Origin of the sequence: Paenibacillus sp. FSL R5-0766 (genome assembly GCF_037971845.1) — a bacterium.
In the GTDB taxonomy this organism is placed as follows: domain Bacteria; phylum Bacillota; class Bacilli; order Paenibacillales; family Paenibacillaceae; genus Paenibacillus.
In genome coordinates this window covers 3,344,594-3,402,264 of record NZ_CP150227.1, presented here as the reverse complement: position 1 = coordinate 3,402,264, position 57,671 = coordinate 3,344,594, and the positions used below count along the sequence as shown (strand labels likewise).

General features: G+C 45.5%; 46 protein-coding genes (2 of these 46 running past the window's edge). 6 read left to right on the top strand and 40 right to left on the bottom strand.

From position 1 onward, the window contains the following. From MKY66_RS14820 to MKY66_RS14760, 13 genes are all read right to left on the bottom strand, one after another. Positions 1-17, bottom strand: partial view of a hypothetical protein gene (locus MKY66_RS14820; protein WP_017688455.1) — the start only. 619 nt of this gene lie to the left of the window's left edge; the window shows 17 of its 636 coding nt (coding positions 1-17); the start codon lies at positions 15-17; the stop codon falls past the left edge of the window. Beyond that, a complete protein-coding gene (locus tag MKY66_RS14815; protein WP_036615858.1) occupies positions 7-381 on the bottom strand; it encodes a response regulator in 375 nt (124 codons plus the stop codon). The genes MKY66_RS14820 and MKY66_RS14815 overlap by 11 nt, the downstream gene beginning before the upstream one ends. Positions 382-663: 282 nt before the next feature. After that, positions 664-1,566 carry a carbohydrate ABC transporter permease gene (locus tag MKY66_RS14810; RefSeq protein ID WP_017688457.1) on the bottom strand — a complete coding sequence of 301 codons (903 nt, stop codon included), beginning with the start codon at positions 1,564-1,566 and terminating at the stop codon, positions 664-666. A 12-nt stretch (positions 1,567-1,578) separates the two neighbouring features. After that, entirely contained in the window at positions 1,579-2,544 is a 966-nt protein-coding gene (locus tag MKY66_RS14805) for an ABC transporter permease subunit (RefSeq protein WP_083657036.1), read from the bottom strand. A gap of 110 nt (positions 2,545-2,654) precedes the next feature. After that, positions 2,655-4,310, bottom strand: a complete 1,656-nt coding sequence (locus MKY66_RS14800; RefSeq protein ID WP_076210828.1) for an extracellular solute-binding protein — start codon at positions 4,308-4,310, stop codon at positions 2,655-2,657. Positions 4,311-4,449: 139 nt separating this feature from the next. Beyond that, positions 4,450-5,991 (bottom strand): response regulator, encoded by a 1,542-nt coding sequence (locus MKY66_RS14795; protein ID WP_076210838.1) that lies wholly within the window; start codon positions 5,989-5,991, stop codon positions 4,450-4,452. 13 nt (positions 5,992-6,004) lie between these two features. Further along, positions 6,005-7,786: a sensor histidine kinase gene (locus MKY66_RS14790; RefSeq protein ID WP_076210840.1), complete on the bottom strand. Its 1,782-nt coding sequence runs from the start codon at positions 7,784-7,786 to the stop codon at positions 6,005-6,007. A gap of 4 nt (positions 7,787-7,790) precedes the next feature. Continuing rightward, positions 7,791-8,906: a response regulator gene (locus MKY66_RS14785; RefSeq protein ID WP_076210842.1), complete on the bottom strand. Its 1,116-nt coding sequence runs from the start codon at positions 8,904-8,906 to the stop codon at positions 7,791-7,793. 348 nt (positions 8,907-9,254) lie between these two features. Next, positions 9,255-10,094, bottom strand: a complete 840-nt coding sequence (locus MKY66_RS14780; protein WP_076210844.1) for an SUMF1/EgtB/PvdO family nonheme iron enzyme — start codon at positions 10,092-10,094, stop codon at positions 9,255-9,257. A 133-nt stretch (positions 10,095-10,227) separates the two neighbouring features. Further along, positions 10,228-10,863: a glycoside hydrolase family 11 protein gene (locus MKY66_RS14775; RefSeq protein ID WP_076210846.1), complete on the bottom strand. Its 636-nt coding sequence runs from the start codon at positions 10,861-10,863 to the stop codon at positions 10,228-10,230. A gap of 411 nt (positions 10,864-11,274) precedes the next feature. Continuing rightward, positions 11,275-12,561, bottom strand: a complete 1,287-nt coding sequence (locus tag MKY66_RS14770) for an IS110 family transposase (RefSeq protein WP_339805241.1) — start codon at positions 12,559-12,561, stop codon at positions 11,275-11,277. 186 nt (positions 12,562-12,747) lie between these two features. Beyond that, complete coding sequence (locus MKY66_RS14765; RefSeq protein WP_074095076.1) at positions 12,748-13,521, bottom strand: alpha/beta hydrolase-fold protein; 774 nt, start codon at positions 13,519-13,521, stop codon at positions 12,748-12,750. A gap of 41 nt (positions 13,522-13,562) precedes the next feature. Then, a complete protein-coding gene (locus MKY66_RS14760; protein ID WP_076212116.1) occupies positions 13,563-14,846 on the bottom strand; it encodes an SGNH/GDSL hydrolase family protein in 1,284 nt (427 codons plus the stop codon). Positions 14,847-15,133: 287 nt separating this feature from the next. On the opposite strand from MKY66_RS14760, the gene MKY66_RS14755 reads away from it, so the two are divergent. After that, entirely contained in the window at positions 15,134-16,276 is a 1,143-nt protein-coding gene (locus MKY66_RS14755; protein ID WP_076212115.1) for a glycosyl hydrolase family 8, read from the top strand. 222 nt (positions 16,277-16,498) lie between these two features. Here MKY66_RS14755 and MKY66_RS14750 read toward each other — a convergent pair whose 3' ends face one another. From MKY66_RS14750 to MKY66_RS14680, 15 genes are all read right to left on the bottom strand, one after another. Continuing rightward, entirely contained in the window at positions 16,499-18,139 is a 1,641-nt protein-coding gene (locus MKY66_RS14750; RefSeq protein ID WP_076212114.1) for an ABC transporter substrate-binding protein, read from the bottom strand. A gap of 39 nt (positions 18,140-18,178) precedes the next feature. Continuing rightward, a complete protein-coding gene (locus tag MKY66_RS14745; RefSeq protein ID WP_036615892.1) occupies positions 18,179-19,108 on the bottom strand; it encodes a carbohydrate ABC transporter permease in 930 nt (309 codons plus the stop codon). A 27-nt stretch (positions 19,109-19,135) separates the two neighbouring features. Continuing rightward, positions 19,136-19,990: an ABC transporter permease subunit gene (locus MKY66_RS14740; RefSeq protein WP_076212151.1), complete on the bottom strand. Its 855-nt coding sequence runs from the start codon at positions 19,988-19,990 to the stop codon at positions 19,136-19,138. Positions 19,991-20,266: 276 nt separating this feature from the next. Next, positions 20,267-22,618, bottom strand: coding sequence for a helix-turn-helix domain-containing protein (locus tag MKY66_RS14735; protein WP_076212113.1), 2,352 nt, complete (start codon positions 22,616-22,618; stop codon positions 20,267-20,269). A gap of 292 nt (positions 22,619-22,910) precedes the next feature. Next, on the bottom strand, positions 22,911-24,614 hold the full coding sequence (locus MKY66_RS14730; protein WP_076212112.1) for an RICIN domain-containing protein: 1,704 nt from the start codon (positions 24,612-24,614) through the stop codon (positions 22,911-22,913). 82 nt (positions 24,615-24,696) lie between these two features. Next, positions 24,697-24,831 (bottom strand): hypothetical protein, encoded by a 135-nt coding sequence (locus MKY66_RS14725; protein WP_256704251.1) that lies wholly within the window; start codon positions 24,829-24,831, stop codon positions 24,697-24,699. A 58-nt stretch (positions 24,832-24,889) separates the two neighbouring features. After that, complete coding sequence (locus MKY66_RS14720; protein ID WP_036615897.1) at positions 24,890-25,837, bottom strand: carbohydrate ABC transporter permease; 948 nt, start codon at positions 25,835-25,837, stop codon at positions 24,890-24,892. Between the two features lie 17 nt (positions 25,838-25,854). After that, positions 25,855-26,700, bottom strand: coding sequence for a sugar ABC transporter permease (locus tag MKY66_RS14715; protein WP_082219083.1), 846 nt, complete (start codon positions 26,698-26,700; stop codon positions 25,855-25,857). Between the two features lie 53 nt (positions 26,701-26,753). Then, the gene (locus MKY66_RS14710) at positions 26,754-29,330 is read right to left on the bottom strand and encodes a DUF5696 domain-containing protein (RefSeq protein WP_076212111.1); all 2,577 of its coding nucleotides are present in this window, start codon (positions 29,328-29,330) and stop codon (positions 26,754-26,756) included. A gap of 17 nt (positions 29,331-29,347) precedes the next feature. Then, positions 29,348-29,983: a YIP1 family protein gene (locus MKY66_RS14705; protein ID WP_076212110.1), complete on the bottom strand. Its 636-nt coding sequence runs from the start codon at positions 29,981-29,983 to the stop codon at positions 29,348-29,350. After that, complete coding sequence (locus MKY66_RS14700) at positions 29,967-31,430, bottom strand: NHL repeat-containing protein (RefSeq protein ID WP_076212109.1); 1,464 nt, start codon at positions 31,428-31,430, stop codon at positions 29,967-29,969. Before MKY66_RS14700 ends, MKY66_RS14705 begins: the two co-directional genes overlap by 17 nt. A gap of 15 nt (positions 31,431-31,445) precedes the next feature. Next, positions 31,446-32,321, bottom strand: coding sequence for a carbohydrate ABC transporter permease (locus MKY66_RS14695; RefSeq protein ID WP_026081082.1), 876 nt, complete (start codon positions 32,319-32,321; stop codon positions 31,446-31,448). 2 nt (positions 32,322-32,323) lie between these two features. Then, positions 32,324-33,280 (bottom strand): sugar ABC transporter permease, encoded by a 957-nt coding sequence (locus tag MKY66_RS14690; protein WP_036615906.1) that lies wholly within the window; start codon positions 33,278-33,280, stop codon positions 32,324-32,326. A 19-nt stretch (positions 33,281-33,299) separates the two neighbouring features. Next, positions 33,300-36,197 carry an extracellular solute-binding protein gene (locus tag MKY66_RS14685; RefSeq protein WP_076212108.1) on the bottom strand — a complete coding sequence of 966 codons (2,898 nt, stop codon included), beginning with the start codon at positions 36,195-36,197 and terminating at the stop codon, positions 33,300-33,302. A 105-nt stretch (positions 36,198-36,302) separates the two neighbouring features. Then, the gene (locus tag MKY66_RS14680; protein ID WP_076212107.1) at positions 36,303-37,658 is read right to left on the bottom strand and encodes an extracellular solute-binding protein; all 1,356 of its coding nucleotides are present in this window, start codon (positions 37,656-37,658) and stop codon (positions 36,303-36,305) included. A gap of 274 nt (positions 37,659-37,932) precedes the next feature. Between MKY66_RS14680 and MKY66_RS14675 the strand changes: the two genes are divergently transcribed. After that, the gene (locus MKY66_RS14675; protein ID WP_047842955.1) at positions 37,933-38,700 is read left to right on the top strand and encodes a helix-turn-helix domain-containing protein; all 768 of its coding nucleotides are present in this window, start codon (positions 37,933-37,935) and stop codon (positions 38,698-38,700) included. A gap of 123 nt (positions 38,701-38,823) precedes the next feature. Here MKY66_RS14675 and MKY66_RS14670 read toward each other — a convergent pair whose 3' ends face one another. From MKY66_RS14670 to MKY66_RS14650, 5 genes are all read right to left on the bottom strand, one after another. Further along, positions 38,824-40,449: a response regulator gene (locus MKY66_RS14670; protein WP_076212106.1), complete on the bottom strand. Its 1,626-nt coding sequence runs from the start codon at positions 40,447-40,449 to the stop codon at positions 38,824-38,826. After that, entirely contained in the window at positions 40,434-42,200 is a 1,767-nt protein-coding gene (locus MKY66_RS14665; RefSeq protein ID WP_305956067.1) for a histidine kinase, read from the bottom strand. The genes MKY66_RS14670 and MKY66_RS14665 overlap by 16 nt, the downstream gene beginning before the upstream one ends. A gap of 48 nt (positions 42,201-42,248) precedes the next feature. Next, on the bottom strand, positions 42,249-43,952 hold the full coding sequence (locus tag MKY66_RS14660) for an extracellular solute-binding protein (protein WP_083657127.1): 1,704 nt from the start codon (positions 43,950-43,952) through the stop codon (positions 42,249-42,251). Between the two features lie 130 nt (positions 43,953-44,082). Next, entirely contained in the window at positions 44,083-45,627 is a 1,545-nt protein-coding gene (locus MKY66_RS14655; RefSeq protein WP_076212104.1) for a glycoside hydrolase 43 family protein, read from the bottom strand. Between the two features lie 7 nt (positions 45,628-45,634). Next, the gene (locus MKY66_RS14650) at positions 45,635-47,152 is read right to left on the bottom strand and encodes a glycoside hydrolase family 43 protein (RefSeq protein WP_076212103.1); all 1,518 of its coding nucleotides are present in this window, start codon (positions 47,150-47,152) and stop codon (positions 45,635-45,637) included. Positions 47,153-47,315: 163 nt separating this feature from the next. On the opposite strand from MKY66_RS14650, the gene MKY66_RS14645 reads away from it, so the two are divergent. Next, positions 47,316-48,185 (top strand): AraC family transcriptional regulator, encoded by an 870-nt coding sequence (locus tag MKY66_RS14645; RefSeq protein WP_076212102.1) that lies wholly within the window; start codon positions 47,316-47,318, stop codon positions 48,183-48,185. 121 nt (positions 48,186-48,306) lie between these two features. On the opposite strand, the gene MKY66_RS14640 is transcribed toward MKY66_RS14645, so the two are convergent. From MKY66_RS14640 to MKY66_RS14625, 4 genes are all read right to left on the bottom strand, one after another. Continuing rightward, complete coding sequence (locus MKY66_RS14640; RefSeq protein ID WP_076212100.1) at positions 48,307-50,001, bottom strand: ABC transporter substrate-binding protein; 1,695 nt, start codon at positions 49,999-50,001, stop codon at positions 48,307-48,309. A 275-nt stretch (positions 50,002-50,276) separates the two neighbouring features. Beyond that, positions 50,277-50,552, bottom strand: coding sequence for a barstar family protein (locus tag MKY66_RS14635; protein WP_076212098.1), 276 nt, complete (start codon positions 50,550-50,552; stop codon positions 50,277-50,279). Between the two features lie 14 nt (positions 50,553-50,566). Next, positions 50,567-51,001, bottom strand: coding sequence for a ribonuclease domain-containing protein (locus tag MKY66_RS14630; protein WP_036615937.1), 435 nt, complete (start codon positions 50,999-51,001; stop codon positions 50,567-50,569). Between the two features lie 183 nt (positions 51,002-51,184). Next, positions 51,185-51,946 carry an alpha/beta fold hydrolase gene (locus MKY66_RS14625; RefSeq protein WP_083657125.1) on the bottom strand — a complete coding sequence of 254 codons (762 nt, stop codon included), beginning with the start codon at positions 51,944-51,946 and terminating at the stop codon, positions 51,185-51,187. A gap of 138 nt (positions 51,947-52,084) precedes the next feature. On the opposite strand from MKY66_RS14625, the gene MKY66_RS14620 reads away from it, so the two are divergent. The 3 genes from MKY66_RS14620 (at position 52,085) to MKY66_RS14610 (ending at position 54,994) form a co-directional block, all read left to right on the top strand. After that, the gene (locus MKY66_RS14620; RefSeq protein ID WP_074095055.1) at positions 52,085-52,696 is read left to right on the top strand and encodes a TetR/AcrR family transcriptional regulator; all 612 of its coding nucleotides are present in this window, start codon (positions 52,085-52,087) and stop codon (positions 52,694-52,696) included. 27 nt (positions 52,697-52,723) lie between these two features. After that, complete coding sequence (locus tag MKY66_RS14615) at positions 52,724-53,605, top strand: AraC family transcriptional regulator (protein WP_076212096.1); 882 nt, start codon at positions 52,724-52,726, stop codon at positions 53,603-53,605. 108 nt (positions 53,606-53,713) lie between these two features. Next, positions 53,714-54,994, top strand: coding sequence for a glycoside hydrolase family 27 protein (locus MKY66_RS14610; protein ID WP_076212094.1), 1,281 nt, complete (start codon positions 53,714-53,716; stop codon positions 54,992-54,994). A gap of 58 nt (positions 54,995-55,052) precedes the next feature. Here the strand turns inward: MKY66_RS14610 and MKY66_RS14605 are convergent, their stop codons facing one another. From MKY66_RS14605 to MKY66_RS14595, 3 genes are all read right to left on the bottom strand, one after another. Continuing rightward, positions 55,053-55,409 (bottom strand): hypothetical protein, encoded by a 357-nt coding sequence (locus tag MKY66_RS14605; protein WP_076212092.1) that lies wholly within the window; start codon positions 55,407-55,409, stop codon positions 55,053-55,055. A gap of 114 nt (positions 55,410-55,523) precedes the next feature. Then, positions 55,524-56,252 (bottom strand): amino acid ABC transporter ATP-binding protein, encoded by a 729-nt coding sequence (locus MKY66_RS14600; protein WP_076212090.1) that lies wholly within the window; start codon positions 56,250-56,252, stop codon positions 55,524-55,526. After that, positions 56,245-57,671 carry the 3' portion of an amino acid ABC transporter substrate-binding protein/permease gene (locus tag MKY66_RS14595; RefSeq protein ID WP_076212088.1) on the bottom strand. It continues 22 nt past the right edge of the window, so the window shows 1,427 of its 1,449 coding nt (coding positions 23-1,449); the start codon falls outside the window, past its right edge; the stop codon is at positions 56,245-56,247. Before MKY66_RS14595 ends, MKY66_RS14600 begins: the two co-directional genes overlap by 8 nt.

The window sequence follows — 57,671 nt, the reverse complement described above, 5'->3', positions numbered from 1 at the left end:
TGTAAATCATTCAGCATGATAGGCCGCCTGAATCAGTTGAATCATGGTCGTTGCCTTCTCGGCGGTTAACGGTTTATTCAAAAAACCAGAAATGCCTAACATTTCAACTTCATCCCTAGTTGTCTTCTGAATATCTGCAGATAAGATAATAATTTTGACATTGCTATCCGTTTCTCGAATCATTCGAAGCATTTCTTGTCCGTTCAAACCAGGCATCAGCAGGTCGGTGGTTATAAAATCAGGTTGAAATTCCTTAAATAGGTTGTATCCTTGCTCTCCATTGTTAGCAATCTGAATCTCGCATTCTGGAATATGATCAACAATCAGCTTTGTAAGCAATTTCTGTACGAAAATGGAGTCTTCTACAATTAATACTTTCATTTTCTCTTCAGTCTCCTTGATAAAATGGTAAAAGCTCGGGATGGTCAGGCGCTGTGGACAGTTCTTGATATAGGGCTTTCGCGCGCAGTGGCACCCTGAAAAGAGACTGACTGGTGAATCAAGTAAATATAAATTATAGTAACTTTAATTTAATTGTCAACAACATTATTGAATAAATTAGATTCGTGTGCAATTGACATACTACCGCCCGTCGTTAAAAAAACATGAAAAAAACGGTCACCTAGTGACCGTTTTGATCGGTTATCTGGAACTGCATTAAGTTTACTCTTTTACCCCTCCAAGCTGCAAGCCATGAACGAAATACTTCTGCAAAAATGGATATACGACTAAGATCGGTAATGCGGCAACAATCGTAATCGCTGCCCGAATAGATACAGGTGTGACCATGTTACGCGCAGCGCCAAGATCTGCACCATTGGCCACGGCTGCACTGCTGTTGGAATTCATAGAAGATGATAATAGTTTCATCAACTCATATTGCAGCGTGCTCAGGTTTTGTTTGGAAGATGCATACAAAAACGTATCAAACCAAGAGTTCCATTGACCGACTGCAATGAACAGTGCAACAGTAGCGAGAACAGGTTGGCACAGCGGTAGAATAATGGAAATGAATGTTCTGAAATCTCCAGCACCATCAATTTTGGCGGATTCGATCAATCCCTCCGGTAGTGTCTGGATATAAGTTCGAATAACAATCATATTAAAGGCACTGATCAGCCCAGGAATAATGTACACCAGGAAGTTGTTTAACAAATGCAAATCTTTCATTAGGAAGTAGGTTGGAATAAGACCTGCACTAAAATACATCGTAAGAACAACTGTAATGGTAATGGGCTTTCGTAATATATAATCTTTTCGGCTTAGTGTGTAAGCCAGCATGGAGGTTAAGAATAGACTTAAAACTGTCCCCAAAACCGTTCTCGCCACAGATATACCAAAGGCGCTGAAGATGGTCCCTCCTGCAAATACTGCTCTGTAGTTTTGATCTGTCCATACCCGAGGCCACAGATAAATCCCACCCCGGATGGTGTCATTACCGGCATTGAATGATACGGCGAGTGTATTCACAAACGGATACAGGGTAACAATCGCGATTGCGATCATCAGTATACCATTTAACGTATGGAAGACAATCGGTTCAAGCCGAGATTTATTGATTCCCATCTCTAGTCCCCCTTATATTAATCGGTCTTCCCCGAGCCGTTTGGAAATTGAATTCGCCGCAAAGATCAGCGTGATACTAACTACTGTTTTGAAGATACCTGCCGCAGTAGCCAAAGAATAATTCCCGATCTGTAGTCCGTATTTCAGGACAAATATATCTATCGTCTGTGACCAGTCGACAACCACACCATTACCTAACAGATACTGAACCTCGAATCCAGCTTCCAAAATCCAGCCCATATTCATGATCAGCAAAATGATAACAATGGATTTGATTCCGGGTAAGGTCACATACAGCATTTTCTTATATCGGTTCGCACCATCAATCTCTGCCGCTTCATAGAGGGAAGGATCGATAGACGTGATGGCCGCCAAATAAATAATGGCATTCCAGCCAACTTCTTTCCATACATGGGATGCGCCTACAATGCCCCAGAAGTATTCCGGAACGCTAAGCCACATGATAGGTTCTTGAATGATATGCAGCTTCATGAGCACCACATTCACAATCCCACCATCTACAGATAGTGAACTTGCAACGATACCTGTCACGATAATCCATGAGAGAAAGTGAGGTAAATACGAAATTGTTTGAATGGTTCGTTTATAAAACTTATGTTTGATCTCATTAAGTAAAATGGCAAATATAATTGCTGTCGCAAATCCGAGCACCATATTGATGACGCTCATCGCAATGGTATTACGAAGCACGTTAAGAAATGCATCGTCTGTTAGCAAAAACTTAAAGTGTTTGAGCCCGACCCATTCCTGCTGCGTGAAACTCTTCGCAGGACTGTAATTCTGAAAGGCCATAACCCAGCCCCAAATGGGATAATACGAGAATACGAGAATGTACGCAACGATGGGCAATGACATGAACATGAGTTGTCTTTGTCCGCGCAATCGTTTTAACAGTGGTGCTTTGGGAACGACTGTACGGGTAGTTTGCTCTGGTATGGCTCCAGGCGTGTTCGCCATCTTTCACTCCTCCTATTGGCTTGCAGCGACTTTAACATGATGTCTCGGAAGGCACTCGCCTGAGTAATCCTTTGGTTGATACCTTCCGAGAGAATCATTGCCGCATTTTTTTATTTAACAGACCAGTTCTCGATTCTCCATTTCAGTTGTTCATTAATCCGATCTTCATAGGATTTAACATCGATCTTCTTGTAAGCGTCTACGTATTCAGTCCAAATGTTATCGAACTCATTCGGTTTTGACATGATTGCTTTAGGCAAGAATTTCAATGAGGTGTCTGTCATTTGTTTGTTCGCTACCGCAGCATCAGAGCCTTCTTTCAGATCGACCTGCCATGCTGGATAGTACACTGGATTTTCTGGTGCAGGAGAGAAGAAGTCACTCCACGTTTTGAAGCCATATGCATCCAGAAGTTCTTTATCTTCCGGTTTGAGGTTGTCATAGAATTCCTCAGGTTGGTTGATCGCTCCAATTGCATTGCCATCTTCAAATGTTCCTTCGAGCTTCGGTGCAGCAGCGTAGAAACCTTCAGCTTTGTTGACCAATCTCCATGCTGGATCATCCTGCTCTGTCCGTTGCTCTGGTGTACGATAGAATCTTCCCTCTTCATTGACTTGATAGTCTACACCCTCTTCACCCCATGACAAGAGCTTCTGGTACTTCTCGTCCATAAGCTTATCGAGGAATTTGATGAGTGCGACAGGGTCTTCGGCATCTTTACTGATACCAAAACCATTGTTCAAGTTAATGACCGGACGATCCAGATAATGATCTGTGATACTTGTATCATAGACAAGCGGGAAGCCTACGTATGTCTGGCCAATTTTCCCCTGTGCTACGAGTGGGTCTTCGCCGGCTTGGAAATTCCAGTGCTGGTCGAACATACTAAGCACACGTCCCGAAGAAATTTTGGCCAGATATTGATCGTAGTTCTGAACAAAGGCTTCTTTATCCAGCAATCCCTCGTTGTACAGATTGTTTAGTTCTTTATAATACCGTTTGGAGATATCTTTGTCGGCAAACACGGTTGCGACTCCACTATCATCTACGACTACGCCCCCGTCGTTGGGGTGACCCGTAAGATGTTCAGGTGGGTTAAGCAAAGGGAACGTCCGCCAGTCTGAAGCCAATGTAGTGAAACCGATCGTCGGTTGACCATCAATCGTTGGATTCTTGGCTGCATAATCACGGACCAACGTTGTGAAATCATCCAACGTTTTAGGAGTTGGGTACCCGGCATCCTTCAGTATGGACTTTTGGATCCAGAATGCAGGACCAGAATAATAGTTACTAATGAACTCCCCTGTATACACTCCATAGTTAGGCAACCAGTAAATATGTCCGTCACTGGAATCTTTCATCCGGTTCCAGTCTTTACCGAAATGTTTCTTCAGATTAGGTGCATGCTCTTCAATGAGATCTTCGAGCGGAATAACCGCACCCGCTGAGACCAACTTGGTGTCTGCTGTGATCAGATCCGGGAAATCGCCTCCGGCAATCATAACGCCGAGCTTCTGTTGAAGATCACCCACAAGAAACTCCATCTCAAGATTAACGCCGAGTTCATCCTGGATCTTCTTGTAGATTCGGTTATCTTTAGCTGGCGCCTGATTTGGCGTTCCGATAAAGGCCGTGATGTTCAGTACCTCTTTCCCATCCTTTGTAGTCGCTTTCTCATTGTCACCGCTGCATCCTGCAAGTGCCAAACTCAAAGCCAGAACGAGTGATACGGAACCCCAAAGCTTCTTTTTCTTAAGTCCCCCCATGTACTTGCCCTCCTTGGAAGTGGTATGTCTTACTGTTTTTAGTATGAAGAAATGTATGCGGTTACAAAATATATACATTTAAGGTCTACCCCCCTGTAATTGTAGGTCTTATTCAGGAGGGGTTCTTCTTTTTCATCGATCAATTCGCATACTTTTGCCTGTATTCTACTGGTTTCATGGCTGTTCGTTTTTCGAAGTGTCTGAGAAAATGCTGGTAACTGCGGTACCCTACCTGCTCTGCAATCGCACTTGATGTTTGATTCGTCTGCTGGAGCAGACGCTTCGCTTCTTCCATTCTTAGATCATGTACTACCTCAATTACACCCTTACCATACTTTCGCAAAAAGGATTGCCCTAAATGGACAGGATTCACGTAGAATCGTTCTGCGAGCTCCTGGATCGTAAATGTCTCCCTGTAATGCATCTGCACATATTCAGCAACCGTCGCCTGGATGCCACCCATTTGTCTCTCCCGGAAAATAGCCAGTTCTGACTTGCATTGCAAACAGAAATGTTCCAGAGTGTTAGCAACCTCTTCTATATTTCGATGGCCCTTCTCCAGAATTCCGCTCGCCAATTCATTCATTAGAGCATTAGGTTCTCCTCCTAATTCTCTACACAGGGACAGTCCGCGGAATATAATATGGTTAGAGAAAATATGTACAATCTCTGGCGCAGCCTTCATCTGTACAAACAGTTCAAAAGCACTCCGAATTGCAGACGAGAGTTCCTCTACAGAACCGTTTTCAAGCAAATCGCAAATATGGTCCACTTCTGATAGCGTTTCCGGATCAAACTGCCAATTCTCCAGCTGAATATCTTCGGCAAACAAAAGACGCTCTTGATTAAAAAACAAATAACGCCCAACTTCCTGAGCGGAGCGGAAGGATTCAGATAAATGCTCCAGTTTGTTGACCGTTAATCCAACCGCGATATGAATATCTCCGCAGCCGTTATGTTGCATATTGTTCATCAAACGCTGGGTAAAAGCTTTAATTGCTTCAAACGTCTCATTTCTATTATTCGTTTCCTCCCCCCATACAAGTCCCAATGAGTCTCTTGTTCTATCTATCACATAACAGGAAGTTGTTTCTTCAGCCGTTTGTTCAACTACTGAACAGACTTCCTGAATATCTCCCTGAAAGGCTATCCGCAGGTATGCCCAATGGAACTTGTTTAAACGAGGAAAGAACTCCGACATCTCCTCCTCCGATATATTTTGCTTATCCTTAATCAGTGCAGTCAAAAACGCTTTGATCCTTTGCTCGTTTGCATGTTCCCGTATACGCTCCTGGGTTTCACGCTCCTGTAATTGCATACGGAGACGGACCAACATATCCTCTGCTTCTGTACTGTCAACCGGTTTGGTTAAATAATTGGAGACACCTAATCGAATAGCTTGTCTGGCATAATTAAAGTCACTGTATCCACTCGTGATGACAAACAGCACAGACTCATGTTCCAATCGTCGTGCTTCTTCTACAAGTTCCAGCCCATTCATCACTGGCATACGAATGTCTGTCACCACGAGATCAGGTCGATATTGTTCCATCATCCGAATGGCTTCCTCCCCGTTGGCGCACACACCTTTGATTTCAAAACCATACTTTTCCCAATTGATCAGAAGCTGTAACCCTTCAATGGCATACGGTTCATCATCGACTAACAGTACTTTGTACATGAGAGTTTACCTCCTATTTCCTCTGTTCCAGCTTGGAGATCGGTATACGGTACCCTGCAATGGTTTCCTTTCCAGGTACACTGCTTAGATCAAATATTGCATTTCCTTCATAAAAGAGTTCCAACCTGCGGTAGACATTACGAAGTCCTACATGCTCGCCGTTCCGAGGTCTTTCAGAACGAATATCTCGCAGGAGCTCGGTTAGTCTCCCTGCATCCATACCGATTCCATTATCGATCACCTGAATAACCAGTTCAGAAGCGTTTCGTCTCGCCGTTATCTTGATCTCTCTTCCATTTTTTCGCGCCTGCAAGCCGTGTTTACAGGCATTTTCGACGAGCGGTTGAATACTCATTCGGGGAATGAGCAACGAAGCTGCATCAGGATCAACCTCGAAGGTGTAATCGAACAGCTCTCCAAAGCGAAACTTCTCAATCTGGAGATAAAGATTCGTAAATTGCAGCTCTTCTTGCAAAGGAATCAGATTGTCAGAATGACTGAGCAACTGTCTCATCAACTTGGACAGACTTTTGATAATCTCAATTACTTCTGTATATCCATTCTTTGTACTAACGACCAGCAAGGCATTCAATGTGTTAAATAAAAAATGGGGATTCATCTGACTCTGGAGCATGGACAATTCAGTCCTCACTTGATCCAGCTCCAGATCTTTTTGACGGATTTCCAGTTTATATACGTCATTAATCAGCGTATGAATTTTACCAATCATGATGTTAAATGTACGAATAAGCCCGCCAATTTCGTCGCGGCCTTCGTGAATTTCAATGAGATCGAATCGTTCGTTACGAACCTTCTCCATATGTCTGGATAACTTGCGAATCCGATAGTGGTAGGAACGCAAAATAATATAGATCAATACAGAGGGGACCACGATACTTAATGCAAGCAACCCCAGAATTGACTTAAAGGCTTCTTGCAGCAGATGGTCAAGGTGACGCGTATCGGCAACTCCAATCAATTTCCAACCCTTTAGGTAGGCTAGATTCCCCAACGATTTTTCGAGCGTGTAAGCAGAATCTCCAGATTCCTTGAGCATTGATTCATTATCAAGGGGGGATAAGTCGGTTTCGCTGAATTCCCCACTTGAAACGACAGTTCGATTGTTGCTGTCCACCAGACGCAGCTGAAGACTGTCTGATTCACGATTTAAAATGCTATACACCCGGCTCAGTTCCAGATCAATCTTGGAATACTTGTTGTAATTGGCATAGGAAGTATAGGTATCCATTTTGCCAATCACACTGATTCTTCTTCCCGCGTTAAATCCGGATGGCTCAATATAATCAACGACAAGAATGCCCCCACTGGTGGATTTCAGCTGTTTCAATCCAGGGAGTACATTCTTGTCTTTCATCACGATATAATGACTGCCCGTCTGAATGGTATCGTTATCCGTATAGATACGCACCTCCAGAATATTCGCTGACATATACCGTGTTAATTTATCTCGCAGGAATGCATGGTACACGTTGTAATAATCAACGGGGGAGTGATAGGTCCGATCCAGTGCCTCATAGAGTGAATCGTCCGCTGCAATAATTCGGCTCAGAGCAACGCTCTCATCAATCATGCCAAGCAGTTCCCCCGCAGCCCTGTCGATGGATTTACGCAGATTTTCCTGTTCTCTAATCTTGATATCCGCAGAGGTTCGTTGATAAAAGAAGATATTAATCGTTATTACAGGAAGGAGAATACTAAGTACATAAATAAGCAGAAATTTGGATCGGAGAGGAATATCATTAACCTTACGGAACATCCAGAATTTATGACGCATATGATCACCCTTGGTTTTTGTTTTTATAGACTGACGGAAGCTCCCCTGTATGCGCTCTGAACTTTTGGGTGAAATATTCAGCATCATGATATCCTAGCCTGAATGCAATGTCAGTGATCTTCATATTGGTACGTCGCAGGAGTTTACGGGCCTCCTCAACACGAAGCTGGTGCACATAGTCACTGAAACTGACCCCCATCTCCCGCTTGAACTGTTGACCCAGGTAGGCAGAATTCACGTGAATTCGATTAGCTACATCTTGTAATTTAATTTTACTTCGATAGTGTTGCTTCAATTCATTCACTGCTTCTGAAACCAGCACTCCCGTACCCGTCTTTTGCTTCAATTCAGACTGGGAAAGTTGCTTGGACAGTCGAGCACACAAGTCTTGCAATGTGCCGGAAGACCAGCTCGCAGCCGCATGCCATTCTTTTTCACATAGTATTTCTCTGCAACCCTCTCTTTTTCCATATTTTCGTAGCAACTCCCCATGGATATATCGAATGACATGATGTATCCATTCCAGCGATACCTCTGCTTTCTCACTCTTCTCTAACAGTGCACTCACTGCAATATCGATGGAATACGTGTTTTCTGCTTCAATCAACGCCAAGATCTCTTTGGAGATGTTCATCATTTGCTCTAAATTATATTCTTCGCTTATCCGATATTCATTAAGATGATTGTCATAGGCTTCATCTGTAACCATGACTCCATTTTGCTGTTTTTGCTCATTTCTGCGTTTGTCCAGAGGTTCAATCATTTCCATAAGGATTTGATGAATTTCCTCGGGAACAAGAGGTTTAAGCACATACTGATCGACCTGATACCGTATGGCTTGCTTCGCGTAATTAAAATCCGAGTATCCTGTAACGATAACGATTTTAGAGGTATAGGCGAGATCTTCTCGCAAGGTGTGAATCAAACCAAGACCATCCATAACAGGCATTTGAATATCAGTGACGACAAGATCCGGTTCAACCGAGTTGAATAAAGCAAGTGCTTCCTCCCCATCCGTTGCCGTTCCGCAAAGTTCATATCCACAAGCTTGCCAGTCAATCATCGTTCTCCATCCTTCTAGCATAAACGGCTCATCATCCGCGACAATGACCTTGTACATTAGCTCACCTCTCTTTTATCCTTGATCAGCTGCATGTATTTTATCTATATCAATAGGCAGATTCCAGTTGTTCTGAAAACGCTAAACAGCAGAACAACAGCAGGATTGTTGTCTGCTCGCACAACTTGGAGAACAAAATTCCTACCAGTCTCATCGTCATTAATCAATAACATAGAACATGGTTCCATCGGACCGTACTATAAGAACGCTCCGATTGTAGCGAAGCGCCGGGAGAACAATTCAAGTGTAACGCTTACATTTTGGTACAACAACCTGTTAAACTATAGGTTTTCACCCGACAAAGTATAGGTTTAGCTCAGAAGTAATCTTTGTCAGGAGAAAGATTTTTCATTCTCCACGCACAATACGGAATCCTTGATCGGGACCAAAACCATTTGCATCAAATTTGCCTCGAAATGATATTTCATTGTTATTGACACCGCCGATCCAGCCTCCGCCTTTCACAACTCGCCAAGTTTGATTTGGACTCTCCGAATCGCTGTACCAGTCCCAGCACCATTCTCTCACATTCCCAGACATATCATAGATTCCTAACTCATTCGCCTTCTGAGTTCCGACTTTTTTGGTTTGATTACGATTGCTCTCAATAGCGGGCCAGCTCCAGTCACCCGTCAGAATGTTCTCGCCGGCATTTACCCAGTACCAAGCAACTTCATCAGGATTGTTACTTCCGCTGTATGTGTAATTTAAGCTCTTTTGACCTCCGCTTGCAGCGTATTCCCATTCTGCCTCTGTGGGTAAACGGTAACCGTTGGCGTCCTCGTTGATCGTTACATTCCATTTTATAGTGTCGTTTTCATTGTGATTATTCGTGTCCTGGTTGTCTTTATCTATATTGTAATAAGGTTTCAGGTTTTCTTTTATACTTTTTTGATTACAGTATTCCACTGCGTCATACCAGCTGACCATTTCAACAGGCAGGTCATCTCCCTTGAAGCCAGAAGGGTTTTCCCCCATAACCTCCATCCATTCTTTTTGAGTTACTTCGTATTTGCCAATATAGAAGGAATCCAGCGTTTCATTCCTATCAATCTGACTTTGCTTACTGCTCTTGAAGGCTCCCCCTTCGACAAATACCAAGTCATCGTTTACTGTGGTATTACTTGCTGAACAAGCACTCAGACTAACAACTATAGCGATTAAAGTTAACCATACCAGCTTCTTCATTCCATTATTCTCCTTTACTAGCTTAAATCCGGCAACGTTGAGGTCCGTTAGTCTGGAGAATAACGTTACTCAACGCTACCGGAAAATTGAATTTCAAATGCAGGTGCAGAAGTTGAACTGCATCACATCATTTTTACCAAACCGTCACGTTTGCGCTTCCGCTACTTTGATAACCTTCCGTTGCCATCACCTGATAGGACCAGCTGTTGCCTAAGTACATCCCTTTGCTCGCCCATGCATTCACATGATTACTGAACGTGATGGTAGAATTGACTCCGGTCGGTCTCTTGGACTGTCTAACACTCCAATATTGAGGGAAAGTCTGAGTACCATCAATGGAAGGTGCATTGTATCTCATCGTTGTATAGATGTCATATGTGCCGCCATCACTAGTCATCGAGCCCTTATACGTTCCGGTAGGACGATACGTTCCCCAGCTATCCACCACGTAATATTCAATTAGAGCGTTTCTAGTCCAACCATAGAAGGTGAGATAGCCGTTACCTGAAGGAGAGAATACGCCGGCATTATAATTGACCACTCGATTAGGCGTACCGTATGTCCACCCTTTCCCGACAACAAAGTTCCCGGTATTTTGCCAATTCACGCTGTAATTCCCGCCCGATCCATTCACGGCGTTGACCGTTCCTCCACCATCTGTCCAATTTTGCCAATAATCTGTTGCTGCGCTCGATGTGGCTGCGAAGACACCAAAACTCATGGCAGATGCGAGAACAACGGTTAACAATTTTTTGCTAAATTTAAACATAGATTATACCTCCCACTATAAAGTAATGTTTTCGCCTGTTTTCTCGTCCATTCGTAGATTTACAACTTCGACATCTTGGCTTGATGGGAGAATATTGGTTCAGAACCAGATTTTGCTGTAATGACCGGTGACGGGAACAGAGCTTGGACTCCATTTTTTATCCAAACTGTGGTCATACTTATGATCGCACAGTGGATCTCCACATCTCCCTCGGGGTTCACCCTCCCATGTCACGCGGGGTCATTGCCCTTACATTCCTTCGTTCTACCTGCCAAGGGGTGGAGGCCGATTCTTGCTCCTAAACGGGGTCGTTGCCCTTATGGAATGGTATTCTTCGGCTTCTCCGGTGCTTCAATTGTCTCGTTATACATCTGTGAACGAGTCGAGATTTCAGGCTATTGATTCTTTGAACTAAGCTGCAATCTGTTGTAACTGCGCTTGTCGTACAGGACCAAGAACTTCGTTTGCGTTGTACTCTATTTCCTTCGTCCCCAGCGTGTGCAGGACGCGTATCAGTTTGCCGCAGAGCGCGATTAGCGACTGTTTTTTCTTCAGCGGATTTTGACTTCGTGTTGTGAAATACTTGTGAAGGGCCTTGAACTCCTCATTCTTAGCTACCATTGGCATGACGCAACGGAACAATAGAGCTCTTAGTCGAGATCGTCCACGCTTGGTAATGCCAGTTTTACCCTTACGCTTACCAGAACTATTTTCTTTTAGATTCAAGCCCGCCAATCGGATGATTTGTTGTCCGTGGTCGTAATGACTCAAATCGCCAACCTCAGCCAGAAATCCTGCAACGGTAACCGCGCCAACGCCTGGGATATTCAACATCTGCGTTGTTCCCGGTATCTCACTTAAGATGTCCATGACCTGTTTCATGGTCGTTTCCACCTGTTTAGAGAAAAGCTCATACTGGTCGAGCAAGCTCAGAAGCTCCAGTCTCGCAGCTCGTAACCCTTCGGTAAGCCCGATGGATATCCCGGCTGTCGCAAAGAGCTTTTCCGCTCTCTTAATACCGACTCCGCGCTTCACTTCCGTTTTCCAGTGTGCGAGAACGCCTCTGGCGCCTGTAGAGACGATCTCTTCCGGTGTCGGAAACTGGCGCATGGTCATCAAGGAAGTTTTGCCTTCCCAATCTTTAAACACGCTCAAATACTCTGGAAAATAGCGGTCGAACCAATTATGCACACGTGCCTTGACTTGGTTTAAACTCACCATAACCTTCTCACGGAAATTCATGAGGATGCGTAGTTCGGCATATTCCATTGCCGGCAATTTGGGCTCCGAGTACTTCCCGTTTCGAATGAGATCTGCAATGACTTTGGCATCCTTATAGTCACTCTTCGTCGGCGAGTTATCCTCAAGTTCCTTGCTCTTGTTTACGTGATGCGGGTTCACAATGACGATCTTGATATCTCGAGCTTGCAGAAAAGCGGCTAGCGGAAACCAGTAGTGCCCGGTAGGCTCGATTCCGAAAACAATGTCCGTTTTCAGATGAACCTCCTGAAGTTCTTTCATCCATGTTACTAGCTTCGTTAACCCTTCCTGATCGTTGTGGAACACGCAGTCTTTTCCTAATTCAATGCCACGGAAATCTACCGCTCTAGCTACGTGAATCTTTTTAGCAATGTCTGCTCCAATGACTAGCGTTTCTTCCGTAATTCGCGTAATCCGTTGATTCTGTTTCTGTTTCATCTTATACTTCATTATGTGCGCCTCTTTTCGTATGTGGGTATTGTTCTTGTCCGGAACAACGATTCCCAGTATACTAGAGGCGCATTTTTCATTCAAAGCTCAAATTACTTCATTACAGGAATGGCTCCTGATATTTTAATAGATTTGGTTGATGCTACAATCCGATATGAATGTTCTTCAGCAAATTCACTTGAAAAGACGTTGCGAAAACAGATACAGATCGTTCTTCCACACGGGCCAATCATGTCCTCCACTTTCCTCATGCCAAATATGAGGTACTCCGTGTTGCGCCAGATATTGGTGAACCCCAAGACTAATCTCTATAAGATTGTCCTGTTCACCGCAAGAGATCCATAACAGCGAGAGTAATGAAGGCGCTTTCGAAAGATCAGGGACAAGTAGCTCCGGACTTCTGGTGTTTGGGGCTGCGGAGAAAGCACCGATCCATGCAAAATGGTCTAGATTACTTAATCCGATATTTAAGGATTGACCTCCGCCCATGGATAAACCAGCAATCGCCCTTTTGTCCCGGCTTTTATGCAAAGGGTAGTTCGACTCCATGTAAGGTATCAAATCGTTGAGCAGATCGGATTCAAACCGTTTGAATGCTTTGATTTTCTCAGGTTCAAACAGGTCTCCTTCGGCTCGGTCATTCGACATTGCGCGACCGTTGGGGAAAACAATAACCATCGGCTCAAGCAAATTATCGTTGTACAGATTATCGAGAATAATTTGCGGAGAACCATGAGTATGCCATTCTGTTTCGTCTCCACCAATACCATGCAAAAGAAAAAGTACAGGATACATCGTTGTCGAAGAAAATTCTGGTGGGGTGTACACCATCGCTTTACGGGAATTGCCAACCGTGGTGGAAGGATACTCTACCGTCTCCATGACTCCACGTGGTATATTCTCCCGATACTGGTCATATCCCGTTACTGCTGGTGAGATCAATTCCATTCTCTTTTCCTCCGAACATATGAGTGACTATCAGTCTTCAGTTAATCCACATAGCCAAAACCCAGAATTGTGAAGCATTTATGTTCATGACCTTCCGCCATTTCGATCTCGATGGAGTGCTCCCCCACATGCTCTTCGTTAAGCAGAAGTGTGGCATGGCAATGGGTCCAGTTCACTTGACGCGGATCGACTTTTTGGACGAATACCCCATCTACCTTGATATGTGCAGTTCCGAATTCATCGTTACCAGAATCCTTGAAGATCAGAATGAGGCGTTTGCACTGCAAACTTATCCGAAAGCTGTTCTGATCCTCTTTTCCCTCTCCTGTACGCATCCAGTTGTTGGGGAACTGAGGTGTACCATAGTCATGAGCATCCATCTCAGCCATCTGCAGATCCGTGTCCGTTTTACAAAAAGAGCCTGCATCGATTCGGGCAATATTATTGCCGTTTTTCCGATCCAACAGCTTCACATTAACAAATTCATTTCCAATTAGCGGAGCTTTTTCAATATCATGATCTTTCTCATCCCACTCAGAACGATTCGTCACGTCGAACAAATATTCCAAACAATCGGCCATAATTCGATGCCCTATGTTAGTTGGATGATATATATCATGGAAAAATTGCTTTTTGGAAATAACGTTGCCTTCACCTTTTGTCTTGCTGAACTGATCTACGACAGCATCTTTCACACTTACCATTGGCAGATCATAATGCCAGCCTACCGGAGCGAGACGATCCTGTAGATTCCAGTCATTTTCGAATACACTGAATAACAAGATGACCGCTGGCTTGTTATCGGCAGTAAGTGCTTTGAGCACCAGACTTTCGTAACATTTACCTTGGGTTTCATCATCCGCGTCATTGACTGCGAATTCGATTATGACAATATCCGGCTGAACGGCACCTCCCCTCAGCACATCACGATCATAACGTACAATCCCCAGTTCTGAAGGAGTTCCACCCACACCTGCTTTAATCAGATGAATCGGACTATCTTTTGAAAGCGCAAACATAAACTTGAACGACTCATACGACCGATATGCGTAACTTTGGAGATGAATAGGTACTGCACCAGCACCATGAGTAATGGAGCCTCCAATATAAGCGATAACGACAGGTTCGCCGTTTTTTGCCTTCTCAATGGCTCGTTTTAATCTGACATTATTCCCTTTGTTCAGAAGAGATCGGCCAATCATGTCGCGATATCCATGTGACTCAAAATCAATTGCGGGTTTGACTGCCGACGCTGTCACTCCAACTGGATCGCGCGGTGCAGTGAATTCTGTGTTTTCACCTGCATCTCCTGAATCCTGGAGCATAAATCATCATCACATCCTTCCGGTTAGATTCTGACCATCCTCAAACAACATTTAAAGAATCACAGCTTGTATTATTAGATCAGATGTGATCCTTCTCCCAAAGTGTATCCCTTACATAATTTTACAACAACCTGACAAAGTATAGGATTTTAACCAATATATCATTTTAATTTGAGTAGAATTACATGCAGATCAGAACACCTATAATTTTTCATGTAAACGCTTTAATTTGTATACTATTTCCATGTTATAATTTTGAAAAACCGCATTGATGAAGGAGGATACTCATGAATATCACGGGTCAAGGCGCGTGGGATACGGGTACATATACAAATCTGTTTTTGAAGCTAGGCTACGATGAGAATGAGATCACGAACAGATTGGAAGAAACATGGAACGAGCTGTTTTATGGCGATGACAATACTCGAATATATTACCCCATAGGTGAGGACAAGGGTTATTTGCTGGACACCGGTAATCTCGATGTTCGCTCCGAAGGCATGTCCTATGGCATGATGATGGCTGTTCAGATGGACAAAAAGGAGGAATTTGATCGACTCTGGAATTTCTCACACACGTTTATGCAACATAAAGCGGGACGTTATAAAGATTATTTTGCCTGGCATTGCAAGCCTGACGGAACCCGACTCTCACAAGGTCCTGCTCCAGATGGTGAGGAGTTTTTTGCCATGGCGCTTTTTTTTGCCTCCAACCGCTGGGGCGATGGCGCTGAACCTTATGATTACAAGGCACAAGCCCGCAAGATCCTTCGTGCATGTATACATCAGGGCGAAGACGGCGAAGGCGATCCCATGTGGGACCCGGAAACAAAACTGATCAAATTCATACCAGAAACACCGTTTAGCGACCCATCCTACCATCTGCCTCATTTTTATGAACTATTCGCGAAATATGCGGATGAAGAAGATCAGAGCTTCTGGAAAGAAGCGGCGGCCGCTAGTCGGGCTTACCTTCATACAGCCTGCCATCCCGTAACCGGACTATCACCTGAATATGCGAACTATGACGGCTCTCCGGCTCCAATACAGCCACATGGTGATTTCAGACATTTCTACAGTGATGCCTACCGTGTTGCTGCGAATATAGCACTGGACTGGGAATGGTTCCGCAAGGATCACTGGCAGATCGAACAATCCAATCGGATTCAATCCTTCTTCAGTGATATTGAAATGTCCGATTATCATCGTTATACAATAGAAGGGGTACCTTTCGACGAACCTTCACTGCATCCTGTAGGTTTGCTGGCTACCAATGCCATGGCTTCACTGGCTGCGGACGGTCCACATGCTGATACATTCGTTCGCAAGTTCTGGAACGCACCTCTGCGTCAGGGAGAGCGACGTTATTACGACAATTGCCTGTATTTTTTCAGCATGCTGGCTCTAAGCGGAAGATATCGCATGTACTAAACTAAGGGAATGTGCATGAGCCGTTATACCTGTCCTGTGAACGTTTAGGTTGCAGGACAGGTTCAATCTCACAATTCTAAGTAGGATGCAATGATATTACGATTTAATCTATATCAATAAAAAATGTTCCCGGCTCGCATATGTTGACTGCGAAACGGGAACGTTTGGTTGTGCAAATACAGGCAGTAACTTTTCCCGCCCTGTATGATTCAGATACTTTAATTATTTGGAAACAGAAGAAGTATCATAGGAAGACTGCATAATCTCCAGATATCGATTCATGTTCAGTCCCTCCAGGCCTTTCACATATTCATCCCAATCCTTATCCAGACTTTTGGCGCCTGTAATAAATTGCAGGGCGTTCTGATCGATGTAATCCTTGAGATTGGTCTGCATCATGCTGGCTTCATCAGCTTGGGACGGATCTACCCACAATGCCCAATGAGGGAAAATCTCTTTTGGTTCCTTGCCCTCCATTAACAATGTCGCCTCATAGAGACGTCGCTCACCACCATCATTGGCATAGATGTCTGTCCCCTGTACTTCGGAGTCCCGATATGCCTGATAATGATTGTACTGACTCAATGCAGCCCAACTGTCATTACGAGGTTCTTCTCCAGAAGGAAGCGGAATGGCTTTATATAACGGCTCAATCTGATCATTGAGCGCCACTTCTCCTTCTTGTGGTTTGCGCCAGCTTACGCCCTCTTCTCCCAGATATGATGCCATGGTTCCTTCCTGGGTATAGAGATAATCCAGCAACTTTATGGCCGCGATCTGTGTTTCCTCACTGGCTTTGTTTGTCAGTACAAAGGACGCTCCGGGATCAATCGGATAGTTGTACGTAGCATAAGCAGCATGGGGTCCCTTCAATGGAGGGATGGGATTGTAATCATTCCCGTAAGGAGAACCTTCGGCAGTGGTTACGAATAATGATGGATGCATCGCTGCTCCCGCACCGAGAAGCTGTGCATCAGCGTTATCTCCAATTTTTTTGAAGGCCCCGACGTTTTGGGTAAATGCCCCTGGATCAATCAACCCTTCATCGTACAGGGATTTAATATAGGCAAGTCCTTCTTTCCACTCCGGTTTGTTCACTACGGTCTCCACTTTCCCCTGATTGACAATGAGATAATTCCGATCGTCGTCATAGATAAAACCGTTCATCAAGTACGGAATAATGTGCACACCGAAATTTTCAGTCGAACCGCTTAGCGGTACTTCGTCGGCTTTGCCGTTCCCGTTCGGGTCTTTCGTTTTAAATGCCCGAAGCATTTCCTTAAATTCTTCTGTCGTCGTGGGTTCGGTCAGGCCCAGTTGTTCCATCCATTTGGTGTTGACCCACATCTTGTTCGGGTATGAACAGTGAAAACATTCATTCAGACCCGTCAGACCATAGATATTTCCATCGGGAGCAGTGTTCATGGCCCGATAATAGTCATTGCTTTCAAGTACTTTTTTAATATTGGGAGCATGCTCCTCAATCAGATCATTCAGCGGCAAAATAACCCCCTGCTGACCAAACTTCAACAAGTCTGTCTGGGAGAAACGATCTACCCAAGGGATGAGCAGATACAAGTCCGGGTAATCACCGGAAGCCAGTGAAATCTGTCTTTTCTCCGCTGCACCGTCGAATGGAACCGTGGTCCAGTTGAACTGAATATCAAACTTCTCTTCCATTTTCTTCGTGAATTTGTTAGTGGACAGGTTGGTATCCGAACCCTGGTGAGCAAACACATTAATGGCTGTCTTGCCTGACGGGTCGCTGCCTTCCCCGTTCCCCTTATCAGAACCTGAACATCCGGCAAGTACCAACGAGGTAAACAGCATACAGGCAAGAATGATGAATCCCGCTTTTTTCAATACAATCCTCTCCCTCATGAATAGTAGAAAAAAATGAACTTATCCTTTAACTGAGCCAATCAGCATACCTTGCACGAAATACCGTTGAACAAAAGGATAGATGATTAGCACCGGCAAGCTGGCCATCACAATTAACGAGTACTTCATGAGTTCAGCCATTTGCTGCTGTTTGATCATTTCCGATGCATCCATGCTCCCCGTACTGCTGTTCAGAATAAGAATGCTGCGTAATATCAGCTGTAGCGGATAAAGCGACTGTGATTTCAGATAGATGAGGGCGTCAAAGTATGCATTCCACTGACCGACAGCGTACATAAGTGACAACACGGCGATAATCGGTTTGGCGAGTGGCAGGATAATACTGAAGATAAACCGGATGTCACTGCAGCCATCGATATCTGCTGCTTCGGACAATTCTTCCGGTATCGAGTTCTGAAAAAAGGTACGAGCAATGATGACTTGCCATACCCAGACGGCATTGGGAATCAGCAACGCCCAACGGGTATCAATCAGTCCCATGGTTTTGACCACCAGATAGGTAGGGATCAAACCGCCTGAGAACAACATGGTGAAGGTAATAAACATCATTAACGAGCTGCGGCCAACAAACGTTTTTTTGGATAATGGATAAGCAATCATAATGGTCAGTGCCACGCTGATGAAGGTGCCGCAGGCTGTATAAAAAAGGGAATTGGCATACCCGGTAAGGACTTGATCATTCCGCAATACAGACTTGTAACCGTCAAACGTCAGGTCAATGGGCCACAACCAGACTTTTCCCGAGGAAACGGCAGCTGGGCTACTGAGCGAAGAACTCACAATATATATCAAGGGATACAGCACGGCAATCAGCACCACTGTCAGCATGAAATAAACAACCGTTATAAATACGCGGTCTCCCCAGGATTCACGAATCGTACTGCTGCTCTTGATCCGCGAACGACCTGCGTTTGTCTGTGTGTTAGGCATGGGTTGGTTCTCCTCCTTTCGCTCCCGTTACCATAGGCTTGTATTGGACAGTCGCTTGGCAACCGCGTTTACAATTAATAGCAGAATCAGGTTAATCACCGAGTTGAACAGGCCAACCGCAGTAGCGAAGCTGTAATTGGCATTCAGCAATCCTATTTTATAGACATACGTGGAGATGATCTCCGAAGCAGACAGGTTGAGTGGATTTTGCAGCAAATATATTTTTTCGAACCCAACAGCCATGATATTCCCTACACTCAGGATCAGAATGATGACGGCTGCCGGAAGTAGTCCAGGCAGATCAACATTAATGATTTTCTGTATTCGGTTGGCTCCGTCCACTTTGGCGGCTTCATATAGGGATGGATCAACACCTGCCAGAGCAGCCAGATATATCACAGCGGAGTACCCCATTCCCTGCCACACATCGGAGAATACGTAGATGGATCGAAACAGTCCAGGCTCACCGAGAAAATTCACCGCTTCGAAACCAAGGGCGCCTGCAATCGTGTTGACAATACCCAGCCTAGGAGACAGAAAGAGCATAATGATGGAGACCATAACAACGGTAGAGATGAAATATGGAGCATACGTCACCATTTGTACTGTTTTTTTGAATCGTATGTTTTTGATTTCGTTCAGCGCCAGTGCCAGTAATATAGGAATCGGGAAACCAACGATCAGGCTGTAAAACGAAATGTAAAGCGTGTTCTTGATCAGCGTGACAAACGCCGGATTCTGAAAAAGTAATTCGAAATACTTGGTTCCGGCCCACGGACTGCCCCAGATCCCCTTGATGACGTTGTAATCTTTAAATGCCAGGACCGCATTCACCATGGGTACATACTTGAAAATAATAAAGTAAGCAATCGGTGGCAGGATCAGCAGATACAGCTGCCAATGTCGCCTCCAGCTTCTGGATAATGCTTGCTTCAAGGCAAACGGTTTACTCGGTTTCTCCACGGACTTTGATTCACTGGTCATTGTGGTTCTCAGAATCATCCCCCCATTCTTGGCTCCAAATCGTGCTGAACTGCAACCCGACTTGGTAGCGCTTACTTTTTTGAGTAATCATAAGATTGCGCTGGGGATGCGTAAAGGTACAGTTACGCTGAGAAAGTACAAAAAGCGAATATAGTTCCCGAGAAACAGCCTACATTAACCGCTATGAACATCCATTTTCCGAAATACACTCGGAGAAATGCCGCGTACCCGCTTGAAAGCTCGGCGGAATGAATGTGCACTGTTATACCCGGTGGCCTCCGCTATCTCGTCAATGGTCTGACCAGTGGAGTGCAACAAGTTCGAGGCAGCATCAATGCGTACCCGTTCTACATAATCGGAAAGATTCTCTCCCGTATGTTCTTTGAACAGTTGGGATATAAACTTCTCGGACTTGCTCATGTGCTCGGCAATCCGATAGATCGTCAAGTTTGCATCCCCATAATGTTGTTGGATAAAACAAATCATTTCGCTTACAGTATCCGCATGTGCTCCTGCTCTTCTTCTCTGGAAATCACCGCAGATGTCTTCCGTTAACCGTTTGAACTTTGCACGCAGCGAAGTAATCGTTTCTGTCATCTGAATGGATGTCACCCGGGTTTTGTATTCCTCCAGCAGGGAGGCATCCAGCTTGAATTTGGGTTCGTCCAGCTTCAGAAAAGTCCCCTTCAGCTCCATGATGAACTGCTGTGTCATCTCGTAGGACAGTTCCCGCTCCTCTAAATTACGAAGAAACAATTGCTCCAGAATGCGTACCGCCTCTTCAGGCTCCCCGACTTTGATTGTGTTCAGCAGGCGCTGTTCAGACTCAATCGGATAATAGAACATTTCATTTTCCTTCATCGTATCTTCAAATCTCACCAGATGATCTGTTCCCATATGAATGGCATAATCCAGAGCTTGTTTGGCTTCGTCAAAGGAACGCCCTGCATCATTCCAGACCTCGTAAGCTGCACCTGTGCCAATGGTTGTGGATATCCGATGCTCCCGGTAGATCACTTCCATCAAGGTGTTCAGCTCTTTTTCACATCTCCCTATAGCTTCATTCAGTTGGTTCTCATCCAATGGACAGGCAAAAGCGATCTGGTCTGTTCCCCAATCCGTGATCAGCAGCTGTGCATTCCACTCTGTAAGTACCTGTTTGATGAGCAGCCTTGCGACACCCAGTTCATGGATAGTTTCTTCACTGTCCGGATTGGCATATCCGTTTACCTTCACTAAGCCTGCCAAGCCCTTGCTGCTATGAAGAGAAATGTGCGCCTGGGATGAGATAACCTCCAACTCAAGTGAGGTATAGACTTCTCCCGTTAACAAACGTTTGATAAAACCGTCTCTCAATAACGGAATCTGCTCATTCATGGCGTTTTTAAGTGAGTCATTATTAGCAATGAGATTGTTAATATGGCTTGCCAAAAAATCATATTCATTGCCCCGTCTGCCTGGGGAATCGGTGATTTGTTCCCTAAAAGAGGCCAACAATCTGTATACGGGTGCACTATTCCGATAGGCCAGAACCAGCCCGAATAACAGTCCCAAGGCAATGGTTGCCAAAGTAAAGACCAGCGTGACTTGTTTGATTTGGTCCGCTTTTGTCATGAGTGCTTTCTCCGGAATCCCTGCCATGTAATTCCATCCATTTTGACTGGACTGCATCGATATCAGCAGCCGACCATCACTTCCAGGCTGTACATTCTGCACGTTCAGCTCCGTTTCCGCAGCGTTATCTTCTCTCTGGCGACTCTGTGCCATTTGCTCGGCTTCGACTTGTTCAATGCCATGGGAGAAAATGATCTGTCCTTCCGCATCAGTGACGAGAGTCCAGCCGCCATATTGATCCACAATATGTTGAGTAAGGCTGGCCATCTGATCCTGATCAATCATGACACCAATCGTCGCTTGCGGTTTATTGAAGCTGTTCAAAGGCAGAGATTGCAGAAACGTAATGGCGGGAACGTCTGCAAGCACAGTGCCGAGTATTTCACGTTTATAGTTTCGAAGCGGTATGATTTCATTAAAGTGTGGTTGTTTGAGAATTTGGTCATGCCATTGTTCAAACGACATACCGTCCAGCTGATTGGCAGCATAATAATGCTCTGGACGATAATACACAGTTCTTGGTGTGATGATGGCATTGTAGTTCGGAATGTGAATGAAGAAATGGGACAAGTAATCATTGGTACTGCTGTACATGGAGAGGCTCCGCTGCATACGGTTCATACCGTAGACATTGTAGAGATCATGCGGCTTTGGGCCAGCAATTAAATTTTGCAAATCGGGATTGACAGCAAGCTGTCTGGTAAAAGCTTCGACTTGAAGAAGATTTCGCTCAATGATCTCTTTCCCGAGACTCAGCGACTTCAAGCTGTTTTCAATGGAGCTGGAACGGGCCGCTTCAATAGAAGCTCGGTAAGAGGCATATCCCGCAATTTGAGGAATCATCAGAATGACAAGATACGAAATGAGGAATCGGCGGAACACGGGTGAAAATTTGGACCATAGGAGCTGCATATGTACCCTCCCTCTTTTTATCAAGCGCTTACATTTCTCTGTGATAAGGTAGCTGTTCAATGATACACCGGGCATTTCTTCCTGGTGAAGGTACAACTTCTTCCTTATGGTACATTTACATACTGTAGCGTACAATGCTTGCATGAAAATAATTGTCACTCTGCGGGTTAGCGCACAAATATAGTTGTATTTTACCTTCGCATGGGCTCATTCTCAAAGTATCAGTAATAAACGCAAAAAACCTCCCCAAGACATGAAATGACTTGGGGAGGTTTTGTTTAACGTTGTGCTATTAGTTGCTAACGGCTACAAATTTCCATTGTTGGTTTGTAGCACCCGTGTAGGTGTTCTGCTGCAGCTTGGCTCCATCCGAAGTGGAAGCGTTTGCCACTTCAATCGCTTTATTGCTGTTCACGTTGATGATACTCCAGTACCCGTTACCAAGATCGTTGACCTTAAAATGCTGAGCAGTTGTGTTCAGATTGCTCATGAGCTGGACCACTTCCCCATTGGTGTTGGTACCGTTGCGAATGTCGATGACTTTGTCCGGCGAGTTCACACTTGTCAGTGTATAGTTGCCGTTACCGATCGAAGTCAGAACCCACTTCTGAGGGTTACCGCCCAGATCACTCCACTGCTGGAGCTGAAGATTATTTTCGTTTAGACCACCTGGGACATCAATAACCTTGTTGGAATGCCGGGCTACAATTTTATAGGTTGCACCGGATACAAGACCTGTTGTTGGTCCACCTGGTCCACTGCCAGGGTAAGTCTGAGCACGTTCATGGTACCAGTTAAACAGGAATCGTCCCATGGCACTCCGTGAAGCATCTCCATCCCATTTCAGCCCAGCCGTTGGGTCGGCAAAGGAGCTTCGTGGTCCTTCACTTAGAATGAATCCGTTCATATGAGCTGCAATGCTGACATTGCCTGCTGCGTTGAAGATCGTTTTGGTATTGGTGCCAAACCCTTCATTGCTGCCATTAAACAAGTTCCAATAGGCCGAATCGCCAGGTTTGTTTTTGAACCAGGTTACCTCGGTAATATTAATCGGATATTTGTCAGCGGCTGCCTTCACGTTGGTATTCCACTGATCTTGCAGGATAGAGAAGTTGTCATATGCGCCATAACCAGGGTACCAGTGAACCGCATATCCATAGTTATTGAGCGGATCAGTCAATGGATGGCTTGCCGTCAAGCTGTAAAATTGGTTGTATCCCAGACCTGCCGCCCAGATGACATTGTCCGCACCTTTGCTGCGAATTGTTGAAATCATGGAATTTTGGAAATTACGCAAGTCATTCCAGTGATCCACAAAGTCATTTTCCCCGTTGTATCCACCCCAATGTCCATTGGCATAGGATTTCACCGGTTCGTTGACCAGTTCGAAGTGAACGTTGTCTGCACTTTTGATCTCCGGGCGTGAAGCGAGATAACCCCAGATTTCGTTGAATTTTTGCAGGTTGGCAGGTGTTGTTGCCTGATCATCCTTCAATGTGAAGTCCAGTCCCAGGACAACATAGACACCTTTTGTTTTGGCATATTGAATGTACGGAATAATTACATTTTGCGTAACGGTCTGCACACCGGCAAAGTTATATGTACCAGCAGCCACATCTCCCATGTCCTGACGATCGATGAACAGACGTACCTGATTCATATTCCAGCCATGGTTGCTTCCGTACTTCGCGCTGGTGTCAGCAAAAGTATCGGTAATGTCTTTCAGATAAGCCAGTGTAGCTGCATGACGGTTATTGCCGTGCAGATTGAGATAATAATTGCTGTCCTGATATGTCCAGTAGGCACCTGTGGGTTGATGCCAACCGTTCAGTAGCACAGGCTGGTTGTTGCTGTTCACCAGGTTTTTGCCGTTTACGTGAAGCTTGCCCATCGGCATGCCCACCCATGCTTCGGCACGGCTGCCTCCCCATGGAGTAATTGTGATCAATAAAGCCAGAATGAGTACAAGTTTACAAGATGTCATGAACTTCTTCACTTTAATTCCTCCTGATCTGATATATTGCCTTGCAATAATGCGAGGTAAGCTCCGTCAGAGTATCTCTGATCAAACAGATCGCTCAGGTCGGCGCCCGCTCCCGCAGCCCGTTCCACACCAGCAGGGGGATCCTGCGCAGGGAAGGATCGCGGTTCTGCTGTGAGCAGACGTTCATGAGATCGTTACATGCCCCCTTTTCACAGATGGAATGTTGCATGAAGTTCCTCCTCCCTCTTCCAGTCTGATCCCACTCCAAACGTACAGAAGAACTTAACTTAACCTACGATTCCCGTACGCTCTACACTCTCTACGAAATATCGTTGCACAAACAAATAGATGATGATCAAAGGCAGAATGGCAAGAAGAATTCCTGTATCCTGGATCATACTCAGATAGAACGGATCGGCTTGGGAAGCTGCACCGTCAGTAACCTGCTGGGCCAGATTATACGGAAGGGACGATAACTGAGTCGACATGACTTTACTTGAAGTCAGATAAGTCGTTGTATAGAAGCTGTCGTTCCACTGCCATACGAAGGAAAACAGCATGACTGTTACCATGGACGGAATGGCATTGGGCAGCATGATTCTTGAAAATGTTCGTCCGATGCCCGCGCCGTCTACATAGGCCGCCTCCTCCACTTCCTTCGGAATACCTCTGAAAAATTGCCGGAAGATAAAGATGTACAAACCGGCCTTAAGTGAATTGGCCGTAATCGCCGTCAGAATAAACGGCCAATAGGTATTAAGCAAATTAACAGGTTTACCGGCTATAAGCGTCATAAGCCCCATGAGATCAAAGCTTTTCAGATTCAGGTATACCGGAATGAGAATGGTCGTTGGTGGTACAAGAATCGTCAGAATTACACCAGCAAACAGCCAGTTGCTTCCCCTGAATTTCAGTCTGGCGAATCCGTATCCTGCAAGTGCACAGGATGCTGTAGTCAGCAGTGTAGTCGTTGCAGACAGGGCAAACGTATTAAACAGCGTTGCCCAGTAATCCATTACGCGTATCGCCTCTTTAAAATTGTCGATGGAGAAGTTCTGTGGAATCCACACCACCACTGCCGAATACAGATCACCTTTAGCTTTGATGGATGTGGAAACCTTCTGAAATATGGGAAACAGGATAACGAAGGAAAGCCCGGTAATCAGAACGAATCGGATCATGGCCCACAGCCAGCCTTTCCAATGCTCCAGCGATAATAATCGTGATGTTGTCACGTGGGACACCCTCCTTTCTAATCTTGATAGAAGACTCGCTTCGAGAAAATGATGTTTACGATAACCAGAATGATGGCAATGGCCAGAAAGTAAACCCATGCCATGGCAGAACTTAATCCAAAGTCAAATTTGACGAAGCCGGTATCCCGGATCAGTTCCGTCATGGCGTTATTGGCAAACGAATCAATGATCGTATAGATCGCATTGACAAAAATAAGCGGGCTGACCATCGGGAACGTAATTTTCCAGAAGGCTTCATAACCCGTCGCCCCTTCCATCTTCGAAGCCTCATACAGTTGAGGGGAAATTGTCTGGATCCCTGCCAAAAAGATCAAAATCTGTACACCGGATTGACTGACGATCTGATAGATCCGATCTACGGCGCTGCTCAGATACGTAACGATCCAATCGCTCACTCCGGCGTTAACCATCAGATTTTCGAGTTCAAATGTCCCGAGTGAGCTTCCACCTGTGCTGCTCTGATTAACCGCTTCAATCAGGCTGGTGCTCTCCAGTGTCATAATCACTCCCGATGCCAGAATAACGGGCAGGAAAAAGATCGACCGAGCTACAGCCCGGCCCCTGAACTTCTGATTCAGGATGACGGCAAGGAACAGACTGAATATAACGATAAGCGGTACGTTGATGAGCACGTCTGTGATCGCCTCAATTAACGCACGGTTAAAGCTTGTATTGACGGTCAGCGCCTGAATATAATTGGCAACCCCGTTGAATTGAATCGCTATGCCTTCCGCGTTAGCTTGAATTGTACTCATGCTGTATCGCAGAGAGGCTAACAGCGGAATGAAGAAAAACAACACAAAACCAATGAGCCAGGGAAGCACGTAGATTACGCCCCACATGGCTTTCTGCTGAGCATACGTACGACTTCCCCATTTCCATTTCAGGAGCGTCTTCAGAGCTGCTCACCACCAGTCACATAGCTTTGGGCTTCCACTGTATCGTTGTCAACTTCAACAGGGAAGTCGTTATAATTGACGATTACGAACCCGCCACCTTCATATGTTGTCCGGAAGACGCCCTCCTCCAGGGATTCATGAGATATCATGGAACGTCCGGCAAATGGTTGGTTCACCTGGTTCACCTCGTTGTAGATCTCGGCAGCCAGATCGATCCATTGTTCATAATTCGCCGCGTAGAGATCATCATAATCCGTTTCTTTCACAACATGGTTTGGCGCATTGAACCATGCAAAGTAAGGACTGGCTCCATATTCAATCAGCTTCAGCACATATTGCCTTGCATTGGTAAATGTGGAGAGATTGTATGGCGTACCCGTATAACCGATGCTGCCGTGTACAACGAGCTGATAGAACGGAATCTCTTCATCCTCCAGCTTGAAACGACTGCTGGTCATCGGCGCATCTGTCAGACCAGTTACATACGGCAGGGCATAAGCGTTCCCGCCTTCAGCGACAAGCGAGCCAGCCTGCTGCCCGATCTGTTCAAGTGCCTTCTTTACGGAGCCAAGCGCTTGTGTTCGGTCCACCAGCTTTTTCGGATTCATATCGCTGTTTAACTGAGCTGCCAGATCATTCAAGCTTAGTGACAGTCCATCCTTTTGAAGGGACCTCAGCTCATCTAACATGTCTGCCGTTACGTCCTCCAGCATGTTGGGCGAAAGCACATAGGATGGTGAACGATCCCGGTCCCGCCGCTGGATGGCCTGGTTCATCGGATACAAGACCGCCGGTTCCTGAGTTAATGTGCGTGAAGCTTCTTTGGACGGTTTAAACCCTTTTTTGGATTGCACATTCAGCAGAGCGATATCGGGATAGAAGCCGATGCCCGCTTCTTGTGTGTATGTGCTGAAATCCCGCAATCCCTTTTTCCCGCCTACCGCGCCATCTACTTGGATGGAATCCGGCAGTCGATGATGAAGTCCGCCGTTAAGCCATCCCGCATAGCGCACCTGAATATTGGATACCTTCTTCTCCGTCAAGGCGGAGAGAATGTTTTTGGCTTCATCAAATGTGGTCAAAGCCTCTGTTGAATCATACGGTATGCCCAGCATATGCTGCCTTGTTGTCATGCCACCGAACAGTTGCAGATAAAAGGGAACGTTACTCTGCTCTTTGCTGGCGTTTAACTCGGGAAGTCCGCCGTTTTGCATCAGATAATCCCGATAGAGAGATGCAAGCCCTGAGTACGAGGCTTTATCCGCCCCCACAAAAGCATATCGAACGACGAAGTCGGACACAGTCGGTTTCTTCTGGAATTTCGGAAGTGTACGAACCATATCACTTGCCTGAAGCGTCACATCGCTCTTGTTCACTACATAGAAGCTTGGATATACGTTGTTGTAACTGTTCAGTTTGCCGCTGATATCGGCATTCACAACTGCAACGGCATCCCCTTCTTCAATAATGCCCAGAAAAGCTCCCTCTTTCCGAATCAGTCCAAATACCGGCAACCTGGCTCTGGCTTCATTCGAACTTGCTTCCCGCAGTTTCATGGTCATATCCGGTCCGTATATATCTTGTTGATAGGCAGGATACTGCAGCTTGCCATTGTTAAAATGGATCAGCGCTCCCGAACCATCCGGCACCAGTATGGAGCCCTCTTCTTCTGAACCCCCAGCCCCGAAATAATCCATTACAGATATGCTGTTGATCGGATATTCCTCCGGAAAATGAATGCCTGAGGACGGAACACGTACAAGCAGATCCTCTCCATCCAGCTCATATTCCATCGTAAGCATAAACAGCCGTGGTCCACTTCGTTCCTCTTCAATGCCAAACTCGGCATGATCCTGAGCCAGATCCTCCGATGTGTAACCGGCTGTGTCAAAAGCCTTCAAGGCCCGGGACAATTGCAATCCTTGCATCGCCTTATCAATCCGGACGTAAGCGCCTTCATCCTTGTCTTCCGCATAGCCGACCTTCAAGGCCCGTTGCCCGGCCTTGTCTAGCTGTGCAAGCAGCCTTTGTTCAAATCGCTCCTTGCTGATCTTCATCGGCAAGTCTTCTATGGATCGCTCAGTGCTTCCAAACTGGTAGTGGACCCGCACGCCGCTTGGCAGCACCTCGTAGCTTATCTGCTTGTGTGCAACACTATCCGTGAAGGAATTCACGGTGCTGCTCTGTCCGAGGCTGTTGAAGAAGCTGAGCTTTGTCTGTGATGACAAAAGGTCTTTGTTTATCCCGGCAGCAACCCCATCCTGCTCACGATCTGCAGGATTGCTGCGCCAGATCTGCCCGCTCTGCGTGTGAATCACTGCAATCTCGGCAGTCTCTTCGTTAATGAACAACTGCAGCGCAGCATTCTGCGCAATACCTACCATGCCGGGAAGGCGGACATCGCTGAACGATGATTTCAGTTTCTCTCCGGGAGGCAGGGAGGGAAAGTCCGTCTGATCAGCGGCAGTCACTGTCTCGTGAGCGAGCGGTGTTGGCGAGAATTGACAACCGCCCAGAAGCAAACTGCCCGCGAGCAGCATTCCTGTTATTTTTTTGGCTACGGTATAATTCATAACAATTTCCTCCTCCCTTAGCCCCGAAGCACTAATTCCTGATAGATGGTTACGACAAACGATACAATCTGCTGTACAAGACTGAAGAATAACAGGCACAGAAATGCCATAAACGCCATCGCTACAAGTGTCAGCAGCATCGTGAGCACCGTTTTGGCTGGTGTGTACTGATGAACCGTCATATTCCCCACAAATAACAGATATACCGTCCACACAACGGCGAGTGCATTGGAGAAATAATAAAAGGCAGTTTCCTGCTGTGAGATCACAAGACTCAACCAGATCCATGGGAAATGAATGAGGAACAACGGTACCAGTGCAAAACATGTTGACATGAAAATTTCGGAGAACTTGCCTTCCCCGTCCATCAATGTGGTTAACGACCAGTTAGCCACACACCAAAACAGTACCGGTATAATGACATATAACATTTCGAGCAGACTGTTCAGGTACTTTGGATTACTGAGATTAATGAGAAAACCGCTGTACTGGGCATGCAAAATTTTGGTGATGACCAGAAGCATCAGGATCATGAAAGCAATCAGCAGTGAGTTTCTCTGGTTCCGTTCATATTTCATTTCCCAGTATCCATCAAACGGATGAAAAATCAGATGCAGCGGGTACTGGTATAGTTGCTTACTTGATGCCTGCATTCGTAGTCCTCCTTTTCTGCCTGCGAACGATGATGACGGTGACAATCGCAGCGACAGCCAGGAATATACCGGACATCATCCATGAAAAATGCTCACGCATCAGCTCTTTGCGGTACAAAAGAAAAGCTTTGGAATACCCTTTGGGCTCCATGCTGCGCTTGAAATATTTCGCAGACTCGGCGTATTCCTTCTGACGAAGCAATGCTTTGCCAATTCCCGCATACGCATATTCCAAGTTAGCGTTCATCTCGGCAGCTTGGGCAAACAGCACCGAAGATTGATCTTCATCACCGTTATAGTAGCTGCGCACCGCTTCGTGGAGAGTACGTCCGTATTCAGTTGTTTGAAAGACGGTGATTTCACCCAGCGCTTTATCCAGAACTAACATTCGGTCTCCCGCACGTTCCAGGGCAACAGGTGTATTAAACTGGCCCAGGCGGTTTCCAATGCCGCCATAAATATGGAGCAGGTATCCGTCTCCATTGTAGGTGAAGATTCGGCCCTTGCTGGAATCCAGTACGGAATACATGTCACTGTCACCCACATCCACATCAATCAGGCGGGATGGCCCTGCTTCCTGGGTATACAGCAAATCCCCCTGCGGGGTCTGATAGCCTTCTCTGCGCAAAATGTCTGTACCCTGGGCATTCAACTTCTTGACCGGATCTTTGCCGCGATCCCCGCTAGTGGCGTAGATGAAGCCCTCTTCATCCATATCCAGATTGGTAAATTCCGTTGGAGTGAACATCACCATCTGGCTCCGCTGCTCCCGTGTTGCAAACCGTTTCCACAGATACTCCACCGGGTCCACCTGAACTCTGTTCGCTCCAATGAAGGAAGAGAATGTACCGTCGGCGCTGAACTCCATGAATCCATCAAATACGCCTTCGGCCATGACGTAGATACGCTCCCCTTTGTCCATAACAATCCGCATCGGTTTAAACTGGAAGTCTGCTTTTAACAGATCCGATTTTGGTTCAGACACGATCTTGACCAGCTTCCCCTGTTCATCCAGATGCACCACCCGGTGATTATCCGAATCAGCGACCAGCAGATGGCCTTTTTCCGTGACGTACAATCCCTGTGGATTTTTAAAATGATCTTCCTTGCCTTCCTGCTCAAATGAATCAATCGTCCGTACCAGCTTGAAGTTGCGATCCATCTCAATGATGCGGCCATTGCCCGAATCGAGCACAAAGACGTGCTGATTGGCGGTAACATGCATGTCGCTTGGCTCTTTCATCGGAGTTGTGTTCAACTTCTTGCCGGTGATAATGGTTGTTGCCTCATATGCCGCGGGTGAAGGAACTGCGTCACCCCAGAAGGAATAATGATACGCATCCGTTTTACCGTCTGCATTCACATAGGGCGCCTCTTGAACGAACAACAGGAGGCAGATCATGCCCATGATGATCGATTTACGTTTGTTCCATGTGCTTCTCCGCACCTCGCTGCCTCCTTTCTACTCTTTCATGCCCGAAGTGGCCATCGTCTGCATAACACTGCTCTGAGAGATGATAAACAGAGTGATCGGTACGATCATCAGCAGCAAAGCAACAGCCGCACCTACACCAGCTCTTGCAATCCCTCCCTGCACAATCTGACTGAGCGCATAATGCAGCGTTTTGAGATTTTCACTGTAAATGAAACTCCCGCCATCCGTTCCCCATAACGCTGGAAACTGCAGGATCATGAGCGTAAGCCATGCCGGCTTCACATTGGGCATCACGATGCTCCAGAATATCCGATATTCATTGGCCCCGTCGATTTTGGCTGCCTCCAGCAAAGCATCGGGAATCTGCTCCATGAACTGTTTCATCAGGAAAAGTCCCAGCGAGAATGCAAGTGATGGCACAATAATGGAGGCATGAGTGTTAATCCAGCCAAGCCAGGACATGACCATGTAGTTCGGAATCGCCGTAACATGCGGCGAGAACATCAGGGACAGAATGACAATGGTAAACAACACTTTGGAACCCGGAAAACGATATTTCGCCAGCGGATAAGCTGCTGCAGATGCAAGCAGGATATGCCCCGCTGTGCCAAGTATCGTAATGAGCAATGTGTTGGCAATATAGCGGGATAACGGCACCCACGAATTACCCATGAGATTGATCAGATCGGCAAAATTCTCCGTTGTCGGATTGTTCACCCAGAAGCGCGGCGGGAAAATAAACAGCTCATCCAGCGGCTTGAATGCATTGTTGACAGCATAGATGAGCGGAAGCACCATAAAGGAGCCGAACACGCCCAGCAATGCAAATAACATCAGGCTGACGGTAAATGACCGATTAAGCCTTTTTGGCATGCCAAACACGGCACGTACTTTGCTGGTCATCGTCATTCACCTATCTTTCTAAGCATTTTTTGCGTGAAAACGTTTGTACCGAGCATCAGGGCAAACAGGACCGTTGCAATGGCCGAGGCATACCCCATCTCGAAACGAATGGTTCCGAAGTCCATCAGATGTGTGACAACTGTGTGTGCCGCATAGTTTACGCTCGGGAAACCTGCCAGTGCGATGGAAATCTCAGCTACGGCGAAGGAAGCGGTAATCTGCATTACCGCACCAAACATCAGCTGCGGTCTCATCGAAGGCAAGGTGATGTACCAGAGCTCCTGCCAGCGGTTTTTGATCCCATCTACGGTTCCTGCTTCAACCAGAGAACGATCAATGGTTTGCAGTCCTGCAATAAAAGCCAGGAAGCTGGTTCCCAGGCTCAGCCACAGCTGTACAATAATGACGATTGCCAGTACATACTTCTCGTCTGCGAGCCATTGGATCGGTTCCAGTACGACGCCAAGGCGCATCAGGAAGCCGTTCATATACCCGTAGCTGTCACCCGAGAAGATGATCAGCCAGATGAAAAAGACGTTGCCCGATATGGATGGGGCATAGAAAACCAGCGTCATGACCGCCCGAATTTTAGGAGACAGCTCATTGATGATCCACGCAAACAAAAAGCAGGCTATATAACTGAGAGGGCCTGTAATTACGGCAAAAAGCAGCGTGTTTTTGAGCGCGATCAGAAATACGTCATCGTTCAGGAAAAGCCGGGAATAGTTCTGCCAGCCGACAAATCGCGGCAGCTCCAGCATATTGAAGTGAAAAAAGCTGAGCCCAAGTGAAATGCCGACTGGAATGACAGTAAACATGAAAAAAATCAGCATAAACGGTGCCATCAATACATAATAATGCCTGCTGAGATACAGATCCCGCTTCAATAGGGACCACCAGCCGACCTGGCGGGTATGGACGGCAGGAGCGGCGGCTGTCTTGGTAGTTTTAGCTTGCAACCGTTACCCTCCCTTTCCTCTATTTCAGATTAAATTCCTTGCGTTTCAACTCAATTTCATCATCAATGTACAATACATAGTCCGATAAGGCTTCACGCGGATTTTCATTTGCATTGACCACCTTGCGGAAGGCGTTGTCCAGATGTCGTCCCGTGAAATAACCTCCAGGAAGCTGCGGGATTCCCTGTACCCATTCCCATTGTTTCTCGAGATTTTGATAATCCTTCACAGGCCAAGGCAATTGCTTCAAGGCTTCGATATTGGCCGTTGGGTAACGGGCAGCCGCTCCCATAAGACCTTCCATTTCTCTCCCGTATTCAATCTGGGTCTGATCATCAGTCCACCACTTCATGAACTTCCACGCCGCTTCCTTGTTGTCAGCATTTTCGAGCATCATCACCGCGCTCGTCGCGCTGGCCACTTCATGCCGTATGGACCCATCCGGAAGCTGTGTACCCGGAACAATCGTAAAGTCCCAGAGATTGCGGATTTCCGGAGCCATAACCGTCAGCATGTTATACGTGGTGTAATCAGCAATTCCGATCGGCATTTCCCCGGTACGGAACCGGTTCGGAAAGTCGGCTTTGAGCGGAAACTTGTAATTGGTATAAAATTGCGTCCAGCGTTTGAACGCGTCCATTGAAATCTCCGAATCCAGCGCACTTTTTTTCTGGTCTTCGGTGTAGAACGTTCCGTCATTCTGATACAACAACATCGCAAAGGTTGAATTCGGAACCAGGTTGGCATTGTTCAGCGTATCCTCAATCGGCAGATAAAACTCCATGTTATGCTTCTGCAGCACGGCGATGGCGTTATATACGTCTTGCCACGTTTTTGGCGGTTCGAGGCCCAGTTCATTCAGAATATCTTTGCGGTAAAAGAGCATTGGAAAATGCTGCTGCTCCGGAAGGGCATATACCCCGTCGTTGTAGCGGTATGGCGTCAATCCGCTTTCACGGAACCTGCCCGAAATTTCCTCGAAATCGGGGAACTGGCTCAGATCCGCCGTTGCATTCCTCATCGCATAGTTCACCGGAATGTCTTCGCCCATCTGCATGGCTACATCCGGTCCTTCCCCCGAGAGTGTTGCGGGCAGCAAAATATTAGGCGGAACGAGACGTAACTGCACGGACACATCCGTATCCGGGGTAAACGAATCGTCGATCATACCTTTCAGTACTTGGGCCTGATCTCGTCCGGTTGTGATCCATACGGTGATGGCATCTTTCTTTTGTTCCACGTTACCAATGCTGTCGTAATCTTCGGTATACGAGGCAACATATGCGCCCAGTTCGTGCTTCACCTGCTGGACGGTGCTCGCTTCCGCTTTTGGCAACGATTCACCCGGCGGAGATACGACAAGGTAATCCAACGTAATCGGCTGTTCACGTACCGATAGAATCCATGTGCCGAGACCACCTACGTTAATTTTGAACGTATCCAGCCGTTTGGGAACCGTCTCTGGTCTGGCCGCCATATCTTCAAGCTGCAATACCATGGCGTGAAGTACGGCCACTTTGTCACTTTGCTCACCCGTGGCTTTTTCCAGGTAATCTGCAACGGAGCGCAAGGTGTCAGCTTGTCGTTCAAACACCTCCGTCATCTCCGGAATACGTCGTTCCAGCTGGTAATCCCGCAGTGGGTCCGGACTGTTGGAGGTGATCATTAATATTTTGCGATACATCTCATTCAGTTCCAGCACGCTGGATTCCACGGTCCGAAGCAGCGGAGCTATGTCGCCAAGTGTAACCGTCATTCGGATTCGGTGTTTTCCTTTTTCCAGATGAAACTGATATGGCTGATCTTCTCCCGAACCCAAGACCTGAGTTTGCCAGGCCGGGCTGTAGTTAAATCGAATGCGTTTCATTTCCTTAAACGGAACCTCACCGTTTATCGTCAGACTGCGGGTGGCATAGATGCCACGCAATTGATCCTGCTTCACCTTAAGCGCCAGTTGATACAGTCCGTCTTCAGGTACGTCAATTTCCCATTCTATCCATTCGCCCGGCAGCTTCCAGTTAATGCCCCCGATGGCGTTCATCCGAATTTTCGATACATTATAAGGCTCGAGTGAAGGGCTTGATCTGTCCGAGATTGGTGCCAGTGTAGGAGATGATTTGCTGACAGCTTCCTCCCCCTGAACTTTCAACATGAAAGGAGCGGCTTGTTTCAAGCCGAGTGAGGCATAGGTCTGCTCCAGCTCTGCATAGGAAGGAACTTCGCTTTCTTGGTACAGCTCGATATAATCGATTGCCATGCTTTCTCTTAATGAAGTAAGCGATAACTTCTGACTGCCTTTTTCAAAATAAAATTGAAACGGTTCCTCGAAGTACCCTGCGCTGTCCTTGAAGGAAGTCAGCTGCCATTCGGGCTGCTCCACTTGTCTTGGTCTAAGCTCGTTGCCACGATCGTCCTGCCGGACGTTGTCCTCGCGATTCCCCCATACCCTGTCAAACAGAAGAATATCGGCCCCTCTGAACGGGACCTTACCATTAAGCTCAAGCCTGCGTTCGATCCCGGAGCTTTTGCCTTCTACGGGATAATAGTGAATGCGAATGTTGTACAAACCGCTCACTTGAACGGGAACATCCCAGCGAATGGTTCCAGTTTCCGGCGTAATTACGGCATTTCCGTCTAATCCGGCGTACCCTTGCACAACCTCGAATTCCCCATCCTCTGCCTGAACATAAGATTCGCCTTCGATGCGTACAACTTCATCCGGTTTGGCCGTATTGTCATGAGCAGTCAGATAATGCTCATAACTGAATGAATCCTCGGTTCCCGATACCGCCTCAAAGTCCTCAAGCGCATGTACCGTTCCCGGATTACGATCCCGCGATGGATATAGTGTCCATATGGAGAGCACCAAGGCCAGGACAAGCACCAGGATTAGTCCCTTTTTCTTACGTGACCGCATGTTTGAATGTATCCCCTTTCCTGTAAGCGTTGAGAGAACTGAACGATTGACTAACCCGGACAGACCGCACCTTCACTGGTGCGTTCTGCCCGTGTAACGTAATACTTATTTGTAAACCTCATCAATCGCAGCCTGGAAAGGAGCCTTGTATTTCTCGATCAGCGTAGATACGGATACCCCTTCTTTGAGTTCCCCATCAAAATCCCAGAACGGCAAGGATGGGAATGTGTTATGGTCGAGAACCAACATACCTTCCGCAACCTCTCTGGCGTTGTTGATATCTGCTTCATCAGTCAGATGTGTCTCCAGTGTGGATTGTCCCGGGTACTCATAGATCGACTCGATCTCGTTAATTTTCTCCCAGATGTACATCAGTTGTTCCGGATTCTCTACCGCTTTTGGAATTGTTATCGCTTGGTAACGTGACTCACCGGAGTGATACGCTGATGCACTTGGACCTTTTGGAAACGGTACAAAACCAATATCGTAGTCCTGCATATCCGTCATAATGCCTTCGACTTCGTACATGGCACCTGAATACATCAAGGTGTTACCTTGACGGAAGAATGTGGATGGCTCTGTCCAATCGCCGCCCTCAGAAGCTCTGCCGACCTTCTCGGTAGCCAGTTTGGACAGGAAGTTCAACGCTTCTTTTGTTTTTGGATCTTCCAGGTTCTGCTTATCCTCTTTGGTCAGAGAAGCCTCGTTGGAATACAGAATCGGTTCCAGCAAGCCCGTTTGAGCGAGTCCCCAAGTATCTAGCTTGCCATCATTGTTTCTATCCTTGTTCGCTTGCTTAGCAACACTGATGAAGGTATCCCAGTTCCACTCATCGGCATCCACATACTCTTGAAGTGGCTTCAAGCCGAGCTCTTGCATGAGTGTGCGATTATAGAAAATTCCGTTGATAAACGAGGACTGGTCCTCGGTAAAGCCGTAACCTTTGCCTTCATACTGCATGTATTCTTTGGTTGTTTTCTGATTAAATACCTTGTCGTTTTTAATATAATCATCCACCGGCCATAACAGATCCTGTTTGGTCAATGCCGGGATGGCATAGTTTTTGCCCAGTCTCACCAGATCGCCAAGCGGTTCACCGGCCATCAGGGAAGCAACTACTTTTTCCTGATATTCACCAAAATCGATGGAAACATATTCAATATTAAAGTTGTGTTTTTTCTTCAGCGCTTCGAGATTCTCAAGGCGTTGAATGTTGTCCGGGTTGTTCCCCTGTATTTCCATGTCCCACCAAGCAACAACCTTGATGGTTCTGCCGCCCATGTCAAAATCCATTTCTGGCGTGGAGTTTTCATTCTTGGGTTCGGTTTCCGCGGGTTTTTGTTCCTCCTGTGGTGTTGTCTTTTCCGGCTCGGGTTGAGCGGTAGGTGCAGAACTGCATGCAGCAATCACCAACAAGACCGCAAATACCAGGCTCAGTAGCATGAACTTGTTTTTTCTCATCGTCTTCCCCCCTGATTGTCGTTTGCTATCACAGTGTATCGTCCAAATGAAAGCGCAAACAACCTGCCGAAATATTGATGTTTACCCGGGCTGAATATAGATTTGCGTAATTTTGCACGAGCAAAGTGCATTATAGGTTTTAATTGGTAAAGAAATGCACTGTCTACAAAAATATGCACATTGTATGCGCTTTCTTTTATTACCATAATGAAATTAAGTCAAATTTCAGTTAATCTAGCGCATTACAATTCAGCAGAAGGTGAGGTATTGCTTCATGTATGATATTTTACTTGTGGATTTCAGCCGTCGTTTGTGCGGGGAGTTGCAACAGATGTTGCTACGGAGCAAAGCTCAATATACTATCGCAAATTGTGTGTTCTCATCGGCCGAGGCTTTGACCGCATTGTCAGAACGAGACTTTTCCCTTGTTATGGTACATACAGAGAGGTTTGATACCGCGGGGCTCTGGTTATGCAATGACATTCGAAAAAAAAGTCAGATACCTATCCTCCTGATGGGTGGAAGAGATCACTTCAGGTTTGTACGCAAAGCCTTGACGTATCAGGTAAATGATTACCTCCCGTATCCTGTTAGTCCTTCTTCTTTACTTAACAGTCTGCATGGACTTAGATCCCACCTTGAAACCGACCCGGCACACAAAACGTCGTCGTTCTTCAAAACACCCGTTCAAATGAACGGTAAGCCCATGCACTCCAGTCATGTCATTCGTATCGTTAAGGCCTATGTACGGGATCATCTGAGTGATGAAATCACGCTGAAGAAGATCTCTGACATGCTTCATTTTAACTGTGCGTACCTTGGGCAAAAGTTCAAGCTGGAAGAGAAGATGTCTTTCAATGATTATATGCTCCAGCAACGTATGGAAAAGGCCCAGCAGTTGTTGTCTTCCACGAATCTGCGCATATATGAGATTGCTATTGAGGTAGGTTATAAGGATATAGATTGGTTCTATAAAAAGTTCAAAGCGTATGCCGGATCGAGTCCCAATGCTTATAGAAGACAAAAAATCCACACGGCCTAAAGGTGGATTGCCCAATCGGTTTGTTTATCAATTAGATAATAACCACAAAAAACGCAGGATGTATTCTACTTCCTGCGTTTTTTTGTGGTTATTTGGGTTTGGTCAATTCCAGAGGATTCACCATTAACGTACCAAAAGGGATTCCCGGTATTCTTGGGGAGTCATTCCCGTTATTTTCTTAAAAAGTCGGGTAAACGAATGGGCAGCTTCGTACCCCACTTGAAGTGCGACCTCACGTACCATAAGATTTGTGTTCTGAAGCAATTCTTTGGCTTTCCGTATTCGGCAGTCGTCAATGAACTCTGACACGTTTATTCCCATTTCCTGCTTAAAGAATCGCGACAGATAGGATGGATTAAAATGATGAAGTTCTGCCAATCTCACCAGAGAAAGGTCTTTCTCCAGATTCTCCTTAACATAACTGCATAAGGAATGAATGACAACGTTAGCGCGTTCCTGTTCATTTGATCTTTTGTAGCGGACCAATTCATCGGCAGCACGATATAGAAATTGTACTGCATCCTTCATGCATGTATACTCCCCTAAGTGCAGCAAGCTTCGTTGATCCGGGATCTTCTGTTGAAGCCCCCAACGATTGATCGTTGAATGTAATAATAAGGCCAGATTGTAGTATGTCTCCATGGCACGTTCCATCGTAATATCCTGTTGCAGCAGTTCTCCTGCAAGCTCCTCAAATATATCGTAAAATGGCTGAATTCGTCCCGTTTCCAAATATCCTGACATAATCTCGATCCGGTTTGAGATTCGCATGGATTCTTTGGGTACATCAGATGAGAGATCATTGCGATGATCCGTCAGTACCATGGATACACCATCCCCAATTTTCATCCACTGGAGTAATCGCAGACGTTCATATTGTTTGGTTAACTCGGACCAATTGCAGCTTCGACTGCTTAATGAAAAAGCAATGGATACGCCGAGTGATACCATACATGCTTCCTGTACCAGTTCCAGGGTACCTTCTAGAAATCGCACAAGTTTATCATTAGTCATCTCTTCCTCCTGCTTCGGCTGAAGCAGCCAGATCGTATCCCCATAATGGTCCGTTACACTTGCGCACACTGTACGCTCATTCATTAGAGAAGAGCCGATAATGCGAACAGATTCTTGAATTTGTGTGAGGTCCGAACCTTTTTCTGGCAGATTATTGAACCGACCCAGTATGAGATAAACTGGCAAGTTGATCTGTAATCTTATATCTCGTTTGGATAATTCGTCCTGCATATCCACAGTAGATTCTATAACCGCTGTACAGTCTTGAAGTAGCTTCCGCAAATACTCTTTTTGCTGAATCAGTGCAAGCTGCGAATTAACTTTATGAGAATGTTCCAACAACTCAACCATGCTGTGACTTTGCCGGATCTCTTCCATCACATCTTCTACAACAGACATCACCTTGTCATAACCTTCCGTTTTGAGCAAGTAACGCACATTAGCCATCTGAAAAGCTTGATATGCATAATCAAAATCGCTATGTCCTGTCAGAAAAATGACGCGACAATTCGGCCAACTGGCTTGAATCCGCTCTGTCAGTTCCAAGCCACTCATGCCCGGCATGCGGATGTCCGTTAGAACAATGTCAATTCTCGAACGCTGCATCCACGACAATGCTTCTGTTGCAGAGTAGGCTTTACATACATCAAGCTGTTCGGGTATATGTCTGGCGAACGTTTCATAGAGACTATCCGTAATAATCTCCTCGTCATCTACAATCAAAAGTCGATACATTCGTTTTCCCCCTCTTTCCACTGGATTCGAATTGTGACTTTTAACCCTTGCAGTTCACTTCTGGATAGAAAAAGCCCACTTCCTTCTCCATACGTCAGCACCAGACGTCGATGAATATTTATTAATGCGGTCATTTCGTCTGTACCTCCGTCCTTATGCAAGCGTTGTTGAAGAGTTTGAATGTGTTGCTCTTCCAACTCATTACCATTATCCTCTACGGTGATCTCGGCATATGAACCTTCCATAGTAAACCCAATAATCAGAAGACCAGAGTCCGTATTCTTTTCAAGGCTGTGTTCATATGCATTCTCAATAATGGGTTGAATAATGAGTCTGGGAACGTGAATATGTTCCATCTCAGCTGGTAGTAACCCAAAATCAACTTTGATTCGTCTGGAGAATCGTAGTTGTTGAATCTCTGTATAGATTCGTGAATGTTCAACTTCCAATTTCAACTTCACATGATCTGTTTCATTCCGGGTGATGAATCTGAAATACTCTCCGAGCATGTTCGTGAATTGCTCAATACGCTCTGTTTCCCCGGTTCTTGCCAGTGAATTCAGAATAAAGAAGCTATTGTACAGAAAATGAGGATTAATCTGGGATTGGAGCTGCTTCAACTCGGCCCGCTGCATCATCAGTGTTTTCTTAAAATCTCGGTCGATCAGGGATTGAAGATTTTCAATCATTAGATTGAAACGGGTGTATAGGAAGCCAAATTCATCCTTTCGATTATGCGCGATGGGGACATCCAGCATGCCTCCCTCCATTTTTTTGAATCTTTTCACCAACAACAGTAACGGGATGTGAATCAACTTATAACTTGAATAGAGATACGCCGTGATGGCAACAAATGATGTAATTGCAAACAGCCACGCCCAATGATAGAACTTGCTAAGTGGCTTGGTAACAATTGCCTCGGGTAGATATGTAGCTACGGATAAGCCCAGGGAGTCCATATGCAATTGACTAACATGATACATGGTGTCCCCCACCTTCATCCGAAAGCCATCAAGTGTACCTTTTACACTGTGCTCGCGGTAATTCGCGAGAATTACACTAACTTGATGGTTATCTGTGATGGCATGCCCCGTTTTGTCCTCAATCAGAAAAGTTGAACTCTCCGGATACAAATTAAGCCGTGTAAGTTCATTTTGAAAATGGCCTGTATCCAACTCCACTTGAATGACAAAAAGCGGGGGTTCTCCTCTCGTGCCTGTCAGTCTGACGGCACTCAAGTTCAAGGCGTCCTCTTTCACAGTGAAACGTGTACCTTTTCCTTGCATGCCTGAACTGAAGTATTGATATGAACTTTTATTGAAATCATCGATGCCTTGGATCGCCGATATACTCTTGCCGACAGAAGGGATATGTACATAAACGTTTTTGATATAAGCAGTGCTATTCTTAAATGAAGCGAGTCGTTCAGTCAGGTAATTTAATGTATCACGCCGCTCAACCTGATCCATCATGTCCCAGAGAATGGCCAGACGATTCAGTTTTCGATCCTCAACAATATCAAACTGCTGTAATTCCATCCATTCCATCTCTCTGTTCAATTCCACGACATATTGGTTCAACCGTCTCTCCGTTGACAACGATATTTCCTGGCTTGCATTGTCATAACTCCAATGATACAGATACACGCCAAGAAGTATAAGAGGGAGCACAAATACCAGATAGGTGATTATTAATCGCGCAAATATACTGTTAAACCATGATTTAGCAGGGATTTTGATCAATGCATTCACCTCCAATGCCAAAGGCTGAGTTGGTTCCTTGTATGAATAAAGTGAACATTAGCGCTCCTTTGGCTTGCTGGTGCGAAACCACTCGTTAACTTCCGATGTGATCTGATCTCCCCCCAGCTTGCGCCAGTTCTCTACAAATCGATCAAACTCATCTATCGACCTGCCTAGAATAATGTTCATATAGGCTTCAAGCTGAAGATCTCGAAGAATAATTTGTCGATCAACCATCGTGTCCGTAATGCCGCCAGTGAACTGATCATAGAGAAGTTGGCCGTTCTTCTCGTAAGAATCTGCAATGCTAAAAGCACCCGAAGGCCCATAGGTTTGTTTCCAGCCCCAGCCGCTCTCTACATGTTCCGTTTCATAGGCCACAATGCGTTTGTGAATGGCGAGAGCTTCATTCTGAAGAGCCGAGAAGTCTCCTGTACTTCTGGCATCACGAATTTGTTTGTATGCATCTATATTTTTATTACCGGGAAAAGGAGTCACCGGTGATAGCATCCACACAGCTCGGGAGTCGTCATTGTAGTATGTTTCATACTGTGCCTGATCCCCCCAGTTGATGTCCAGATGCAGATTCATAAGCTTTACGACGACCTCCGGATTAGAAAAGCCCTTTTTTACGGCAAAGTATTGCCCTGTGTTGGAACGTAGCGGTACGAACAGACTCCGGTCCGACTTGGCAACAATGGGATATGCCTGCCATTCTACATCTACATCTATATCTGTATTTGTATCTGTATCTGTATCACGGGTGCTCTGAAGCATAAAGGATGTCCACTGTTCACCGTAGAGCATTCCTATTTTTCCATCCTGAACCAGACGAAACGCCTTGCTTCCACTTTTATAACCGAAATCCGGATCAAGTTGGCCTTCACGATACAACGTTTGCAGTACTTTCAGAGCCTCCCGAACTTCAGGCTGAATACCTCCATAAGTGAGGTTTCCTTCTGCATCTTTAACCCATATATTAGGGTAGGCACCATAGCCGGACATCAACCCTGCAGCTCCCATAACTGGATCCCATAGATGGTTTGTTAGCGCAAGTCCGTACGTATCATGCTCTCCGTTCCCGTCGGGGTCCTCCTCTGTAAACGCTTTCGAAATCTGGAGAAGTTCTTCCATCGTTTCAGGCGGCCGTAGCCCCAGTTGCTCCAACCAATCGGTTCTAATCCACAGGTACTGCGCTGTCTCAATGGAGGAAGATGATTCGGGAATAGCCATGAGTTTGCCATCAATGGTTGCCGCATCAAATGCGCCTCTTCCCTCCGCCTCCAATATACTCTTTGTAAGTGGGGAAGCATACTCTTGGTACACATGGGTTAAATCTTCGATCATTCCAGCGTTGCTCAGTTGTCTAAGTTGATATGGATTAACTTTCACCACATCTGGAAAACGTCCTGCAGCAAGGGATACACCCAACTTCTGATTGTATACATCTCCATTAGCAATCCAGTCATAGTGAATTTGAATACCTAGCTCTTTCTCGTACAAACGAGTCCAGCGATTATCCAGTATCGTCTCACCAGATAACTGACTAATCATGCGCTCAAGGTCATCTCCAGTTTCCCTGACAAAAGAGACCACGATGGGAGGAGAATACCTCTCAAACGTAGCGGGAAGTTGAATCTGCTGCCCATCTTGCTGCGGATGATGTTGTTTGCTATTACCTTCGGTATGACCTGCTGGTATGGATACAGCAAGGAACAGAATGAAGGTCCATCTTGTTATGTCCAGACATCTCTTATACATGACGACATGCCCCCAGTTCGGTTTGAACAACTCTCTTCTCTCTGTCAACTTTAATCCATATCATTGTACAACAACTTGTACTCATTGAATACGAAAAGCCGCCATTGGGCGGCTTTTCGTATTTTTATTGTTACTCAACAGGATTAATCACACGATATTCGAAATTCGAAAAGTCAGCTGTTCCTCCAACTATTTCCGTTGAATATACAAACAACCCCGTCCGGCAACCCATAAAATGATCCAGTTTATATATCATTTTGTGGACAATCCCTATATCTCTCCATTCAACCCCATCGAAATAGGCAAAAGAGCACTCATCCAGATTGTTCTCAAAATTTCCGAATGCTTTTAGTTTAACTACTAGATCTGATACCGGGATACGTTCATGTTCAGTGGCTGGCTTCTGGTCGATCAGATTGCCAAATATGGTGGAATCCTCACTATCTCTGGCATGCATGACCAAGTAAAACTTGCTATCCTGCTTCGTGAGAGCGATCATACCGTACGAACCGATCAGAAAGCACAACCCGGCATAATCCCCATCATTCAGACGACTGCCGTCAAGCGTAACCATTGCTTCGCAAGCGGGCCCCATTGAACGCTGGGTTAGTGTGTTGACCGCAAACGTCAGATTTGGGCTGATCTGTCCCGTTCGAACACGATACACCCCCGATTTCTCAGTAACGGACCAAAGTTCATGATTAGGTGTATGATTCCATTGCCAAAAATCACGGATGCGGATGCTTCCATCTTCCTCGGGTTCATAATTGAAACTGTCGCTACCCACTAACGGGTTATAACGGTGCTCTGGTCTCGTGCTCGGGATATCAATCTGCTTCGGCGCTTTGCTTGCAAAGACCGGTATACCTTGATCAAAGTATAGCGGAACCAAAACAGGAACCCGGCCAACAGCCCCATGATCCTGAAACAGCATTGCATACCAGTCTCCATCCGGCGTATCCACGATACCGCCCTGAGCAACACCTGAATTGAAATAATCCATATCGTCATTAAATACTTCTCCACCAGTGAAGACATCTTCCAGAGAGTCTGCCATATAAAACGCCTGTGTTCTACGTCCGGAAGCTTTCGTGATATGAATCAGGAAGACAATATATTTACCATTGATCTTGTAAAAATGTGCTCCTTCATAACCAAGGTGATGAGGCTGCTCGTCTTTTACAATCAAGCGATGCACTCCACCAGGTTTGGGTCCGGACAGATCAGAGCTTAATTCGGTCAGATAGATCTCGGTATTACCGTACACGAGATATGCTCGTTCATCATCGTCAAAAAATAAGGAGCAATCATGGTAAAACCCTTCCACGATCTGCTTCTTCCACACTCCCGAGATGGAGGTCGACGTATACAAGTATGTCTTACGGGTATCATTCGCAACAAAGATCACATAGAACATCCCTTGATGATAGCGGAGTGATGCAGCCCACATGCCTTTACTATAAACGTGATGACCATCCACCAGCCGTTGGGCAGGTGTATCGTCCAATGTGTCGTATACATATGTGGCTACTTCCCAATGGATCAGGTCATATGAACGCAGGATGACACATCCCGGCATCATATGCATGGTTGTACTGACCATATAATATGTGTCTTCTACACGAATAACGTCAAGATCCGGGTAATCGGCCCAAATAATCGGATTCGGATACATGCTTTAATTACACCTCATTTTGTCTGTTAAACTTCCATTCTCTTAAAAAGATGGTTGAGCTGTCTGTTGAACTTTTAAACTTAATATACAAGTCTTGCACACCTTTCGCACCTGTAACATTAGTTGTTAGTTCCGTCCATTGAAGAGATTCTGTCGCAGGCGAAACAATGATTTCTCCAATTAACGGTCCGTCTGCACGATCAAGTCGAAGTTCCAACGTACCTTCGGTTCCTTGATTTCCAATAGTAGCTGTACAGGTTGTAGGTCCTTCACTTTCAAAGTCCACCTTGGATACAGCTATCCAGCTGTCATTTTGCAGCTTAGCGAACATGATATTCGAATCGGATGCAGATATCTCAGCAGAGTCAAGATATTGCTCTGTTGTTACTCTGCTGCTCCATCCAATCGTCGAACCGCTTACCCGCTCATAGGGATTGAAGCACTTGATTTGATCTACGCCCTGATAATCTGCATGTACCTTCTGGATCTTACCCGTGGCCTCATTATGCTCGACTCGATTCAGATGTGTTGAACGGTAACCATCGGGAATATTCATGGCCTGGCTTAATGTCTGAGCATGATAGGCAATGTACCACTGATCGGCCAGTTGGAATATAGCATGATGGTTATTGCCGCCAACATCAAAAAAGTGGCCCGGATTCTGGAGCAACGTTCCCTGATATGTCCATGGCCCCATTGGCTGAACACTGGTCATATATGCAATTTCACCAGGTGGTGGGCTGCCCTCTGGCCGATCACCCTCAACAAAATTGGAACAATACGTAAAGTAATAACTATTATTATATTTATGTATCCCTGAATCTTCAAACATATAAGGCGCCTGAATAACCTTCGCTTTGCCAACAACGCTGATCATATCTTCTCCCAATCGCATCACTCTTGCCGTATCAGGTCTTTCTGCTTTCCCCTGCGGAATACCACCACCGAAGTATATGTAGGCCTGATGATCATCATCTACAATGACAGCCGGATCGAATAACCAAGTTACTTCCTCCACTCCAGGAGTTTCTCTTGTAATAAGTGCCTTTCCTATAGGGTCTATCCATGGACCTACAGGTGTTGGTGCAGACAATACACCAATTCCACTGGCATTGTTAGCGAAATAAAGAAAGAAACAGTCCTTGCCATCCACGTTTCGATGAGCAGCTGCGGGCGCCCAAGATTGTGAAGCCCATGTTGCTGCGCCTTGAGGTCCGGCAACTCTGATCTCTCCATGATCGGTCCAGTTGATTAAGTCATCCGAAGAAATGACCGTAATCCGGTTGATTGAACTGTAGCTGTTTTTCTGAGGAAGACCGTCCTTATCATATTCCAGCTTATCACTAGTCATATATAAGTAGACTCGATTGTTAAATACCAAAGCATATGGATCGGCTCCAAATTTGTGGGCCACCAGAGGGTTACCGTTGGGACGAAGCTTTCCAATCTCCCCTGGAATACGCTCCTGATTGGCAGCTTGATCTTGCTTTTGCTCACCAGCTTGTGGTGCAGAATGATGATTCATCAACAGAATCCCCCTATAATCGTTTTTAGTTGTGCCTTTTTACGAGAAAGCGTTTGCAATACAAAAGGTATCATGATAGGATGATTACATTTTAAGGTAAGCTGAGTACAATTTCATTGCGTTAACCGCTGTATTTATTGCGTGAAATGACGGGAGGTACTTCATGAGTGGATCCTCTGAGTGTTTTTATGATCCCATCCAGCCTGAGCTCTTATATCTACACAGCGTAACGACGTATAAGCTGGAAACGATCTATCATCGCCATAATGCATACGAAATCTACCTGTTTCTTCGTGGCAACGTTCACTTTTATGTAGAAAATCGATGTTACCATGTACAGCCTGGTGATCTGCTTGTGATGTCACCCGAGGAGATGCACCGAGCCTTTATTCTGGATGAATCTGAGTATGAGCGAATTACAATCAATCTCAAAAAAACATATCTATTTCAGCTTTCCACACCATCAACCAATCTATCGTCATGTTTTGATCATCGCCCCAAAGGTACAGGCAACATCGTACATTTAGACGACGATAACTTGAAGCAGATGCTGCAATGTACGAACGAACTGGAAGGATTGCTTGCTTGTGATGCTTATGGCACCGATATCAAAATAAATGCAGCCGTAGCCCAATTGTTGGTCATGATTAACGTCTGGTTTCATAACAATTCCTTTGTTCCCAATGACATTATGCCTGAACTGGTTCGTGAAACCATGGATTATATTGAAACACATCTAAATCAAGATATTACGCTTCGCAAACTTGCCGAAGTGTTCTACATGAACAGTACTTATATCAGCCGCCAGTTCAAGAAGCATACTGGATTAACCATCCGTTCCTACATTTTGGGTCGTCGTATTGAACGGGCCAAATTCCACCTGTCTGAAGGATTGAGTATTACGGATGCATGCTTTCAATCGGGCTTTAGTGACTATGCCAATTTTATTCGCAGTTTTACCAAAATGGTTGGCATCTCCCCCGGTAGATATATCAAACAAAGACGTGATGCAATGGAAGCACTGCCAAGATAATGATGAGCTCATTCAATGTAAACTAAAAAACATCAAGCCATCCTGCATGGCTCGATGTTCTTTTAGTTCTTGATATACTTCGGATCTGCAAACAGTGCATTACTTTGATTATATCCGCAAGTTAATTGATCTCTTTACCCGTCCACAATCGAACGCGATCTTTAATCCACTCCGTATACTGCTGTTCCATGGCTACTGCACCTGCATTATCAAGTTCGGTAATCATATTGTCGTATATGTCTTCAAAGGCACTCGGAGAGGATGTAATCGCTTCGGCGATCCGTTTCTGAATAATATCCTGCGTTTTCTGATACACAACGTTATAATCCCCGCTATCCGAAGGAATCGGCATATTGTAAGCAGCACCCCACTCTTTCACCGGAAACTCCTTTTCGGAAGGGAACAAGTCCTTCCATGTAGTGATGCCATAGCCTTTCAAAACTTCTTTTTCCTCATCGGAATAACTTTGCTGAATCTGTTCAGGATAATTCGTTGTATAGTAGTTATCCGTTGAATCTTTGACGCCATCCCCGTAATGAGCACCAAAAATGTAATACAAGCCTACTCCGGTTTCTTTGGTGAATGTGTTATTGTCTTTGTTTTTACGTTCCTGTACATCGGCCGGGATGGTGCGAACACCGTCTTCCACGTTATATTGCTCGCCTTCAACGCCCCAGTTTCTCAATACTTGCCCTTCTTCAGAAGACATCCAGTCCAAAAATTTAATAGCCCGGACAGGATCTTCACAATCTACCGTTATGCCAATGCCATAACCGTCAAAGCCAATATTCTGGAAATCTTTACGCTGAAAGTTGTCATCTAGCGTGACCGGATAGAATCCGTAGGTCATGTCGTCTTTCCCTGCACTTTTCAAAGCATTTTCCGCATCACTGAATCCCCAGCTTGGATCAAGCAAGGATAACACGCGACCACTGGCGATTTTGGACTTATATTGGTCATCCTTCTGAACAAAACTGTCCTTGTCCAGCAAGCCTTCATTGTACATCTTGTTCAACCACCGGAAATATTCTTTCTCCTCGGGACGTTTGTAATGCAGAACGGCTTCGTAGGTATCCGGATTGATGAAATATTCACCATCTCCAGGTCCTCCAGTAGACATGACAGCGGGATCAGTAACAGTGATCATTCGCCGCCATCCATCTGCACTAAGCGTCAGCGGAATTGTGGGTTGGCCATCATCTGTGGTCGGATGTTTCTCGTAATATTCACGTAGCACTTTTTCGAAATCGTTTAAGGTTTTGATCTCAGGATACCCAAGTTCCTTGACTACACGATGTTGAATGGCGGTACCATTCGTCGCATCAAAGCTGACCTGATCGATTGCACCATTCGTTGGAATCCAATAGATTGAAGGATCGTCATTACTGTATTTCAACCGATTGAAGTGCTCACCGTAGATCTTTTTCAAGTTGGGGGCGTGTTCTTCGATCAGATCCGTCAGATCAATCATTGCCCCGGCATCAACGAGTCTGGTCAAGTTACCTTTGGGGAAAATCAAATCCGGATAATCACCGCTTGCAGCCATCAAGGAAATACGGTCGTTTCCGCCTCCGCTCGAAATATCGAATTCAGCATCAATGCTTACACCGGTTTCTTCCGTAATTTTCTTCCCTACCGCATCCTGCATTTTGTTCCAGTTGGGACTTGCATCTGCGCCGAAGAAGGTAAATGTGATTGGGCTGTTGGTGTCACTCGTATTTGATTCGGAATTCTCCCCAGCGTTTCCGCAACCGGCGGAAACTAACACAACACTTGTTACGAGACATGCTCCTAGCACTTTTGATACGGCTCTCATTATTTTTCTGCCCCCTAAATGATGTTAGTCGTTATAACCAATCCAGACATTACGATGGTTCACTTTGATATAGTATACGCTTACATATTCAACCGTTAGTAAACGACTACAATCCTGCCTACCCTATTCCATGTTTAAAGTATAAGGAAGTCTAATCACCCCAACCTTGATTATTAAGCCATGAAAATAGCATGATCTAGACATGTGTCTCAGTAAAAATGTGAAGACCAAAAAAGCGATGGTTGCCCATCGCCTTATAAAGCCAAAGCTACTTTTCAATAATATAATTCCAACGTAAATCCTAGGATCTCCCCTTCCACATCACGCAACAATTCCATGACCTGGTCAGCGTAATCTCCAAGAATCTCTTTGCTTTTCTCAAAACCAATCCATTGAACAGTAAGTGGCATGCTTACAGCCCCAGTTAAGACATCCCATAGTGCGTCCAAATTGCCTCCATAGCTCTCGTCTAACTCAAGCTGGTTTTGCAAAATTTGATGAAGCTCTTCCTTGCTGTGAAAGTCGTTTCCGTTAATCTGAATGATGCTCATATCATTTCCTCCGTTTATTTTAACTGTTCAAATGACTTATAATGATCTGTCGTCTGGTAGATTAGACCGTCATTCGAGTATAGAATTCGGTCGCTTCCGCGCCGTCCTCCTGAGTAATTTATATCGGCTTCGTACCAGATCCGGCCTTTTTTGTTGGGGAGTAATCCTTCCCGGTTCCTGAACACGTCGCCGCCGATGCTTTTGCCTGGAGCAACTTCTCGCAGGTTACCTTCGCTTGGTTCCCATCCCAGATCTCTTGCCTCTTTCTTGGTAATATAATTTGGCGGGAGTTCATTGTGCTCCGAGATATAGTCGGCAACCTCATCAAATCCCATATCCTCCGAAACTTGAGGTGATCCAAGATCACGCAAAGACTCTGACGTACAACCTGAGAACAATAATGCAGCGAGGATGATCACTAACGTGTAAGCAAATTTTCTGAAAAACATAATCTTTTCTCCTTTTGATGTTCTTGCTCTTGCTGTCTTCCGTTTTGGTGCTATTTCGATGACAATGCTTCTAATGTTAACGATTTGTGGTAATTAAAGCAATTCTTTCAACAAAAAAAGCCGCTAAAATAGCGACTTTAATCGTACCACGATCATTACCATTCAACACATTCATTTTATAGTTTAATTTAATGTATCCATCCAGTTCTCTAGGGCCATAACTACCTCTTCCAACTGCTTTTCTTCTGTAATTGCAGGTTGATTATCTCCTTTTTGCATGCCGTATGAACCAAATTGACCGTGATTTCCACCTTCAATACTCACATATGTCGTGTCTTCCGGAAGATTTGCTTTGGAGTTCTCCCAGTCTTCCCAGTTAAGCACTCCGTCATCCGAGCCTGTAATCTGTAAGATAGACAAGTCTGTATTCTTCACGCTCCCCCCTTCATCTGCATAAGAAGCCAAGAAAAAGACGCCTTCCAACTTCTCATTGTGCTGCGCAGCATACCGTGATGCAAATGACCCTCCCAACGAATGGCCACCAATAACAAACGCTTCGTCAGGATGTTCCTCGATAAAGGAATCAGCCTTGTTTTGACCGAAAATCGCCAAGTTTATTGGCATGTTCGCGATATATACGCGGTGACCCTGTTCTGCCATTTCTCTGGCAAGTGGAGAATAACTTTCAGGTTTAACCAAACCGCCTGGATAAAAAATAATATTCGGTTGGGTTATCTCTGTACCCACGGGTTCAAATCGGTAACCGTCCTTAATCTTGGCTACATTAACCTGAGCATCACTTGTAATCGCAGTTTCAGCTCGCTCAGAGGGACTATACGTTACCGAATTAAGATATACGAAAACACCGGCCACGATGATAACGATGGACAAGATGGTCCACATAATTATTTTTTTCCATTTGTTAGTACGTTGTGCTGTTTTCAACCTTAAAACCACCTTAGTATGAGGATAATGATATGTCTTTTTTAACTCTACATAATTATACTTACCGGTAAATATAATTACAAGATGATTTTGCTAACTATCGTTATTTGTCATAAAATATTCATGGAGGGAAATTCAATGACAGAAAAATCACCTAAACGATTGCCTGGAAGACCCAAACATGGCAACGACGATATCTCAATTCAGCAAACCATTATTCAAACTGCTTCACAGTTATTCATGGAGTATGGCTACGAAACAGTCACGCTTCAGCAGATTGGCAAAACATGTAGCGTGTCAAAACCAACCATTTATTATCATTTCACCAGCAAACCAGAGCTTTTTAAAGTTGCCTTTACAACGATGTTACAGAATGTGAGCCGGTTAACCTCGCATATCCTTGATCAAGCCGAGAATCTGGAATCGGGGCTTGTTCGTCTGGCAGAGGCCAGACTTGGCAATCCACATGCGGAGATTGAAACCATGCTGAGAGAAGCTGAGCCTTTTCTTGAACCAGCTCAGATTCAGGATATACGCAACGCGGAGCATCAGATTCATGAAGTGTTAGCCTCTCATTTCCAACGGGCAATGGATGAAAACAGACTGCGAACGGACGATCCATTTTTCCTGGCAGAGACCTTCTCGACATTGATGTTAATGGGTAATCGGGAAGATAACCTGCATAAATATGGTTCCAACTTTTCGCTAGGCCAGAAGCTAGTAGATATTTTCATTCGCGGAGCGCAGTAAAAAATCAGGGCAACAAGGAGAGCTGATATGAATATCCCTAGAGGAACCTATGGGTTTCGATTCGCGGAAGACAAGGAGCTCCAACTGTGTGTACTGTATGCGGCTGGATGTGATTCAATAACCGATCCTTCTTATCATTGGGATGGACTCGAACGTTCGGACGGGCCTCTCCTGTTATTCCAATATACAATCTCGGGTGAAGGTGTGTTTGAGTCGAATAATCGCATTCATCATGTTACCGCAGGACAAGCTTTTTTGGCCGAAATTCCAGGAGTTCATCGCTATTACTACCATTCAGCATCAAAAGAACCTTGGGAGTTTCTGTTCCTGCTGTTCAGGCCCACTCTTATTCTACCCCATTGGCGAAAGTTCCTTCGGGAAGCTGGAGAAGTTCCCTATTTACCCGCTGATTGTACACCCATTCGACTGTTGCGGATGATCGTGACAGATGCGGCAGCAGGCAGAATCACTGATCCTCTGATCGCATCATCCAGCGTATATCAGTTCATGACAGAATTGACTCGATTACAGAAAACGACATTGCGCAACAGGGAGAATTGGTCTGTAAACATTCAAATAGCCGTTGAATACATAGAAAACAACTACTCCAAAATGATCAGTATCGATCACCTTGCGGAGCATGTTTCCCTTTCCAAATATCACTTTATACGTCGCTTTTCCTCCAGTACAGGTTTGACCCCAGGTGCTTATCTAACCCGTGTACGTACCGAGAAAGCAATGGAACTGCTGCGCGGAACTTCTCTTAGCATTGAAGTCATCGCCGAGCAAGTCGGGTATTCCAGCGGAAGTTATTTTATCAAAGCCTTTCGCAGCATAACAGGCGTTACGCCAGGTGAATTTCGTAGTGGCGGAGAAAGCCTTGTTTACCGTAAATTGTTCTTCGACTAACCGCAATATTTTGCTATTCGACACTCAACATTACTGTAGATATTAATAAAATCCTTTATTATGATGAATTGAGCGAGAGCAATAATTAATCCATAAAGGAGCATTCCCATGAATCATACACTTGCAGCATCAACTCCACCGCTTGGCTGGAACAGCTGGGATTGTTACGGCGCAGCCGTTACGGAAGACGAAATTCGTGGCAACGCCGAGTACATGGCAGAACATCTTAAAGACTTCGGCTGGAGCTATATTACGGTCGACATTCAATGGTACGAGCCTTTGGCCAATTCTTCGCAATATCGTCCGTTCGTTCCACTCATCATGGATGAATATTCGCGGCTTATGCCTGCCGAGAATCGGTTTCCCTCCGCTGCAGGTGGACAGGGATTCAAGCCATTAGCCGACTACGTTCATAGTCTTGGGCTGCAATTTGGCATTCACATCATGCGCGGTATTCCACGTCAAGCTGCACATGCGGCTACTCCGATTCTGGGAACAACCGCCACTGCGCGTGATATTGCTCATCCGAACTCCATCTGTCCGTGGAATACGGATATGTATGGTGTTGATAGCTCAAAAGAAGGCGCACAAGCCTACTACGATTCGCTTTTTGAACTGTATGCACAATGGGGCGTTGACTTGGTGAAGGTTGACGATATTGCTGCTTCAAGGCTCTATGACACCCATCAGCCTGAGATCGAAATGATATCCAAAGCGATTGAGCGCTCCGGTCGGCCCATGGTACTGAGTCTTTCTCCTGGCCCTGCTCCGGTGGAATACTCAGAATTCTTCGCTGATCATGCCAACATGTGGCGTGTCACGGACGATTTCTGGGACCTTTGGCCGCTGTTATTGGATATGTTCGACCGCTGCCGGACTTGGCAGGGCGTTCCCCAAGCAGGCTGCTGGCCAGACTGTGATATGTTGCCTTTGGGTCATATCGGTATCCGTTCTGTAGACGGTGGTGGAGCAGATCGCTGGACTCGGTTCACGCCTGACGAGCAGTTGACGATGATGTCACTGTGGAGTATCTTCCGTTCCCCGCTCATCTTTGGTGGTGAACTGCGAGATAACGATGACTGGACACTATCCCTGCTAACTAATCGTGAGGTTCTGCGAATGCATCGCGAGAGTTACGGAGCCAGAGAAGCCTTACGCAAAGAAGATCTTATTGTGTGGACTGCCCAGCATACGGACGGCTCCTCTTACGTCGCTGTGTTCAACACCGGCGAGAATGCTCTACCTGTGGATCTGTCCATTGATGAGGTGGGACTGTCCAGCATTACCGAAGGTACCGAATTGTGGAGCCGAGAAGCAGCCGAATTTACGGAGAATTCCTTAGTTACTACTGTACCTGCGCACGGTGTGCGTCTCTATCGGTTTTCCTAAGCTTGCAAAAGAAAAAGAGAGGTCTGTCGTTCATTAGACAGACCTCTCTCTCATTTCATCAGTATGTATCCATGGCTTGAACGGCCAGATGAAATGCTTTAATCCTTCTTTCCAGAAGAGTCTTTTGTGGGCTACCTTCTTTGGACTTGGCATACATGTTCTCAAGGGATGGAAACAATCCAATCAAGACAAGACGGGCTTCTGTTATATCTTCCTTGGAGTATTGATGAGGCTTCTGGTTCCATTGTTTTTCCAGAACTGCTAAGCCGATGTATAGAGCTTGGAGACGTTTCTGTAGCAATGTCGTGTTATTACTTTTCTCAGTCATATTCACTAAGGCATTTTCCGATTTTCGGATGGTTGATTGAAAAGCTTTGATGGATTGCAGTTGATCTTCTTGTGACACGTTTTCCATAGAGTATAGACCTCACTTTCTAGGCTTAGTTTGATCGGTCTTTCTATTAAATTAAATATAACAAAAAAAGCCGCTTAAATAGCGACTTTTAATGTGTTCATTCTCGATTCAGTGCTAGAGTACCTTCTCCAAAAAGCTGATCGTCCGTTCATTCTTCGGATTTCCAAATATCTCTTCAGGAGTCCCCTGCTCGACAATATAACCCCCGTCCATGAAGATCACACGATCAGCTACTTCACGGGCAAAACCCATCTCATGGGTAACAATGATCATCGTCATGCCCTCGCTCGCAAGATCTTTCATTACACCCAGAACTTCGCCTACCATCTCTGGGTCAAGCGCCGAAGTCGGTTCATCAAATAACATCACATCCGGGTTCATAGCAAGCGCACGAGCGATAGCAACCCGTTGTTTTTGCCCTCCCGAGAGTTGACTGGGAAAACTATCCGCTTTATCAGACAACCCGACACGATCCAGAAGGCTAAGACCTGTTTTTCGAGCCTCTTCTGCGTTTAAAACCCCTAATTCTCTTGGCGCAAACATTATATTTTTCAATACGTTAAAATGAGGGAATAAGTTAAAATGTTGAAATACCATGCCAATATTTTCACGCGCTTTATTAATGTTGGTTTTAGGATCATTGAGATCCTGATTATCTACAATAACTCGACCAGCTGTGATATCTTCCAATTGGTTGATGCAGCGCAAGAATGTACTTTTTCCCGAACCGGAAGGCCCGATGACACAGACAACTTCTCCTTCGTTGACCGCCACATCAATTCCCTTGAGGACCTGATTCGAGCCGAAACTTTTCTTCAAACCTTCAACTTTTATTTTAGCCACGACGAACCTTCACCTCCAGATAATCAGCAATTTTGGTCAATGTGATGATGACAATCAGGTACATAACCGCAACCGTTAACCATATGTCAAACGAGGAGAACGTTCTTGCAATAACAATTTTACCCGATTGTGTCAACTCTACGAGACCAATAACGGACAAGATTGACGTATCCTTCAACGTGATAACCATCTGGTTAATGAAGGACGGAATCATAACCCGCACTGCCTGCGGAATAACAATCTTTATCATCGCTTTGCGATAAGGAAGACCCAATGAACGAGCAGCTTCCATCTGACCACGATCAATCGATTGAATCCCACCTCGGATAATCTCGGTTACGTACGCTCCTGCATTCAGACTAAGTGTCAGAATAGCCGCCAGGAACAATGGCATCGTGAAGCCCATCGCCTGTGGAATCCCGAAATAGATAAAGAATGCCAGGACAATCAGCGGAATACCGCGGAAAATATCCACAAATACGGTGGCAACACCACGAAGGAATTTGTTCTGTCCCACCTTCATGAATCCGAAAATCAGACCGATGATAAACGCAAAGAACAGGGACACAATCGTGTATAAAAGTGTGTTTCCCAGACCTTTAAAAAGTGCAGGAAGAGATTTCTGGATTAGCTCCCAGCGACCTTGATTAGCAACAGTCGGAGCGTTCTCACCCAGATATGTCTCGGTAATGCGCTTATACTCACCGTTAGCTTTGATGTTCGCAAGACCTGTATTAAACATCTCCAGAAGCTCCTGGTTTTTCCCCTTGCTTACTGCAAAACCGTAAGGAGCGCCATTTTCTTTGTCGGTAACAATTTTCAAACCGTTGTTTTGATTAACTCCATAGGCCAGTACAGGATAATCTTCAAAACAGGCTACGGAATTACCGGTTTTTACATCTTCATACATTTGGTATGACTCATCAAACGGAACGATCGTAAATCCATACTCTGAAGCGATGGACTCTGCAAAACTAAACCCTTCTGTTCCGGTTTTCACGGCTACCTTCTGTCCACGAAGGTCTTCATAACTCTTAATTGTGTCATTGTTGGCACTAACACCCATAACGACACCTGATTCAAAATAAGTATCAGAAAAATCAAATTTTGCTTTTCGCTCATCCGTAATACTCATCCCTGCGATCACACCATCAACTTGATTCGCCTCTAGTGCCTGTACAGCCGCGTTAAATCCCAGAGCTTTGATTTGATACTTGAAATTTTGATCTTTGGCGATGGCATCCAGCAAATCCATGTCGATACCAACAAAATCACCATTCTCGTCTTCATATTCGAATGGAGCAAATGTGACATCAGTTCCGATAACATAGGTTTTACCGGAATCGGACGCTGCAGCAGCGTTCCCCACCCATCCTGATAGACCGCTCACCAGGAGCAGCATCAGTGAAAGTATAAAAA

Coding starts and splice junctions, on each gene's coding strand:
- MKY66_RS14815 (WP_036615858.1), bottom strand. CDS start 381: ATGAAAGTATTAATTGTAGAAGACTCCATTTTCGTACAGAAATTGCTT.
- MKY66_RS14810 (WP_017688457.1), bottom strand. CDS start 1,566: ATGGGAATCAATAAATCTCGGCTTGAACCGATTGTCTTCCATACGTTA.
- MKY66_RS14805 (WP_083657036.1), bottom strand. CDS start 2,544: ATGGCGAACACGCCTGGAGCCATACCAGAGCAAACTACCCGTACAGTC.
- MKY66_RS14800 (WP_076210828.1), bottom strand. CDS start 4,310: ATGGGGGGACTTAAGAAAAAGAAGCTTTGGGGTTCCGTATCACTCGTT.
- MKY66_RS14795 (WP_076210838.1), bottom strand. CDS start 5,991: ATGTACAAAGTACTGTTAGTCGATGATGAACCGTATGCCATTGAAGGG.
- MKY66_RS14790 (WP_076210840.1), bottom strand. CDS start 7,786: ATGCGTCATAAATTCTGGATGTTCCGTAAGGTTAATGATATTCCTCTC.
- MKY66_RS14785 (WP_076210842.1), bottom strand. CDS start 8,906: ATGTACAAGGTCATTGTCGCGGATGATGAGCCGTTTATGCTAGAAGGA.
- MKY66_RS14780 (WP_076210844.1), bottom strand. CDS start 10,094: ATGAAGAAGCTGGTATGGTTAACTTTAATCGCTATAGTTGTTAGTCTG.
- MKY66_RS14775 (WP_076210846.1), bottom strand. CDS start 10,863: ATGTTTAAATTTAGCAAAAAATTGTTAACCGTTGTTCTCGCATCTGCC.
- MKY66_RS14770 (WP_339805241.1), bottom strand. CDS start 12,561: ATGAAACAGAAACAGAATCAACGGATTACGCGAATTACGGAAGAAACG.
- MKY66_RS14765 (WP_074095076.1), bottom strand. CDS start 13,521: ATGGAATTGATCTCACCAGCAGTAACGGGATATGACCAGTATCGGGAG.
- MKY66_RS14760 (WP_076212116.1), bottom strand. CDS start 14,846: ATGCTCCAGGATTCAGGAGATGCAGGTGAAAACACAGAATTCACTGCA.
- MKY66_RS14755 (WP_076212115.1), top strand. CDS start 15,134: ATGAATATCACGGGTCAAGGCGCGTGGGATACGGGTACATATACAAAT.
- MKY66_RS14745 (WP_036615892.1), bottom strand. CDS start 19,108: ATGCCTAACACACAGACAAACGCAGGTCGTTCGCGGATCAAGAGCAGC.
- MKY66_RS14735 (WP_076212113.1), bottom strand. CDS start 22,618: ATGCAGCTCCTATGGTCCAAATTTTCACCCGTGTTCCGCCGATTCCTC.
- MKY66_RS14725 (WP_256704251.1), bottom strand. CDS start 24,831: ATGCAACATTCCATCTGTGAAAAGGGGGCATGTAACGATCTCATGAAC.
- MKY66_RS14715 (WP_082219083.1), bottom strand. CDS start 26,700: ATGTGGGGCGTAATCTACGTGCTTCCCTGGCTCATTGGTTTTGTGTTG.
- MKY66_RS14710 (WP_076212111.1), bottom strand. CDS start 29,330: ATGAATTATACCGTAGCCAAAAAAATAACAGGAATGCTGCTCGCGGGC.
- MKY66_RS14705 (WP_076212110.1), bottom strand. CDS start 29,983: ATGCAGGCATCAAGTAAGCAACTATACCAGTACCCGCTGCATCTGATT.
- MKY66_RS14695 (WP_026081082.1), bottom strand. CDS start 32,321: ATGACCAGCAAAGTACGTGCCGTGTTTGGCATGCCAAAAAGGCTTAAT.
- MKY66_RS14685 (WP_076212108.1), bottom strand. CDS start 36,197: ATGCGGTCACGTAAGAAAAAGGGACTAATCCTGGTGCTTGTCCTGGCC.
- MKY66_RS14680 (WP_076212107.1), bottom strand. CDS start 37,658: ATGAGAAAAAACAAGTTCATGCTACTGAGCCTGGTATTTGCGGTCTTG.
- MKY66_RS14675 (WP_047842955.1), top strand. CDS start 37,933: ATGTATGATATTTTACTTGTGGATTTCAGCCGTCGTTTGTGCGGGGAG.
- MKY66_RS14670 (WP_076212106.1), bottom strand. CDS start 40,449: ATGTATCGACTTTTGATTGTAGATGACGAGGAGATTATTACGGATAGT.
- MKY66_RS14660 (WP_083657127.1), bottom strand. CDS start 43,952: ATGTATAAGAGATGTCTGGACATAACAAGATGGACCTTCATTCTGTTC.
- MKY66_RS14655 (WP_076212104.1), bottom strand. CDS start 45,627: ATGTATCCGAATCCGATTATTTGGGCCGATTACCCGGATCTTGACGTT.
- MKY66_RS14650 (WP_076212103.1), bottom strand. CDS start 47,152: ATGAATCATCATTCTGCACCACAAGCTGGTGAGCAAAAGCAAGATCAA.
- MKY66_RS14645 (WP_076212102.1), top strand. CDS start 47,316: ATGAGTGGATCCTCTGAGTGTTTTTATGATCCCATCCAGCCTGAGCTC.
- MKY66_RS14640 (WP_076212100.1), bottom strand. CDS start 50,001: ATGAGAGCCGTATCAAAAGTGCTAGGAGCATGTCTCGTAACAAGTGTT.
- MKY66_RS14635 (WP_076212098.1), bottom strand. CDS start 50,552: ATGAGCATCATTCAGATTAACGGAAACGACTTTCACAGCAAGGAAGAG.
- MKY66_RS14630 (WP_036615937.1), bottom strand. CDS start 51,001: ATGTTTTTCAGAAAATTTGCTTACACGTTAGTGATCATCCTCGCTGCA.
- MKY66_RS14620 (WP_074095055.1), top strand. CDS start 52,085: ATGACAGAAAAATCACCTAAACGATTGCCTGGAAGACCCAAACATGGC.
- MKY66_RS14615 (WP_076212096.1), top strand. CDS start 52,724: ATGAATATCCCTAGAGGAACCTATGGGTTTCGATTCGCGGAAGACAAG.
- MKY66_RS14610 (WP_076212094.1), top strand. CDS start 53,714: ATGAATCATACACTTGCAGCATCAACTCCACCGCTTGGCTGGAACAGC.
- MKY66_RS14605 (WP_076212092.1), bottom strand. CDS start 55,409: ATGGAAAACGTGTCACAAGAAGATCAACTGCAATCCATCAAAGCTTTT.